This is a genomic window from Ruegeria sp. AD6 (assembly GCF_056542325.1).
On record NZ_JBQFZQ010000004.1, the window covers coordinates 173,015 to 230,685 of the forward strand.

Sequence of the window (57,671 nt, forward strand, 5' to 3'; positions counted from 1 at the left end):
AGGATCTGGGCACCCCGGTTCTGGGTGCGGGCACGCTGTTCACCATCACCAACCCGAACCCGGCGGCCGAGGCATTCATGGAATTCCTCAAAACCCCCTTCGCGCATGAGATCATGATGTCGCAGGACGGGTTCCTGACCCCGCATCTGGGGGCAAACCCCGAGAATTACGCCAATGACACGCAGCGCGGACAGGGTGAGATTCTGACAAACGCCACCACCTTTCGCTTTGACGGCTCGGACCTGATGCCCGGTGCGGTCGGCGCGGGGACCTTCTGGACCGGCATGGTCGACTATTCGTCGGGTGCGAAAGATGCCGCCACGGTTACAGGCGAAATCCAGTCCTCGTGGGATGCCGCGAAGTAACTGATGTTATGGGGCGGCCCACCGGCTGCCCCGTTTCCAAACACATGAGGGCGTCATGACACCGGCACTTCAGGGCCTGCTGACCATCATCATCGGTGTGTCGGGTTGCGTGGGCTACTTCTACCTCTCGAACCAGTTTCTGGACAAAGTCCTGTTCCCGCCGCGCGGGCCGAATGCGGGACGCAACATCAACCGCGCAAACATGATCCGGCCCTGGCTGTTTCTGTTTCCCGCGCTGGCCGCACTTGGCCTGTATCTGGCCTATCCGGTGGTTGAAACCTTGCGTCTGTCCCTCACGGAACGCGTGCCCGGCGGCGGGTACAGATGGGTCGGGCTGGAAAACTACGGCCAGATGGCCGCCGAGCCAAAATTCTGGGAGGCCATGCGCAACAACATGCTGTGGCTGATCGTGGTGCCTGCGATGTCCACGGCCTTTGGTCTGCTGGTTGCGCAACTGACCGACCGCATCCGCTGGGGCAATCTTGCCAAGTCGCTGATCTTCATGCCGATGGCGATTTCCTTCGTCGGTGCATCGGTCATCTGGAAGCTGGTCTATGACGCCCGGCCAGCCGAGCAAGACCAGATCGGCATCCTGAACGCGCTTTATATCTTCTTTGGCGGGACCGAGCCGCAGACATGGCTGACGGTGCCGTTCTGGAACAGTTTCTTCCTGATGATCGTCCTGATCTGGATCCAAACCGGCTTTGCGATGGTGATCCTGTCAGCGGCCCTGCGCGGTATTCCCGAAGAAACGATCGAGGCCGCTATTCTGGACGGGGCCAACCCGTTTCAGATTTTCTTCAAGATCAAGGTGCCGCAGATCAAGACAACCATTCTCGTCGTCTGGACGACGATCACGATCACGGTGCTGAAGGTCTTTGACATCGTCTTTGCCATGACCAACGGGCAATGGGAGACGCAGGTCCTGGCCAATTACATGTATGACAAGCTGTTCCGGGGCGATGACTGGGGGGTCGGTTCGGCCTCGGCCATGGTCATCATGCTGCTGGTAACCCCGATCCTTGTCTGGAACGTGCGCAATGCGCGCAAGGAAATGGAGTAGCGGGTATGAGCGATATTGCAGGAACCAAACCCGCCCTCAGATGGGTGGTTCATGGCTCGGTCATCTTTCTGGTCGTGCTGTGGCTGGTGCCGACACTGGGGCTGTTGATTTCTTCGTTCCGCACGGCGGATCAGATTTCCAGCAGCGGCTGGTGGCGCGCCATGTTCCCGTCGGAACAGAACCTGACGATCCGCGCCGCCGCGCCCGAAACTCAGGTGCAACAGGGTGATCTGTATGTGATCGAGGGCAACCTGTTCGACGAAGCGCAGCAGGCGACGATTTCAAAATGGGGGATCAGCGCGCGTGAGATCGATGCCTTCGCACCCGGCGATGTGGCCGAACTGCGCAGGGGCGGTACAATCACCGTGGACGCAGAGGGCAACTACCGAATGGAGAACTCCGAGGCGTTCACCGGCAATCGTGGCGCGCGTGTCTTTGTCACCGCCAAAGTACCGTCGGAATTCACGATGGAGAATTACGGCACCGTATTGCTGAGCAACAGCGGTGACGACAATATGGCCAAAGCGTTCTTCAATACGCTGACGGTGACGATCCCGGCGACGATCATCCCGATCCTTGTGGCGGCTTTTGCAGCCTATGCGCTGGCATGGATGGATTTTCCGGGCCGTGCGCTGCTGATCGCGGCGGTGGTCGGCCTTCTGGTGGTGCCGCTGCAGCTGGCCTTGATCCCGTTGCTGAAATTCCACCTGAATATCGGCATCGGCAAAGGCTATCTGGGTGTCTGGCTGGCCCATACGGGCTTTGGGATGCCGTTGGCGATTTACCTGCTGCGCAACTACATGGCCGGATTGCCACGTGATCTGATCGAAAACGCGCGCGTCGATGGCGCGACCGAGTTCCAGATCTTCACCAAGCTGATCCTGCCGCTCAGCTTCCCGGCGCTGGCTTCATTCGCGATCTTCCAGTTCCTGTGGACATGGAACGACCTGCTGGTCGCCAAGGTTTTCCTGATCGATGCAACCGGTCAGACCACCGTAATGACCAACCGGATTGTCGAGCTTTTGGGAACCCGAGGCGGCAATTGGGAAATCCTTGCGACAGCGGCCTTTGTGTCGATCTTCGTGCCGCTGGTCGTGTTCTTCGCAATGCAAAAATATCTGGTCCGGGGCCTGTTGGCCGGATCTGTCAAATAGAGGCGTCTGATGAACGTGCAAAACATCGTGGACATTTCCAAATCGACCAAAGCAACGTCCGAGTGGTGGCGCGGCGGTGTGATCTATCAGATCTATCCGCGCAGCTTTCAGGACAGCAATGGTGACGGGATCGGGGATCTGAAAGGCATCACCCAACGGTTGGATTACATCGCGTCGCTTGGCGTGGATGCGATCTGGATTTCGCCCTTCTTCAAATCCCCGATGAAGGATTTCGGTTACGATGTAAGCGACTATCGGGACGTGGACCCAATGTTCGGCACGCTGGCGGATTTTCAGGACCTGCTGGCCAAGGCCCATGCCAAGGGCTTGAAGGTGATGATCGATCTGGTGCTGTCGCATACCTCGGACCAGCATCCGTGGTTCAGCGAAAGCCGGGCCAGCCGAGACAACCCGAAATCCGATTGGTTTGTCTGGGCCGACCCCAAGCCGGACGGCACACCACCTAACAACTGGCTGTCGATTTTTGGCGGCTCGGCCTGGCAATGGGATTCCCGCCGTCTGCAATATTACCTGCACAACTTTCTGACCTCGCAGCCCGACCTGAATTTCCACTGCGTTGAAGTACAGCACGCGCTGCTGGACGTTGCCCGGTTCTGGCTGGATATGGGCGTTGACGGGTTCCGCCTGGATACCATCAACTTCTACTTCCATGATAAAGCGTTACGGGACAACCCGGCGCTTCCCGAGGATCAGCGCAACGCCTCGATCGCGCCTGCGGTGAATCCGTATAACCATCAGGATCACCTGTTCTCAAAAAGCCAGCCGGAAAACATCGCGTTTCTGGAACGTCTCCGCGCCCTGACCGACGAATATGAAGGCCGCGCCTGTTTGGGCGAGATCGGGGATGCCCAACGCGGACTTGAGATTATGGGCGAATACACCACCGGCGATAAGCGAATGCATATGTGCTACGCGTTCGAGTTTTTGGAAAAGCGCGCGCTGACGGCCGACTACGCCAAGCAAGTCTTTGATCAGTTGGAAACGAAAGCAGGCGACGCCTGGCCTTGCTGGGCGTTTTCGAACCACGACGTCGCCCGCCATGCCTCGCGCTGGAATCTGACCGAGGCTGCCGCCCGGCAACATGCTGTGTTGATGATGTGCCTGCGCGGTTCGGCCTGTCTGTATCAGGGCGAAGAGCTTGGTCTGCACGAAGCGGATGTGCCCTTTGAAAAACTGCAAGACCCTTACGGCATCGAGTTCTGGCCCGAATACAAGGGACGCGACGGTTGCCGGACGCCGATGGTCTGGGCCGCACAGGATGAGCATTCCGGTTTCAGCGCGGCTGAGCCATGGCTGCCGGTCAGCATGGCGCAGGCTGAACAGGCGGTGGATCGGTTGGAAAATGATCCGATGTCGATGCTGAACCACTATCGCCGTGCCATTGCCTTGCGTCAGTCGCATTCCGCGTTGGCCTCGGGCACGCAGACGCGGATGGAGCAGACCGGACCGATCCTGACTTTCCTACGTGAAGATGAAACCGAACAGGTGTTCTGCGCCTTCAATCTGGGCTCGGACAGCGCCGATCTGCGTCTGCCAGAAGGTGACTGGCGGCCAATTGGTCAGGACCTTGGCGCGGTGGATGGCACCGGGCAAGTCACACTGAACGAAGCACAATTCTGCCTGATGATCAGGGAAAAGGGGTAAAGCCATGTCTGAACTCAAGCTGACGGACGTTGCCAAGTCCTATGGTCCTGTTGATGTCCTGAAACATATCGATCTGGACATCGAACAGGGTGAGTTGATTGTCTTCGTCGGCCCCTCGGGCTGCGGTAAATCCACCTTGCTGCGGATGATCGCAGGGTTGGAGAAGATCTCTGGTGGCACGCTAGAGATCGAAGGGCAGGTCATGAACGAAGTCCCGCCTGCGCAGCGCGGCATCGCCATGGTGTTCCAATCCTACGCGCTCTATCCGCATATGACCGTGCGTGAGAACATGGCCTTTGCCCTGAAGATCGCCAAGATGCCAGCCTCCGAGATCGACGCCTCGGTCGAGCGTGCCGCCAAAATCCTTCAGCTCGAACCGTTTCTGGATCGTTTGCCCAAAGCGCTGTCAGGCGGTCAGCGGCAACGGGTGGCTATCGGGCGCGCGATTGTACGTGATCCGAAGGTGTATCTGTTCGATGAACCGCTTTCGAACCTCGATGCCGCCCTGCGCGTGGCCACAAGGATCGAGATTGCGCGTCTGAAAGAGGCGATGCCTGACAGCACGATGATCTATGTGACCCACGATCAGGTCGAGGCCATGACGCTGGCCAGCCGGATCGTGGTTCTGGCCAACAAAGGGATTGCGCAGGTCGGAACTCCTTTGGAGCTTTATGAAACGCCGGACAATGAGTTTGTGGCGCAGTTCATCGGCTCACCCTCGATGAACCTGTTGCCGGGCACGATCACGGGCACCGGGCAGATGACCACTGTTTCGCTGGCCTCTGGTGGCACGGCGGTTTCGACAATCCCGACCGAGGCTGGGGACGAAGGCAAACAGGTCAATATTGGCGTTCGGCCCGAAGATTTTGTCCTGACCGACAGCGATCCGATCCTGTCCGGCACCGTCGATTTCACCGAAGCCTTGGGCGAGGTCACACTGCTTTATTTCGAGAAATCCGAAGGGGCAGAATCGGTCATCGCCAAACTGCCCGGCGTGCAACGAAACCTGCGGGGCCAGACCGCGTCGGTGACCGCCGCCCCGGACAAGGTGCATTTGTTCCACAACGGAATGTCGATGCGAAAATAACCGAAAACAAGGGCCGTGCGGGGTGCTTGACAAGCGCGCCCCTCGTATTCCACCATATTTGAAACGTTTCAATGGTGGGATATGCGTATTTCCGCGCAACTTTACACAGTCCGGCATTGCGGGGGTCTGGCCGATCAGCTGGACATGGCGGCGACCTGCGGTTTTGCGGATGTCGAAACGACGGGCTTACACGAACTGACGCCGTCCCAGATGGCAGAGATCGTTCAACGCTCGGGCCTGCGGGTGCGGTCTGCCCATTTTGACTGGGAAGAGTTCGAAGACCGGTTTGATGAGGTCTCAGCGGTTCTGAACCTGTTGGATTGCCCGGCGGCGATCATGCCCTGGCTGTCACCAGAGATGCGCCCCAAGTCTCGTGAAGGCTGGTCCAAGGTGGCGCATCAGCTATCCGAGTGGGCCACCCGTTTGGCCGCGCAGGGCGTCAGGCTGGGGTATCACAACCACGATTTCGATCTGCAGGGCGAGGCAGGTGACACCCCGCTGGATTTGATCCTGTCGCAAGGCAACATCTACTGGCAGCCCGATATTGGCTGGGTTGTGGCGGTGGGTCTGGATCCTGTGGACATGGTTCAGCGCCACGCGGGTTCGATCCTGTCCATCCATGCCAAGGATATCGATCCGACCGAGCAAGGCGATGATCGCTGGCGCGATCTGGGGCAGGGCGTTGTTGACTGGGGGCCTTTATTGGCGGCCCTTGCACGCACAGGCTGCGCGGATTTGTTTGTCGAACATGACGAAAGCCCCGACCTCAAGACCACACTGGAAACCGGGCGCAGGTTTCTGGAACAACAGCTGAGGACAGCCGCGTAATGGCGCGGGCGACGATCAAATCGATTGCGCGGCAGACGGGCTATTCGGTCGGAACCGTCTCGAACGCTTTGCGCGATGACGCATCTGTCAGGCGCGAAACGCGCGAGGCGATCCAGAAGGTTGCGCAAGAGCAAGGATACCGGGTCAATCTGGACGGCCTGAAATTGCGTACCAACAAATCCTATCGCATTGCGGTTCTGGTTGGCGTCTCGGCTGATGAGTCTGAGGAGTGGGAAGGCGTTGAATTCACACGCATTCTGTCCGGCATATCGGGCGCCTTGCAGGGCTCACGCTATCAGCTGAGCGTATTCAGCGTCTCGAACTTGAACGGCGCCATGACCACTTTGCGCAATATCGTGCAAGAGGGTCTGGCCGATGGGGTGATCTTTTCGGGTACGCTCAGGAACGATCCGCGCATTGCGTATTTGCAAGCACAGAATTTTCCCTTCGTGACATATGGGATGAGCGATGCCACCCAACCCCACCCCTATGTTGATTTCGACAGTCAGGCGGCAGCATTTGATGCGACCCGGCGACTGATCCGTTTGGGGCACCGCAGGATCGCGCTGGTCAATCCACCGTCCGAGTTGATCTATGCGTCGCAGCGGGAAGAGGGGTATGTGCAGGCCCTCACCGCTGCGCAGATCGGATTTGCCGAAGACCTTGTATTCAACGGGCCGACCACCGCGTTGTCAGGTGAAATGGCTTTCCAGACATTTGCGCGGCTTTCAAACCCACCCACAGCAATCATCTGCGCCAATGAGGCGATGACGCTGGGCGTTTTGTCCTCGGCTGCCAAATCCGGCGTGCAGGTCGGGCGGGATGTGGTGGTAATATCGACCGACGATCTGCAACTCAGCCAGTATTTCGTGCCGCCGCCCAGCACCTACTACCTGCCGATCGGCGAAACCAGCCGTCTGCTGGGCGAGTTCATGCTGAAATCCCTGGACGGGGCCGACCCGTCAGAAATTCAAAAAAAGATCAGGCCCACCTTAATCGAGCGGCAACCTGACACCCCCGCGCCGGAACTGGCGCAATCCAACTGATCCAACAAAGGAGAAACCGAACATGTTCAAACATCTATTTGCCGCAGCGGCCCTTGCCGCGATGACCGCGCCCGCAACTTTTGCCGCTGATCTTGAAGGCCGCGTGCTGAAGATCGGGACGGATGCCACTTATCCGCCGATGGAAACCGTGGATGAAACAACGGGTGAGATCGTGGGCTTCGACGTAGACGTGATGAATGCGATCTGCGCCAAGGTCAATTGCGTGCCCAACTTCGTCAACACCGCCTGGGACGGCATCTTTGCCGCGCTTCAGCAGGGTGAGTTCGATCTGGTGATCTCGGGTGTGTCGATCACCGATGAACGCGAAGAGACCATGGATTTTTCCGAACCCTACATCATCGTCAGCCAGGCCATCCTGCTGCAGGTGGACAATGGCGACATGACGCTGGATGACTTCAAGGCCGGGGGTCAGAAACTGGCCGCGCAGACCGGCACCACCAACGCACAACTGGCCGAAGAACTGGTCGGGCGCGAGAATGTCAGCCTGTATGACAACTTCTCGGCCGCCATTCTGGCGCTGCAAAACGCCGATGTGCAGGGAGTGATCATCGACGGCACCTCGGCTTCGGCTTACGAGCAGGAGTTCGCCGGAGAGCTGACCGTGGGCATCACCGGCCTGCAATCCGACCCGCTGGGCATCGTGTTTCAGGAAGGCGACCCGACCGTGGATGCGATCAACACCGGGCTGGCCGCCATTCAGGAAGACGGCACTTTGGACGAACTGAAAGCGAAATACTGGGGCACCAACTAATCCCATAAGACACGAACAGCCCCGGCGGACCCAATCGCCGGGGCTTTGACTTAGCGGAGAACCCCATGTCGCGCCTCAGCTCGATCCGCCCGAGCAACCTTGTGTTGCTCGCCGCCGCGCCGTTTATCATTTACCTGTTCGCCACGTCGTCGAAATACCTGCGGTCCCTGGTGGCCATTCTGGGGATCGGCAACAATGCAGGGCCGATCTTTGTGGGCTTTCTGCTGGTCCTGACGGCCGCAATCCTTGGATACCTCTGCGCCCGGCACACCCGGTTCCAATCGCAAGCCCCCCTTTGGTTGCGCCTCGCCGCGCTGGCAGCGTTTCCGGTGGCGGTTGGCTTGTCGATACTGGCCCTTGTCGCACCGCAAATGCTGATGCCTTTCGCCGAATCCGTGTTCTTTCATGCCCTCAGCGAAAACACGTCGACCCTGATTGACCGGTCCAACCAAACCTGGGTGCTGTTCCCCGAGGTGGTCGCGCAGGTGCAGACGGGTTTACAGGTTTTGCTGGCAGCTTACGCAGTGATCATTGCGCTGTGTTCGGTCTCGGGCCGTTTGCCCGATCCGATGCGCGGGTATGTGCAGTTGGGGTTTGAAATCCTGACCGGGGCCGCATTGTTCTATCTGATGTTCATGGCCCATTGGCAGTTTGCCACCGGCGTCGCCATCACATTCCGCGCGGCGATCTTTGCCTACATATTTGCGGCCATCCTTGGGCTGATCTGGGTGGGGCTGCAATCGTTCAAGGCCAGGGCGCGTACGACGATGATCTACGGGGCGATCAGCCTGTCGTTGCTGGCCATTTCGACGTTTTTCTTCATGCAGCCAAAGGTGAGCTATACCCTCGTCGGCAGCACCGAGGCGCGGATCGCCATCGTGCGCGGCACGCCGCAAGCGCAGGCCGATATCATCCGGTTTGGCGAATTCGACGGCGGAGGAGATCAACAATACCGCATCCGCAGCGCAACCGATGCGGCCAGCGCGTTGGAGCAGATCGAAACCGTCGACAGCGTCTCGGGTGCGTTTGTGCCGGTCGAGGCGCATACACAAGGCTATCCGGTGTTGTGGCAGACCAGCTTTCTACCGGACAAGTTCCGCAATCCGGCGCTGGCCTTTGCGGTGTTCGGTTTCCTGCTACTGACCCTGACTATTGGTGGCGCGCAACACAAACTGCATCCGCTTGCGGTTGGGGCTGAGTTCTTTGTGGACACGATCCGGGGCATTCCGATGCTGGTGATCATCCTCTATATCGGTCTGCCTCTGGCCGGGGCCGTGAAAGATGCGACCGGCGGCGGTATCGACATGACCAACATGACGCGGGGGATTATCGCCATTTCGGTCGGATATTCCGCTTACATGGCCGAGATTTTCCGGTCCGGGATCGAAGCCATCCCCAAGGGACAGTTGGAGGCAGGCAGCTCTCTGGGCCTGTCCCGTTGGCAAACAGCGCGGCTGATCGTGCTACCGCAGGCGCTGCGGATCGTGACGCCGCCTTTGGGCAACGAATTCATCGCGATGATCAAGGACACCTCGCTGCTGTCGATCCTGTCGGTGCGTGACATGACCCAGCGGATGCGAGAGTTTCAGGCCGCCAGCTTCCTGCCCTTTGCGCCCTTCAATACGGCGGCGATCCTGTATGTCGTGATCACTTTGGGCTGCGCCAGCTTCCTGAAATGGATCGAACGCCGCACCGCGAAGGACACCAGATGAGCCGGTTGGAACTTGGGGTTTGCTACTACCCCGAACAATGGGACCCGTCCCAATGGCGTGACGATGCGGCACGGATGGTCGAAATGGGGCTGGATTGGGTGCGCATTGCCGAATTCACCTGGGGGCTGATCGAGCCAAAACGCGATCAGTTCGAATGGGGCTGGCTGGATGAGGTGATCGGCATTCTGGGCGATGCGGGCCTGCGTGTGATGATGTCGACACCGACAGCCTCGCCGCCAAAATGGCTGATAGATGAGCACCCCGAGATCCTGCCCGTCGGCCCTGACGGCCGCGTGCGTGGGTTCGGGTCGCGCAGGCATTATTGTTTCTCCAGCGATGATTATTTGGAAGAAGCCCGGCGTATCGCGACCGAATACGCGCGGCGGTACGGCCAGAACCCGCATGTTCATGCCTGGCAAATCGACAATGAATACAATGACCACGACACGGTGCTGAGCTATTCGGACGCCGCCCGCGACGGGTTCCGCCGCTGGTTGCGGGACCGTTACGGCTCGATTGAGGCATTGAACGAAAGATGGGGTACGGTGTTCTGGGGGATGCTCTATTCCAGCTTTGACCAGATCGAATTGCCCAACGGGCTGGTTGCGACGCCGAACCCGACCCATGCGCTGGATTTCGCGCGCTATTCTTCGGATCGGGTCCGGATTTTCAACAAGGCGCAGGCGGATATTCTGCGGAAATATGCGCCGGGCCGGGACATCACCCACAACTTCATGGCAGGTAGTTTCGAGTTCGATCACCACGCCGTTGCCAAGGATCTGGATATAGTCGGGTTTGACAGTTACCCGCTAGGCAACCTGTTGGGATCGACCCTGTCAGACAAGGAAAAGCACCGCTACCTTCGTAGCGGCGCGCCGGATTATCAGGGATTTCACTGCGACCTCTATCGCTCGCAAGGGCGGGGGCGGGTGTGGGTGCTGGAACAGCAGCCCGGCCCGGTGGACTGGGCCGAGAAGAACCCCTCGCCTGCGGATGGCATGATCCGGCTTTGGACCTGGGCCGCCTATGCCCATGGCGCGCAGGCCGTGATGTTCTTTCGCTGGCGGCAGGCCCGCTTCGCGCAAGAGCAATATCACACCGCGCTGCTTCGTTCCGATGGCAGCGCGGATCAGGCGGCAATTGAACTGGCGCAGGTGGCGGTCGAGCGCGATACGTTGCCTCCGGTACAGCGGGAAAGGGCGCAGGCGGCGATCCTGCTGGATTATACCTCGGTCTGGGCCGCCGATATTCTGCCCCATGATGACGCCTTTCCAAACGCCCATATCCTGCGGGAATGGTATGCCGGATTGCGCGCGCAGGGGGTTGATCTGGATTTTATAGGGCCAGATGACGACCTGTCCGGGTATCGCCTGATCGTGATTCCTCAGGCCATGATCGTCTCGCCTGCACTGGCGGAAAAGCTTCAGGCCAGCAAGGCCAAACTGCTGATCGGCGCGCGCGCTGGCAGCAAGACCCATGACATGCACACGCCATCAAATCTGGCGCCTGGCGTATTGTCCGATCTGGCGGGTGTCCGGGTTCTGCGGGTGGAATCGCTTCCCGATCTGGTACAGGAATCCGTCCGGATGCCCGATGGATCGGCGTATCCCTTCACGGGCTGGCGCGAGGTCATCGAGACCGGCGATCAGGTACTTGGCTGTTTTTCAAGCGCTTACCGGGATGGAAGCCCGGCGATTGTGCGGTCGGACCGGGCGACTTATCTGGCCATGATCCCGCGCGGCGACCTGTTAATGGCTGTTTTGGTAGACGTTCTGGACTGGGCCGGACTACGGAAAACGGACTGCGGGCCTGATCTGCGGATCACCCGCCGGGGTGATCTGGGCTTTGCCTTTAACTTCGGCCCCGATGAACAGGTTCTTAAATTCGACGATTCACGCCAGTACGTTGTTGGTAGTTCGAGAATCCCGCCCTATGGTATCGCTGTCTGGCACGAGTCGTGACACCCTCACGGAAAACACCGGACGTGGCTGCAAACTGGACTCATGGAAACTGGCAACTGTCACTTTTGGACAAAAAGCTCTGCCGCAACATTCTGGCCTGCAATCACATAACAAAAACAAACGTCCAACTATGGGAGACATCAAAATGGTAGAACGGAAATCCCTTTCCAGACGCACGGTGCTAAAAGGCGCAGGCGCGGCTGCATTGGCCGCACCGCTTTACAGCAAAAGCGCGCTGGCGTCGTCGGGTGAGATCAATATCCTGATGTGGTCGGACTACCTGCCGCCCAGCTTCATTGAGGAATTCGAGACGCTGACCGGCATCAAGGTGAACTACACCGGTATCGGGTCGAACGAAGAAATCATCAACAAGATGAAGGCCACCAAGGGCCAGGGTTTTGACATCGTCTCGCCCACCAACAACCGCTCGCTTCAGTGGGAACCGCTGGAACTGCTGCAACCGTTCGACATGAACAAGGTTCCGGTTGATCTGGTGAACCCGGCAATGGCCAAAATCGGCACCGACGCGTGGAACTTTGGTGACAGCGGCGCACACTGGCTGCCGCATATCTGGGGCACCGAAGGCATCGCCTATCGCACCGACCTGTGGCTGCCGGAAGGCGACGCGCCGTCCTATGGCGACGTCTGGTCGGAAGAGAACGCGGGCAAGACCATGGGCCGTGCACATTCGATGATGCTGGGCGCGGGTCTCTACATGGAACGCTCGGGCGAGATGGAGCCGGGTTCGGTCTGGGCCGCTTATGGTGACGAAGACACCATGCGCAAGGTCTGGGGTCAGATCACCGACTGGTGCGTGGCGCGCAAGGATCGGATCAAGCTGATCTGGAACGACGCGGATACGCAGAAAAACGGCCTACTGAACGAAGGCGTTGTGGTCGGCCAGACCTGGGACGGCCCGCCGCTGGCCCTGAAATCGGCCGGTGAGCCTGTGCACTATCAGGCACCGGTCGAAGGTGCGATGGCTTGGGTCGACGGTATCTCGATGCCAACGGGTGCTGCCAATATCGATCAGGTCTATGCCTTCATCGATTTTGCCTATCAGGCGAAGCCGGCCGGTGTTGCGATTGATAGCCACGGGTACAACTCGCCCGTTCTTGGTGCCGACCAGTATTCGGGCGACACCTACAAGAAGAACTTTGCCGAGGCCTATCCGGGCGACTCGCTGGCCAACCTCAACCCGTGGCCTGCCGAAGCGCCCTGGTATGCGGAAACCCGCACCGAGTTCGTCAACAAGTTCAAAAGCGCCTAAGCGTTTCGAACCCCGGCCCCTTGCATATGCGGGGGGCTGATCCCTGCGCGCCCTTGTGGCGCGACAGGCCTATCAGGGTGCGAAAGTCATGTGCCCCAGACGGAGATATCTAAAATGAGTGCAGGGGTCGGAGTAGATCTGGAAAACCTGTGGATCCGTTTCGGCGATTTCGTCGCTGTGCGCGATGCCAATGTGAACATCAACGGGGGCGATTTCTTTTCGTTTCTTGGCCCCTCGGGCTGTGGCAAGACAACGATCCTGCGCGCGGTTTCGGGGTTTCTTGATCCCAGCGAAGGCAAGGTGCTGATCGGTGGCAATGACATGCGCGGGATCGGACCCAACAAACGCCCGACCGCATTGATCTTCCAGAACCTCGCGTTGTTCCCGCTGATGAAAGTGTGGGAGAACATCACCTTCTCGATGGAGATCAAGGGGGCCAGCGCCGCGCAACGCCGCAAACGCGCGGACGAGTTGCTGGACATGATCGCGCTGCCGGGGCAGGGCGACAAACTGCCCAGCGAGCTTTCGGGCGGTCAGCGTCAGCGCGTCGCCATTGCCCGCGCGCTGTGCGCCGAACCCGACGTGTTGCTGCTGGACGAACCGCTTTCGGCGCTGGACCTGAAACTGCGCCAGCACATGCGCACCGAGCTGCGTGAAATTCAACAGCGTGTCGGCATCACCTTCATCTACATCACCCACGATCAGGGTGAAGCGCTGACCATGTCGGACAATATCGCTGTCATGCGCGCCGGGGTGATCGACCAGATTGCCGATGGCAAAACGATTTACAACGATCCCAACACGGCCTTTGCGGCCTCATTCGTGGGCGAAAACAACGTGTTCCGTGGCAAGATCAAACAGGTGATGGGCAACGAGGCGCTGATCGCGACCAACCGCTCGGGCGATTTGGTGGCGCGGATTTCGTCCGCCAATCAGGGCAAGATGAAAGAGGGCGATGACGCGATGATGTTCATCCGCCCCGAAGCCTTTGCCATTGCCCCGGATGGCGCGACCGGAGATCACTTTGTCACCGCCCGCGTCAATCACGAAGAATTCGAGGGCAACGTCTTCAACATCTTCACCGAAGGCGACGGCGGGAAAGAGATCAAGGTATCTCTGCCAAACCTGGGGCAATCCTTCGAAGATCACACCGGCCAGACCATCACGCTGGAATACGAGGCCCGCAATGCGGTTCTGGTTCCCGCGGGTGAACTGGCGGCAGAGTAAGGGGTTCAACAGATGCCCCGATTTCTGAAAGACTTCTTCAACCGCAATGGCACCGGCATGGGGTTGATGATCCTTGGTCTGGTCCTGTTCTGGACCATCGGCCTGATCATCCTGCCGCAATTGTCGATGCTGGACTTCTCGTTCCGTCCCAACCTGCCGCCGCCTGAAATTGGTGGCCCGAAGGACGTTTACACGCTGGAGAACTACAAATACCTGATCTACGGCCCCGAAGGCGGCAGTCAGGCTTACAACGCAGTCGATCTGCGCGTGTTCTTCCGCACGTTGCTGGCGGCGGTCTGTGTGACGATCTTCAACCTGATCCTGTGCTACCCGATTGCCTATTACCTGGGTCAGTCCAAGGGCAATCATATCCGCATTTTCGCGATCATGCTGATCATCCCCTATTGGATCAACGAGATCCTGCGCGCCTTTGCCCTGCGGATCATCTTCGGTGAGACCGGGGTTCTGAACACCCTGTTCATGGGTCTGGGCATCTGGGATACGCCGTTTGATTTCATCCGCAACGACATCGCGCTCTATGCCGGTCTGGGCTACGCCTACATCCTGCTGATGATCTTCCCGATGTATAACGTGATCGAAAGTCTCGACGGCAATCAGATTGAGGCCGCGCGCGATCTGGGTGCCCCATGGTGGCGCATTCACTGGCGGGTCGTGATCCCTTATGCCAAGCCGGGCATCAGTTCGGGCTGTACCATGGTGTTCATGCTGTCCGCCGGTGCGCTGGCCGCGCCGCAGATTCTGGGCGGGCCGTCCAGCCTGTGGTTCACGCAGCTGATCTATCAGCAGTTCAACGACAACAATGACTGGCCACAAGGGGCCGCCTACGCCATCGTGCTGCTGGTGACCTGTATCCTGTTCGTGCTGGCCGTGATGCGCCTGTTCAAGGTGAATATGGGGGATATCGGGAAATGAACACTTCCTTCCTCCGCATAAGCATCTGGGTCTACCTGACGATCTTCTTCCTGTATCTGCTGGGGCCGCTGGTGATCATGTCGATTACCGCCTTCAACTCGCCCAGCTTCCCAAGGATGAGCCCGTGGGAATGCCTGACCTTCCAGTGGTTCGGAGAGCTGTTTCAGGATCAGCGCATCCTGAACGGCATCAAGAACTCGCTGATCATCGGGGCCGGGACGGTTGTTCTGTCGGTGGCAATGGGTCTGGCCGGGGCGCTGCTGCTCACGCAGATCTGGCCCAAGCTGCGCGCGACCTATTACACGATCATCATCGCGCCGATCCTGATCCCGGGCGTTGTTCTGGGTATCTCGACGCTGGTGTTCTGGGACCGGATCAACCGGATGCTGGGGCTGGGTGCGGACAGCGTGCTGTCGAACGGGATTTTCCTGACGGTGATCGGCCAATCCACCTTTATCGCCAGCTATTGCATGCTGGTTCTGGTGGCGCGTCTGCAACGCTATGACGTGGCCCTGACCGAGGCGGCGCTGGACCTGGGTGCAACCCACGCGCAGGCGTTCCGCAAGATCCTGCTGCCCTTCATGCGCCCGGCGATTGCGTCGGCGGCGGTGCTGGCGTTCCTCGCCTCGTTCGAGAACTACAACACCACCACCTTCACCTTTGGCGAATACCCGACGCTGACTATCGAACTGGCGCAGAAGGTCCGCTATGGCATCACGCCTTCGATCTCGGCGCTGGCCTTTATCATCGTGGTTCTGACGGTGTTCTTTGCCCTGCTGAACGAGGCCAAGCTGAAGCGTCAGGAACTGGTGGCCGCAGCGCGCAAGAACGCCACTGTTGAAGAACTGGCAGGCAAGATCAAGCTGCCCAGCTTCTTCGCGGGCAACATGGCTGCGGTTCTGCTGGTGGTCTTTGCGGTTGCGACGATCACGGTCGTGGGCACGGCTACGGCCTACAACCCCGGTCAGTGCATTGCCGACGTGCGTGAGCAAAAGCAGCTGGAAGCCGAACAGCGCATCCAGGAACTGCGCAAGCAACGCGAGGAGCGCCGCAAACAGCGCGAGGCGGAAGAGGCCGAACAAGGCACAACGCAAACCGCGCCGAAACCGTCGAACAACAGCGGATTCGGAAACGTGTTTGCCCCCAATGCGCTGGGTGGCGGAGAGGCCGAAGACGATGAGTCAGAGACCGAAGAGCAGCCATCAAACAATGGCGGCTTTGGCGGGGCCTTTGACCCCAACAGTCTGCAAAGCGACTAATCGCAGGCTCTGAACAACAGCCTCGGCCCGGACGGAAGCTAGATCCGTTCGGGCCGAGCGCGTTTCAGGATCAGGACATCGCAACCCGCAATGCAATGACCGTCCCATTCAACAGCTTCGGCGTTGTAGTTGATCAGGAAAACCTGCTGGGCCGTTTCACGCTTTCGCAACCCGTCGGGCAGGGGATGCAGGATCAGCCCTGTCTTTTCCGCAGCCATCGCAATCACGCGGTCCCACAGCGCCTCATCCGGGAACCCGGCCAGATACCACAATCCGCCGTCCCCTTTCAGGGCAGGGGTTCCATCCTCAAAGCTCAGCAGGTCGGGGGCGGCACCGGATACCCGGTCGATCCAGTGCTGTGCCGATCCGCCACCTGCCACAGGGCGCTGGATATTCGGTGGCAGCGTCTCGACCAGATCAACCTCGCAGTCCAAACCGTTCAAACCGGGGCGGCCCGTCGTGGGGATTTGGAAATCGCCGGTGATGGCCCCGGCTCGCGGGCCGAGAATGGCCAGATCGCAGGCGTCTGACAGACGCTGTTCCAGGCCCTCATCCACCGTCGCCAACCCCGGTGCAAGGATCATCGCATAGCCGTCGGGAACGGCGTTCGCCGGGACAAAATCCACTGACACCCCGGCCCGCCGCAGCGCGCGATAGGCCGAGAATACCAGCCGAAAATAGTCAAACCCGGCACCCTGAGGCTGCGTTTTCCACGCCCAATCCGAGGCATAGTCGAACAGGATCGCCACGCGGGCCTGTTCCTGCTGAACCGCGCCAAAGGTGGCCAGATCATCGGCTGTCTGGCGCGCCTCAGCCAAAGCTTGGGCAGGGCGATTGCCCGGCGTCAGTAATCCTGCATGCATCTGTTCCTGCGCAAAGGGCGCTTGCCGCCAGCGGAAGTAACTGACCACTTCGGCCCCATGCGCCACGGCCTCAAGCGACCACAGGCGGACCATGCCGGGCAGGGGGGCTGGGTTGTACGGGGCCCAGTTCACCGGGCCGGGTTGCTGTTCCATCACCCACCAGCGACCCCGCCCGACAGCGCGATACAGGTCATGATGGAAGGCCTGCATATCCGGATCGCCCTGTTGCAGGTATTTGGTTTTGTGCTCCGCACTGTCCTCCAGCCGATCCGACAGGAACCCAAGCGGATAGCTGTCCCAGGTGGCGATATCCAGATCCGCCCCCACATCGAAATGGTCGAACTCAAGCACGCGACCCATATAGTTGTGCAGCAGGGGCGCATCGGTCAGATCCCGCAGCACCTCCACCTGCGCCTTGTTGAACGCCACCACCTGATCCGAGCTAAATCGGCGGAAGGCCAGAACATGGGCCGGATTGGGTTCCGTTACGGTCAGGTTGGGCAGGTCGATCTGGTCGAAACTGCTGTATTCCATCGACCAGAACACATTCCCCCACGCTTCGTTCAGCGCTTGGACCGAACCATAGCGATCCGCCAACCAGCGCCGAAACGCGTTCAGGGCAGGGGGGCTGTAGCTGAGTGTCGTGTCGTGACAGCCATATTCATTGTCGATCTGCCAGGCAGCGATATGTGGATTGCGGCCATAGCGTTCGCCCATGATCCGGGTGATCCGCGCGCAGTCCTCAATGTATCCACGATGGCTGAAACAGTAATGCCGCCGCGAGCCGAACTTGCGAACCTGACCCTGAGCATCGACGGCCAACATATCCGGGTGCTTGTCCAGCATCCAGCGCGGGGGCGTGGCTGTTGGCGTACCAAGAACAACCTTCAGGCCCGCCGCGCCCAGCGTATCGATAGCGCGATCCAGCCAGTCGAATTGCAGGTCGCCCGGCGATGGCTCCATCCGGCTCCAGGCGAATTCACCGATCCGCACCCAGCGCAAGCCCGCCTCAATCATACGCGCAGCGTCTTCGGCCCAAACAGCCTCGGGCCAGTGTTCGGGGTAATAACAAACGCCAAGTTCTGGCTTCATAAGAGGACTCTGTGTTCTGCCTGACCCTGACCGGCATTCGGCGCGGTAAAGGTCATTCCGTTGGAAGGTTGGGTTTGGATCGCCTCGGCGCTCAGGCCTTCGCGGGCTGTGGTGCAAAAAAGCGTTGTCAGTTCATCGCCGCCAAAGGCCGGGCATGAGGTATGGGCCGCATCGAAACGCACCGAATGCAGGTATTTTCCCGAGCGGTCATAGGCGGCAACCCGGTGGTCGCCCCATTGCGCGATCCAGATATTGCCCGTCGCGTCGACCACAGCGCCATCCGGGTTCAGCCTGTCGGTCCACAGGTCCAGAAACACCGACGCCTCGCCTTCAGGCCATCCGGTTTCGGCGTTCAAAGGCCAGCGCATGACCTGCCGCGTCTTTGTGTCGGCATAGTAGGCGCATGAACGATCCGGCGCGAAACAGATCGCGTTCGAGATGGTCACATCGGGAACAAGGCGGCGCAACTCGCCCTGCCAAAAGCGGTAAATCGAACCGGCACCCGGCTCGGCCCGCTTGCCCATGGTGCCGATCCAGAACCCACCCCACGGGTCCGCGCGCCCGTCATTCGACCGGGTGATCGGGTTGTCGGCCTCCAGCGCCACCACCAGATCCTTGCGCCCCGTGGTCAGGGAAAACCGCCACAGCCCGGTTTCGGACGCGATCAGCAACGTATCGTGATCCACCCAACCCGCGGCTGAGACATGTTCGGAAAAGTCCCAGCTTTTCTGTTCGCCTGCTTCCTGGGTCATCAGTCGCTTGTTCAGGATATCAAACCAGAAAAGCTGTTGCCGTTCGGGGTGCCACAGCGGGCCTTCGCCCAATTCGCAGGGGCGGTTGTCGAATATGGCGCTCATCCCACGGCCTCGTCATAGGCGGCAACAATCCGGATGGCCCGTTCCGAGATTTCGGCGATGTCCATACCCGGCTTGAACAGGGCCGACCCAATGCCGAACCCGTCTGCGCCTGCGGCGAGCCACTGATCGAAATTCTCGGGCCCTGCACCGCCAACGGCAAAAACCAGTGTCCCTTGCGGTAGAACCGGGCGCAGCGCGGCCAGACCGGATGGTCCGGCGGTGACACCCGGAAACAGCTTCAACCCCGTAGCCCCGGCCTTTAAGGCGGCAAAAGCTTCGGTCGGCGTGTATACACCCGGCCAGCTTTGCAGGTTCAGCGCAATCGTGCGCGCAATCACCTCGGCGTCGAAATTCGGTGACACAATCAGTTTCCCACCGGCCTGTGCGACATCCTCTACCTGTTGAACGGTCAACACCGTCCCCGCACCTATTAACGCCTGCTCTCCGAAGGCAGAGGCCAATCGGGCGATGCTGTCCAGCGGGTCGGGTGAGTTCAGCGGCACCTCGATCCGGTCTATGCCCGCCTCGATGATGACACGGCCAACGGTTTCAGCCTCCGAAGGCTTCAATCCGCGCAGAATGGCGATGATCGGACGGCTCATGCGGTTTCCTTCGTCAGCGTGCGGGCCAGTGCCAGACCGGCCAGAGTGGAGAGCGTGGCATCCGCCGTCTCGACGAATGCGCCCTGTTGCTGCAGGGCTTGCGCATAGATCTTCGAGACCTCGTCCGCGCCGATTATGGCCAGTTGCTGGCCCAGCCAATAAGGCCGGGTCGCCGCCAGTTCGGCCCCGATCAACAGGCCGGACAGACGCGCCCGGGCAATGGCCCTGTCCTGCCCCTGCAACAGGTCCGCCGCGCGCAGACCAAACAAACGGCCCGCCAGATTTTCCGGTTTTGACAAGGTGTCTGCCACAGCCTCGGCAAAGGCCGCTTCATCCCAACCTTCGCCGACCGAATGTTTCAGAACCGATTGCCCGCACAGCAGGTCAAACATCTCACCCGTCATGAAGGTGCGGAAGCTGATCACTTCGCCCGCGCTGATCTGAACCCATTTGGTATGGGTGCCGGGCAGACACAACACGCCGTCCCAGTTCTGGTGCCCGGCCAGAAATCCGGCGATCTGGGTTTCTTCGCCCCGCATCACATCTGGCGGCGCCGCTTGTTTCAGACCCGGCACGATAAAGGCCCGAATACGCGGATCGGTGCCGGGAACACGAACCGGCGCATTTGGTACGGGGGCCGAGGGGACAGCGGCATAAGGCGCTTCGGCCCAGCCTTGCCGCGCGCCAACCATGCCACAGGCGACGACATCGACGGGCGCATCGCCCAGCCAATCTTGCACCAGCGCCAGCAGCGCAGATTGAAACGCGCCCGGCGCTACTCGGGCCATACCGAGATCGCTCTGCGCCTGATCCAGCACCGTATCGCCCTGCATGGCCCAGGCCCGTATGTGAGAGGTTCCCCAATCGACAGCAATCCATTCGGTCTTCATCGCGTCACCCCGATACCACTACGCCGCCGTCAACGGCCATGCACTGCCCGGTCATGGCGCGGCTGGCCTGAGACGCCAGAAACAGCGTCGGCGCGATCATGTCCTCGGGCGTCAGGTGTTCTTTCAGGCATTGGCGATCCATATGGGCGGCCAGATCTTCGGGCGTGGCCCACATATCCAGTTGTTTCTGCGTCAGCACCCAGCCCGGGGCCAAGGCGTTCACGCGGATGTTCTGCGGCCCCAATTCGCGCGCCAGCGAGCGGGTCATGCCTGTGATTCCAGCATTCGAGGTCGTGTAGATCGGATAGCCCGCATTGCCCATCATGTAACTGATCGAGCTGAAATTGACGATGGCACCGCCCTTATCCTGCATTTGTCGCGCGGCTTCCTGACAGGCGAAGTAATAGGCCTTGAGGTTGACCTCGATCATCCAGTCCCAGAACTCGGTGGTGGTTTCTTCCAGCGCGTGGCGTTTGTCATTGGCCGCGTTGTTGATCAGCACATTCAGGGGTCCATGCGCCTCGGCGGCTTTTTGCATGGTGGTGTGCAGCAATTCGGTGTCGGTCATGTCGCCCTGCATGAACAGCGGGGCGCGACCGTGTTTGTCGCGCATCTCTTCGACAAAAGCGCTGGCGTCCGAGCGGCCGATAAAGGCAACGTTTGCCCCTTGCGCCAGGAACCCATCCGTTAGGGCTGCACCGACGCCCGAGCCGCCGCCGGTGATATAGACAGACGCCCCGTTCAGGTCATGGAATGTGGCGGATTGGGTCATCAATGGCTCTCTCTGGTCACAAGGCGGGTATCTTTGCCGACAAGGAAATCAAGATCTGCGCCCTGATCGGCTTGCAGCACGTGGTCGATATAGAGTTTCGCATAGCCGCGCGTGTAGTGCGGGTCGTCCGGTTGCCATGCCGCGCGGCGGGCGTCCAGTTCCTTTTCATCGACCAGAAGTTCCAACTCACCCTTACTGGCCGAAACGCGGATGCGGTCGCCGGTTTTGACCAACGCCAGAGTACCGCCCGCCTGCGCCTCGGGGCTGACATGCAGGATGACGGTGCCATAGGCGGTCCCCGACATGCGCGCGTCGGAAATGCGGATCATGTCGCGCACGCCTTCTTTCACCAGCTTGGCCGGGATCGGCATATTGCCGACTTCGGGCATGCCCGGATAACCCTTGGGGCCGCAGCCTTTGAGCACCAGAATGGTCTCAGGAGTCACCGGCAGGTCATCGCGGTCGATATTGGCTTTGAGGTCTTCGATATTCTCAAAAACGTAAGCCTCAGCTTCGGTTTCCAGCAAAGCGTCTGTGGCCGCCGAAGGTTTCACGATGGCCCCATTCGGTGCCAGATTGCCCCGCAGCACGCGTAGGCCAGCAGCGGGTTTCACCGGGTCGTTGAAAGGGCGGATCACGTCTGAGTTGAAGCATTCAGCACCTTCGTAATGGGCCGAGATGTCCTTGTTCAAAACCGTTTTTGCCGGGCGCAGGAAGGGCTTGAGTTCGTTCAGAACCACCGGGACGCCGCCTGCATAGCAGAAGTCTTCCATCAGATATTTGCCCGAAGGCATGCAGTTCACCAGCAGGGGGATTTCTGACCCGATTTCAAAGTCTTTCAACGTCAGATCGACGCCGACACGACCCGCCAACGCGAGCAGGTGAACCACCGCGTTGGTCGAACCTCCCACGGCGGCGTTGGCGAGGATGGCGTTTTCAAACGCCTCTTTGCTCAGAATGTCGGATGGTTTGAGGTCCTCGTCCACCATCTCGACAATCCGCTTGCCGGTCAGATGCGCCAGCGCCATGCGGCGGGCGTCAACTGCGGGCAGGGCGGCGTTGGTGGGCAGGGACATGCCCATCGCCTCGACCAGCGACGCCATAGTCGAAGCCGTGCCCATGGTCATGCAAACCCCGGCGCTGCGCGACATGCCGGATTCGGCGTTCATGAAGTCCTGCAGCGTCATCTCTCCGGCGCGCACGGCCTCGGAGAATTTCCACACATCGGTGCCCGAGCCGATATCCTGACCGCGATATTTGCCGTTCAGCATCGGGCCGGAACTGACCACGATCGAGGGCAGATCGACCGAGGCCGCGCCCATCAACTGACCCGGCGTGGTCTTGTCGCAGCCGCCCAGCAGGACAACGCCGTCGATGCCATAGGCGCGGATCGATTCCTCAACATCCATCGCCAGCAGGTTGCGGAACAGCATGGCGGTGGGTTTCATTTGCGTCTCGCCCAGCGACATGACGGGGAATTCCACCGGGAAGCCTCCGGCCTCCCACACGCCGCGCTTCACGCCTTCGGCCAAATCGCGCAGGCCGGAATTGCAGGGGGTCAGTTCGGACCAGGTGTTGCAGATGCCGATGATCGGTCGCCCGTCGAAGGCGTGATCGGGGAAGCCCTGGTTCTTCATCCAGGACCTGTGGATGAACCCGTCCTTGTCGAGCTTTCCGTACCAATGCGCTGAGCGGCGTTTCTTTGTCATTCTTGTCAGCCTTCTACTCTTGGGGTCAGGCGGCCTTGGCGGGTTTGCACCAGTCCGGCAACCAGTCGGTATGCGCAATCAGCAGATCGTCGACTAAGTTTCGGATCTGGCGCAGGTCCAACTCGGCAGCGGTGTGGGGGTCCATCATGGCAGCATGATAGATATATTCCGGGTTCTGATCGATCAGAGCGCGCACCGTTAGTTCCTGCACGTTGATCTGCGTCCGCATCAGCGCGATCAGTTGGGGTGGGATATCGGTCACGACCGAAGGCTGCACACCGTTGCTGTCCACCAGACAGGGGGTCTCGACCGCAGCGCCAAGGGGCAGTTGCGGGATTTGACCGGTGTTGGGCAGGTTGCCATAGGCCACATAGGGCGTATCGGTGACGATAGCGTTCATCAGATCGGCGGCGAATTCATGGCTGCGGGTGACAGTGATATCACGGCCATCGGTCAGCGTCTTGGCCTGCTCTTTCCAGTTGGCGACCTGTTCAATGCAGCGGGTGGGGTATTCGTCCAGCGGGATCGAGAATTGCTCGATCAGGTCCGCGCGCCCGTCCTTGATGAACCACGGAACGTATTCGGCCAGATGTTCCGAGCTTTCGGTGCAGAAAAAACCAAGATGGTCCATAACTTCATAACGCACCTTGTTGGGACAACGCGGCATCAGCAATGGCGGTTTGGGCAGGCGACCGCTGGCATAGCCTTGCCGCAGCGCGGGGTATAGGTCGCGGCCTTGATGTTCCAGTTTCAGGAAGAAAGCGACGTGGTTGACGCCCGCAACCTTGTAGCGGAATTCGTCCTTGGGAAGGTCCAGGTCATGGGCCAGTTCCTCGACCGTGTTCTGGACCGAGTGGCAGAGGCCCACCTGTTTCAGCACCGGGAATTGTTCCGCCAGCGCCCATGTGTTGATCGCCATCGGGTTGACGTATTGCAGCAGCGTCGCGTTGGGGCAAAGCTGCATCATATCGCGCGCCACGTCCCACAGAACCGGAACCGTGCGGAGCCCGCGCATGATGCCACCGACTCCCAGCGTGTCGGCAATGGTCTGGCGCAGGCCGTATTGTTTGGGAATCTCGAAATCGGTGACCGTGCAGGGCTCATACCCGCCGATCTGGAAGGCGGTGATGACAAAGTCGGCCCCATCCAGCGCGGCGCGGCGATCAATATGCGTTGAAATAGTCGCACCCGTACCGACCAAGCGGATCATCGCGCGGGCCACCGCTTCGCTTTCTGCCAGACGTTCGGGATTGATATCCATCAGCGCAAAGTGGCTGTCGGCCAGCGCAGGGGTCAGCAGCGCGTCGCCCACGATGTTCTGCATGAAGATCGTTGAGCCCGCTCCGACAAAGGCGATTTTGGTCATTTTGCAAACCTTTGGTTTGACGTTATTTTACGGCACCGAGGGTCAGGCCCGCGATGAAGTGTTTCTGCATCAGGAAGAACATGGCCACCGGCGGCAGAGCCGCGACGATGGAACCGGCACTCATCAATTGATAGGCGGCGCGGAATTGCGCGTTGAAACTGGTGATACCTGCGGTGACAGGCTGGCTTTCGGCACCCTGGGTCAGGACCACGGCCCAAAAATAGTCGTTCCAGATAAAGGTGAAAATTAGCACGCTGAGCGCCGCGATCGCGGGCTTCATCAGTGGCAGAACCACGTACCAGAAGATGCGCCATTCGCTGATACCCTCGACCCGCGCAGCCTCGATCAGTTCAAAAGGCAGGGCGCGGATGAAATTGCGCATGAACAGGGTACAGAATCCGGTCTGGAAGGCGATGTGGAACAAGACCAGCCCGGTTTTGGTGTTGTAGAGACCTAATTCCAGCGTCAGGTCGCGTACTGGAACCATCAGAATCTGGAACGGCACGAAATTGCCCGCGACAAACATGAAGAAGATCCAGAGGTTCGATTTGAACTTGTATATCCCCAGCGCGAACCCGGTCATGCAGCTAAGCGCGACACATCCGATCACCGTTGGGATGGTGATCAGGAAAGAGTTCATCAGATAGCGCGGCATGTCCGAGTTGAAGAAGACCTGGCCGTAGTTGAACGCGCCTTCAAAGCTCGACGGCATGCCCCAATAGTTCGCATTGGTAAAATCCGCAGCGGGTTTGACCGAGAACAAGGCGACCGCCAGCAGAGGGCCAAGCCACAACAGAAGGGCGACGGGCAACATGGCCTGATAGGTGATCTGCGCCGCGCGGGGTTGTTTTTCGATGGGTTTGGGAAACATCTCAGTGCCCCTTTTCTTCGCGATACATCGACCACAGGAAGTAGGCGATGAAGCAGAGCATGATCAGGAACAGGATCACCGCGATGGCAGCGCCGTATCCCATGCGGAAGCCGTATTCGGACAGGGCGACCTCGAACATATAATAGGCCAACACGCGGGACGACCCGAACGGCCCCCCTTGGGTCATGATCGAAATCAGGTCGAACGACCGCAGCGCTCCGATGATGGTGACAACGAAGGCGATAAAGGTGGCCGGGCGCAGTTGCGGCAGGATGATGTGCCACAGCATACGCCCGCCTTTTGCACCGTCCAGACGTCCGGCCTCGATCTGTTCGGGGTCCACGGCGTTCAGCCCGGTCAGGTACAGGATCATGCAATATGCGGTTTGCGGCCAAAGGCCAGCGAAGATGATGCCGTAGGTGACAAACCTCTCATCGCCCAGCACGTTGAGCGGGCCCATGCCAAAGAAGCCAAGGAACTCGTTCAGCAGGCCAAAGGTCGGGTCGTAGAACCATGTGAAAACGAGGCCGACAACGACCTGAGAAATCACGAAGGGAAAGAAGAACAGCGACTTATACAGGCGGATGCCCCAGACCGTCTGGTTCAGGAACAGCGCAATGAACAGGCCCGCCGGGATGGCCAGCAAGTAAAGGAGCAGCCAGATCAGGTTGTTTTTCAGCGAGATATAGAACGCATCCCGATCAACCCATTCCCAGTAAAGGTCCTCGTAGTTGCGGAAGCCCACATATTCCGCAGCCCCCAGCCCGTCCCATTCATAAAGCGACAGGTTGAAGGACTGGAAAACCGGGATGATCACATAGACCATAAAGAACAGCAGACCCGGGGCCAGAAACAGCCAGGGCGCGATGCGCTGTTGGTTGCGGTGGAACCAGCTTTCCTGTTCTGGGGCGTCTGCGGCAATGGTCATGGCGGCATTCCGGCTGAGGGGTGGCGGGCTGAAGCCCGCCTTACATTTGCAGTTTGGTGTAGGCCGGGCTTCAGCCCGGCCCTGTCCGTTTAGTTGTCGTAGATGCGCTGACGTGCGCGCTCCAGCTTGGCCAGGATACGATCAGCATTGTCCGGCTTGACCATGAATTCCTGGAAGCCTTCCATCGACACCTTTGCCATTTCGGCAGGCGCGTCACGATCCCAGAACTGGGCAACGCCGCCCGGACTGTTCGACGACAGCATGGTAAAGCCCTGCTGCAGGAACTTGTCGTCATCCACCGAGGATTGGGCGTTCACGGGAAGCTGACCAAGGTTCGCACCGTTGTTGATCTCGGTCTGTTCATCCGCCGAAACCACAAAGCGCAGGAATTCACGCGCGGCTTCCTTGTTCGACGCATTGGCCGGGATGTGGAACGTGTCGGTTGGCGCATCTTCGGCCAGTTCGACATCGGGGTTGATGGCAACAAACTGGTAGAAGTCCAGTTGATCGTCGGTCAGACCTGCCTCGCGCAGCGGAGCCACGGCGAAGTTACCCATCAGATAAGCGGCGGCTTCGCCATTGACCATGAAGGGCAGGGCCTCTTGCCAGCTATAGGTCTGGTGGTTGTCGATGAACGCGCCCATATCGATCAGCTGCTTCCAGTTGGCAAAGGTCTGCTTGACCCGGTCGTCCTCCCAGCTGATTTCGCCGTTGGCGAGCTGGTTGTGGAAGTCGAAGCCGTTGGTGCGCATGTTCAGGTAGTCGAACCAGCCACCGGCGGTCCACAAAAACTTGGTGCCGATGGTATAGCAGGCACGACCAGAATCGACGATCTTCTGGCAGTTGGCCAGTTCTTCTTCCCAGGTGGTCGGCTCGCTCAGGCCCAGTTCATCAAAGATGTCTTTGCGATAGTAAACGCCCCACTGGTAGTAGGTATAGGGCACGCCCCACTGCTTGCCGTCGATGGTCATCGCGCCCTTGGTCGAGGCCAGATTGTCAGCAATCTCAGGCTCGGCCCACAGGTCGGAAACATCTTCGAACAGACCTGCCTCGACGTAAGGCTTCATCCGGTTGGCCGCGTACCAGGTGGCCACATCAGGCGTATCCGCCGTCAGGAAGTTGCGGATCTGGGTCTTGTAAGCCTCGCGGTCGATCACGGTGGTCTCGATCTCCAGCCCCGGGTGCTGCTCTCCGAACCGCTCGATCATCGCTTCCATCGTCGCGCGCGGCGCCGGGTTCGATGTATCGAGGAAGATTCGCAGTTCACCGGTCAACTCGGCCGCAACAGGCGCGGCAAGTGCCACACTGGCCGCCAAAGCAGCCGCAGTGCGCTTGAACATGGAATGCATGGTTTCCTCCCTTAAGCTTCCATTTTGTAGTTCCAAATATTGAAACCTAGTTTTATATATTGAAAACTACACATCGACTCGGCTAGTCTTGTCAAGACCCTGATGAGGATGGCGGCGGTCAAACGGAGGAGAACAGGCACCCGTGGCTGGTGACGGAACAATAGGCAAAGCATGTGATGTGCTGGATCAGGTGGCATCGTTCGGGCGCCCCGTGCGGTTTGCGGAATTGCTGGACCGCAGCACCTTTCCCAAGGCGACATTGTATCGGTTTCTGCAAACCCTGACCAATCAGGGCATGCTGTCTTATGAGCCCGAACGTCAGACGTATACACCCGGTTTGCGACTGGTGCGGTTGGCACATGCGGCCTGGACCCAAAGCTCTCTGGCCCCGATTGCGCGGCCGTTTCTGGATGCGCTCAGCCAGGAAACGGGCGAGACGGTGCATCTGGCGCAGCTTGATTCCAGTCAGGTCCTGTATGTCGACAAGCGCAACGCGGCGCAGCCGGTCGAGATGTATTCGCAAGCCGGCAAGGTCGGCCCGGCCTATTGCACGGGCGTCGGCAAGGCGATGATGGCCTTTCTGGATGAAGACGCTTTGAACAAGGCGGTGTCGCAGCAAAGCTACCACCGTTTCACGGACAAAACGCTTGCGTCCGAGCAGGCGCTGCGGGCCGATCTAGACCTGATCCGCCAGCGCGGTTTCGCCGTGGATGACGAAGAACACGAGCCCGGCATTATCTGTATCGCTTGCCCGATTCTGACCTCGGGCGGGCGAATGCTGGGTGCGATTTCCGTGACCGGTTCAACAGATCGAATGAATTTTGAGCAATTGGAAGCCTGGGTTCCCCGGGTTCGGCGCGTGGCCGAACAGATCGGGGCCGAGGCGCAGGCGTGGCGGTTCCCCGAAACCCGCCGGGATGCCTATAGCGATAGGATGCAAGGGACATGACAGGTGTAACTCTGAACCAGGCGATCAAACGGTATGGCCAGACTCAGGTCATTCACGGCATTGATCTGCAGATCGAAGATGGCGAATTCTGCGTGTTCGTCGGCCCCTCGGGCTGTGGCAAGTCCACGCTGCTGCGGATGATCGCGGGGCTTGAAGAGACGTCCGAAGGTCAAATCCATATCGGCGCGCGCGAAGTGACCCATATGGACCCAGCCAAGCGCGGCGTGGCAATGGTGTTTCAGACCTACGCGCTTTATCCGCATATGACCGTGGCCGAGAATATGGGCTTTGGGCTGCGCATGAACGGCGTGGCCAAGGGTGAGATCGACAAGAAGGTTCAGGAAGCCTCGAACATCCTGAAGCTGGATCAATACCTGAAACGCAAACCCAAGGCCCTGTCCGGCGGTCAGCGTCAGCGCGTTGCCATCGGTCGTGCGATCGTGCGCGGCCCCGAGGTGTTTCTGTTTGACGAACCGCTGTCGAACCTCGACGCCGAACTGCGGGTCGAAATGCGGGTCGAAATCGCCCGTCTACATCAGGAAATCGGCGCGACGATGATCTACGTAACCCACGATCAGGTCGAGGCGATGACAATGGCGGACAAGATCGTCGTGCTGCGCGATGGCCGGATTGAGCAGGTGGGTGCCCCCATGGACCTGTACCGCGATCCTGATAACCGCTTTGTTGCCGGTTTCATTGGCTCGCCCGCAATGAACTTCCTGGACTGCGACTATGCCGACGGCCATGTCACGCACCCCGCACTTAGCCAGCCCTTGCCGGTTTCAGCCTCGGTTCCTGCTGGTCTGTCGAAGGTAACCTTGGGCATGCGCCCCGAACACATCCAGATCGACCGCTCTGCCGAAACCTGCACGGTTGATCTGACCGAAGCGCTGGGTGGGGTGTCATATTCCTATCTGCTGACACCCAATGGCGACAAACTGATCGTCGAGGAACGCGACGACCAACGCAGCACAACGGGCGAGCGCATCGGCATCTCGGTCCAGCCCGAGCGTGCGATGGTGTTTGATCCCGAGACAGGTCAGCGGTTTCGCTAAGCGGCGGGCCCGTCGCTTGCATCCGACATCCTTCGCGACCTGATCCTGCCACCCGTGGCAAAACGCGCGCCCTTGGGTGATTGATTCCAATCCAAACCTCATTTATGGGAGGCCCTGTCAAAACAGAGTCACCCAGGGGCGATAGCATTGGTCTGCCCCTACCGCGCCACGCTGATGTGGCCCCAACTCTTGGATCGCACGCCCCGAAAGGCTTAAAAAAGGTAAAAGAATATGGCAGATAAATCGAACTTCGACATATTGTATACCATTGTAGACGAAGCGCCCGAACTGGCCAGCGCGTCGTTTCTGCCCATCATTCGCAAGTTCGCCTCGGCGGCGGGTGTCAGTGTTGGCACTAAGGATATTTCGCTGGCAGGCCGTATTCTGGCAACCTTCCCGGAAGACCTGACAGACGCGCAGCGCATCACCGATGATTTGGCCGCTCTGGGTGAGTTGGTGAAGACACCGGATGCGAACGTGATCAAGCTGCCGAACATCTCGGCATCGGTACCCCAGCTTGTGGCGGCCATCGAGGAACTGCAATCGCAGGGCTATGACATTCCGAACTACCCCGAAGAACCCTCGACCGACGAGGAAAAGGCGATCCGCGCGCGCTATGACGCGATCAAAGGCTCGGCCGTAAACCCGGTTCTGCGCGAAGGCAACAGCGACCGCCGCGCGGCGCGGGCGGTGAAGAACTATGCCCAGAAGAACCCGCATTCGATGGGTGAGTGGTCCTCGGACAGCAAAACCAAAGTGTCGTCCATGCCGGGTAACGATTTCTACGCAAACGAGAAATCGGCGACCATTACTGCGGCACAAGCCGGTGATGCGAAGATCGAATTTGTCGGCAAGGATGGCAGCGTGACCGTTCTGAAAGACGGCTGGCCGCTTGCGACGGGCACCGTTGCCGACGCGACGTTCATGTCGGTCAAGGCGCTGTCTGCGTTCCTGGCAGACGCGATCGAGGACACCAAGACAGACGGCACCATGTTCTCGCTACATATGAAGGCCACGATGATGAAGGTCAGCGACCCGATCATCTTTGGTTATGCGGTCAAGGCGTGGCTGGCCCCGGTGTTCGAAAAATTCGGTGCCGAGCTGGACGCACTGGGCGTGAACCCCAACTCGGGTCTGGGCGACCTGTTGGAGCGTGTTCAAGGCAATGCCGACATCATGGCCGCCATTGACGCGATCAAGGGCGACCGCCCGTCCATGTATATGGTCGACAGCGACAAAGGCATCACAAACCTGCACGTTCCGTCGGACGTGATCATCGACGCCTCGATGCCCGCCGTGATCCGCGCAGGCGGCAAGGGCTGGGACGAGACCGGTGCCAAGGGCGACACCAATTGCGTGATCCCCGACCGCTGCTATGCGTCGGTTTACGATGAATCCATCAAGTTCTTCAAAACCAACGGCGCGCTGAACCCGGCCACTGCCGGTGCGGTCGCAAACGTCGGCCTGATGGCACAGAAGGCCGAGGAATATGGCTCGCACCCGACCACATTCCAGGCCCCTGCTGATGGCACCATCCGCATCGTTCTGGCCAATGGCGAGACGCTGCATTCGCATGAGGTCGAACAAGGCGACATCTGGCGGTCCTGCACCGTCAAGAAGGCCCCCATCGAGAACTGGATTCAACTGGCGATGGATCGTCAGCGCCTGACGGGGTCCGAGGCGATCTTTTGGCTGGACGCAAACCGTGCCCATGACGCCGAGCTGATCAAATACGTGACGCCCGTTCTGGAAGCTGCAGGCGTAGCGGACAAGTTCCAGATCATGGCCCCGCGCGAGGCGACCCGCCAGTCGTTGGAAACCATCACGGCAGGCAATGACTCGATTGCCATCACCGGCAACGTGCTGCGCGACTACCTGACCGACCTGTTCCCGATCCTGGAACTGGGCACCTCGGCCAAGATGCTGTCCATCGTCAAGCTGATGAATGGCGGCGGTCTGTTCGAAACCGGCGCGGGGGGTTCGGCCCCGAAACACGTGCAGCAGTTGGTTGAGGAAAACCACCTGCGCTGGGACTCGATGGGTGAATTCTGCGCGCTGGGTGAATCCCTGAACTTCCTGGCCGACAACAAGGGCAACGCCAAGGCGGGTGTTCTGGGTGCCGCAGCCGAGGCCGCGACGCAGGGCATTCTGGACAACAACCGCTCGCCCAGCCGCAAGGTCGGCCAGCCGGATAACCGCGACAGCCACTATTGGTTCGCGCGCTACTGGGCCGAAGCACTGGCCGCGCAGTCAGATGATGCGGAACTGGCGGCAGAGTTCGCACCCGTCGCGGCAGACCTGGCAGCGAAGGAAGAGCAAATCCTTAGCGAATTGGCCAGCGCGCAAGGTGCAGCGGCTGACCTGGGCGGTTACTACCTTACCGATCCGACAAAAACCGCTGCGGTGATGCGCCCCAGCGCAACACTCAACGCGATCATAGGCTAAACCAAAGCCGACCGGATAACCGTGCTTCGGCCCGGTCACTGATCGAGCAAAACCAAAAAGGGCGGGCCTTTATCGGCCTGCCCTTTGTTTTTCGTTTCCAAATTAATTAAGGTTTAAGGAAAAAGCACAACTCAAGGTTCAGTTTGGCAACACTCACGCAGCCGTTGAAAAAGCTTGAACGACTTGTCTTGCATTTCAGGAATGCGTGCAGATTATCAGAGACTTAACGCCCATGCGCCTCGGTCGCTGGGCCAAGGGCAGAGTTTCTACATGAACGGGAGCAATCATTTGGACAGCGTTGGGCGTGGCGAACGGTTAGGCCGGATTCTGTGCTTGATCCCGGCTTTGTACTTTTTTGCCACGGCGGCTTACGCTCTGGTCAACTTCGTCGAATACGCCGCCGGCACCGCGCGGTTGCTGCGCTATGTTCTGATTCCGGCTGCATTGGGCCTGTTTTTGGTGCTTGCTGCAGTGTTCACACGACGCGACACACGGCTGATGGTCGGGATTTGCATGTCCACCTTGTTGGCGACGCTATTTCTGTTCGAAGGCTATATCAGCGTCAAATCTCTACAAGGCGAATTGGGGTCGGTCGGCATTGTGAAGGACGATGTTGATCTGGCACCGTATCTGCAAAACCTGCCGCCCGCTGCGACGTTGAAAAGCGTCAATAACGCAGTCGAACTGAAACAGTTGAGCAAGGCGGTTTTGGCACCGCAGCCCAAGAACCAGATGTTTCTGTGTTCGCTGGATGGCCAGCCGGTCACGTATGAGCCCGACAGGTTAGGGTTCCGGAATCCCGACTCTGTCTATGATGGCGACATTGAGGTTTTGGTGCTGGGGGACTCGTTTGTTGAGGGGTTCTGCCTGCAAGACGGTGAACACCTTGCGGACCAGTTGCGCGCCTATTCCCCCAACTTGTTGAATCTGGGGCACCGCAGCGCCGGGCCCTTGTTCGAACTGGCGGTCTTGGGGCGCTATGGCCCGGCCTTTGAGCCGGATTTGACGATAATGGTGTTCTTTGCAGGCAATGACTGGCGAAACCTGAACCGCGAACTGACAATGCCGTGGCTTGCACAAGCTCTGGAAGACGGGGTGGATTTCGGGCCTGTCGCCAAATCGGATCAACAGATTGCAACGCTGACAGATCAGATTGATCAACAGTGGGGCAGCATGGACTTGTCCCTGAGCCACTATTTCCAATCCAGACGTGTTGTTCGAAACTTCCTCGCCTTGCAAAAAACGGCCAAGCTGTTGGGGCTTCACTACCCGCAGGCGGTCGCGCCACAACCCGAGTACAAGGATATTCTCAGCCTCGCTGAGGACATAGTGGCGCAATGGGGGGGCGAGCTTGTTATCGTCTTCGTGCCCCCGGTCGACCGTTTTAGTGGTTTGATATCGCAAGACTTCCTGCACGACCCGCTCAGAGACTTGGTTCAAAGCGCCGCCGACGAGGTTGGGCTGGCGGTGATCGACCTGACGGATCAGTTTGAAGCGCATCCCAGGCCCAAGGATTTGTACGCATCAGACGCGCATTTCAGCCCGGCCGGGGCGTCGCTGGCGGCCGGGGCCATCGCAGAAGGATTGCAGCAAAGGGGGTTTATGAACTGAGTCATTGGTGACGGTGCTGCTTATGGAAGCGCGCATACGATGTAAGGATTTGTAATTATTTTTAAATTTCTAGTCGATGTAAGTTCAAATAGATGAAGCTGACGATCAAAGTAGATTCGAAATGATTGAAGCTATTCCTTCAACAATAATCTGGAAACCGCACTTTCCGTCACAAACCAGTGGCAATCCAAGACTTCCCAGGCTCATTCTTTAGAATTGTGAACTACATCATTGTTCCGTTGTTTGATTTGTAGCAGGTATTTTTAATGAAAGTTGTTCATGTGATTACGGGCACCAATGTTGGGGGTGCCCAAATTATGTTGCAAAGATATTTAGCGGCGTTGGGATCTGACGCCCGCGATCATTCGGTGGTCTCGTTGATGGGTGACGGCGTTATTGCAGAGCCGATCCGCTCTTTGGGGGTCAATGTCACTTCGCTGAATTTGCGGGAAGGGCAGGTGACGCCGGGCTCGCTGGTGAACCTGCGGCGCGCAGTCAAGGAACACGCTCCGGACGTCGTGCATGGATGGATGTATCACGGATGCATGGCAGCCTGGGCGGCAATTGCCGGGCGCATCACTTCGAAACCCGGCCTTGTCTGGGCGGTGCACCATTCCTTGCAGGACATTCAGAACGAGAAACGCTCAAACCGCATTCTGATACGCGCGCTGGCCAAACTGTCAGGCTTTGCCGGGCAGATTACCTATTGTTCGGACGTATCGCGCAAACAGCACGAGGCTATTGGGTTCTCGGGCGCGAATTCGGCGCTTATCCCCAATGCGATCGACACCAATGTGTTTCGCCCGGACGATGCGGCGCGCAAGCGGCTTGAGGATCTGTGCGGCGTAAACGACGACCGGTTTTTTGTCGGCAATTTTGCCCGCAGCCATCCGATGAAGGATCATGTTTCGATGGTCAGGGCAACGGCAAAGCTGCTTGAATCGGGCTACGATGTGCATGCGGTAATCTTTGGGCAGGGCACCACGACAAGCCCTGCGGTGGCCGAGGCCAGTGCTTTGGGCATTAGCGACAGGGTCAGCGCATTCGAAGGCCGACCCGATGTGGAAAAACTGGTGCCGGGCCTCGATATTTTTCTGCTGTCTTCAGCCTGGGGCGAAGCCTTCCCACTGGCGGTGGCCGAGGCAATGGCATGCCAGGTTCCCTGCGTCGTAACGGATGTGGGTGACAGCGGCTTTCTTGTCGGCAACTCCGGGCTTGTCGTTCCACCGGCTGATCCGGACGCTCAGTCCGGGGCCGTGGCGCAACTTCTGGATGCGGGGCCGGGCAAGCGCGCGGAATTGGGCCAACTGGCCCGTGAAAGAATTAAGTCGGAATTTTCTGCCGAGAGGTATATACAGTTGCACGAGGATGCCTATCTTAAGGCGATGTATGTTAAGGCGTCGAGCAATAGTGGTTTGTCGAAGTCTGCCTAGGTTTGTGTGAACTCAGGCTGGCGGGCTCGGTTATTCGGCAAATGCACGTTCGAGCCCCGGAAGTTTTAAGAGTGAGTGTACCGCTATTGCGGTAAAAGGGTTTGAATATGACGGTTCAAGAGAGAATTGAACATACAGTTGTGTCGCAAAGTGAAGGTCGCGTCGGATTAGATGGCGTTTCGCACATTGTGCGAAGACATATGCCAATGATGCTGGCCATTGTTGCGGTGGTCGTCGGGATTACATTCCTGGCGGTTCGCCTGCTCGAGCCACGCTACCGCACAGTTTCAACCGTTGTCATGACGATGCTCGAGACCCGGGTCAGCGCGACCGAGGTTGAACTGGAAACCTTTGAACTGACCCGCGCGGTTATCGAAACCGAGATGGATATTCTGCGATCCCGCGAGTTTGCGGCAGATGTGGCAGAAGCAATGTCATTGTTCAATGATCCGACCTTTGTGCCATATGCAGACCCTGGAACGCCCGGCTCAACAGCAGATCGCAGAGAAAAGGTCATCGACAAAACGCTGGGGTCGTACAAGGTGGTTCGCCGGGGCGAAAGCCTGGCCATCGAGATTATCGCAACATCCAACGACCCGCTTCTGGCCGCCAAATTCTCGAACACCGTTGCCGAGACCTATATCCTGCGCTCAAAGCTGAAGCGGACCGAGTTGATTTCGGACTCCATCACCTTCCTGCGGACGCGGGTCAGTGAATTGGGCGAAGAACTCTCGCAATCCGAACTGCAACTGGCGGCGTTCATTCGGCAAAACAAACTGGATGATTTGACCCTGCCTGACAGGTTGCGTGCCGAGAACGACCGTCTGTCTTCGATCTATGATGCCGTCAAGGACGACGAGGCGCTGAAAGACGAATCCGACCGTGTGGCGAAGGAACTGGCCGAGATTCAGGTCGCCCTGCATGAACGCACACGCTCGGAACTGGCCTTGATGCGGATGGAACGGTCGATTGAACTGCTGCGCCTCAGGTATCAGAACTCAATCGAAAAGCTGAATGAGCTTGAGACACAGTTGGAGTTTGCCGGTCAAGGCGCGCGTCAGGTCTCATTCGCGCGCATTCCTGTTGAGCCGTATTGGCCAAACCCGCGTGTTGCGGTTGCGGTCAGCGGTGTTGCCGGTCTGGCCTTGGCCTTTATCGCAGCGCTGTTGCTGGAAGGTCTGAACTACCGTCTTTGGAGTGAACGCCAGACCGCCCGAATTTCCGGCCTTGCGAATTTTGGGTTCCTGCCAAGCATCAAGGAACGCACATTTTTCAGTCGCGAGAATACGTCGTCCTGGTTCCTCGAGGGCGATGCGACCCCGTCCTTCTTTCAGGCGCTGCGCGGGTTCCTGACGCTTTGGTTCAATCTGGTCACGGATGGCAAGATCGTCATGATTACATCCGGCCTTCCCGGCGAAGGTAAATCCACGGTCGCCGTTTCCATCGCTGCGGCCGCTGCAAAAGAGCAGATGAAAGTTCTGGTCCTTGATCTGGACAACCACAAAAGAGGCGCGACCAAGCTTGTTGGATCGGATGCCAAACCCGCAAGCGCCGCGGATGTTTTGGCAGACAAAGTTGTGCCTCAGCCGGTTGTCGTCAACGGCGAGACTGCGTTCCACCTTCTGTCGCTGCACATGCTGGACGATCAGTCTCCGGCCAATGCAAAAAGCACGCTCAAGCGCCTGAACACCAAGCTGCGCAAGCATTTCGATCTGGTGATCGTGGACACTCCGCCAACTCTGATCGTGCATGATGCGTGCCGGCTGGGCGACCTTGTCGACAAAACCCTGATCGTTGTGCGTTGGGGCAATACGAGCGAGGCCGTCCTGCGCGACACCGTGGACAAGCTGGAGCGTAACGGAATTGACGTCACGGGAACAATTATCAACGACGTGAACACCCGCAAGCACAGGAGATATGGTTATGGCGGTGGCGCCGACTATTATTCCTACAATAAGTCAGGCTACTACTAAGCTGATTGCGCGCGCGTCGACCGTCATTGCCCTGAGCGTTGCTTTGTTTTTGGCGCAAGATGTCGCGGCAGAGTCTGCCTTTCCGGGTGCCGTAGGCTATGGCGCTGGTGCTGTCGGGTGGAAGGGCGGCAGTGTTCTGACTGTGACCAACCTAAACGACAGTGGTCCGGGGTCGCTTCGGGAATGTGCCGAAGGCAACGGCCCCCCGCGCGTATGTGTCTTTGCGCTTAGCGGGACAATCGACCTGAAGAACGCGATTTGGGTTGGACCAAACACCTATATCGCCGGACAGACTGCGCCCGGGGATGGCATACAGCTGCGGATTGTCGAAGGGAAAGTCGGCACGCTGATATTGAAGAACGTGAACGATGTCGTGGTGCGCTTTCTGAAGGCGCGTCCCGGGGTGACGGATGAACAGTCATCGGTTGTGGATGCGGTAACGGTCGAAAACGGTCAGCGCGTCTATCTTGGCAACCTGTCCCTGGCGTTCGCCTCGGACGAGACCGTCAACATTCACGTATCGAACGCGACCGCGCAGGACATAACACTGGCGGACAGTATTGTTGCGCTTAGCCTGGATCGTTCGAACCATCCCAAAGGGCGTCACTCCAAAGGGGCGCTGATCTGCTCGGACGAAGGCCCCACGAATGCGTGCGGCCGGATCTCGTTGATCCGAAATCTGTTTGCGCATCACCGTGACCGGCAGCCGGACATCAAGGCAACTGATATTGGCCCGGTCGAGGTCATCAACAACGTTTTCTACAATCCAATCAGCCAGTTTGGCGAGTTCTACGACCTGATGGGCGACGCTTCTATCGCCTATATCGGGAACGTCGCCCTGACCGGCCCCGATACCATCCGCAAAACGCCCGAAGCCGTTCAGGTGTTCGAGTGGGAGGATGACTATGCAGTTACCCTCTGGGCCGAAGGCAACATTGCAGACACGCCCGACGGCTGCCGCGCACGCCGGTTCGAGGTTTTGGACGCGGTCGCCATACAGCGACAGGTTTCGCCCGGAGGCTGGCAATTGGCGACAGACCCCATCCCCGCCGCCGAGGCGCTTGAACGGGTGCTAAGCCATTCCGGTGATCAGATCGAAGGGCGCCGCGAACCAGACTCGCTGGATGCGGCTGTCATCGGGGATGTTCGAAACTGCACCGGTCAGATCATCGACAAGGTCGAGCAAGTTGGCGGCTGGCCTGATATTACATCGACCAATCTGGTCGCCGACAGCGATCTGGACGGTTTGCCCGATGCTTGGGAAGAAACCCGCGATGGGCTGGATCCCAACCGCATTGATGATCCGTGGGCTTTGGATCCGCAAACGGGGTTGAGCCATGTTGAAACATGGCTTGCCATCATGGCCGGAGACCTGTCTTGACTGCGCGCCTGTCATCCGGGCTTCGCGATGAGCCGTTGAAAAAGCGCCTTCTGCGCAATCTCAAGTGGATTTTCTCGGCACAGGTTGCGGTTGCTCTGCTTGGAATGGTCTATCTTGCCTTTGGCGCGCGCGCATTGGGTGCGGCAGGGCTGGGGCTGATTGCTGTTCTGGAGGCCTACAGCCGAATTATGGCCCGGTTGCTGCATCTGGAGCCGTGGCAGGCCGTCATTCGACATGCCAGTACGGCGTTGGAAAACGATGAGGTGGATCGCTTCGGACGGCTGATCGGCCTGTCCGTGCTCGTGGACTTGGCTGGCGGAGTGCTGGCGGCCACCGTGGCATTTCTTCTCGCGCCCATTTTGGCACCATTGCTTGGACTGGAAGACACCTATTTCTGGCTGTTACCGGTCGGGGCGGCAGCCTGTGTCCTGTCGCTGCGGGCGACAGGTATTTCACTGCTTCGCATCTATGACCGCTTTGACATTCTGGCCAAACTGGACAGTGCAACAGCGGCGTTTCGGGCGTTTCTGGCAATCATGGCCTGGGTATTGGACTTAGGTCTTGTGGGGTTTGCCGCGATTTTCGTTCTCATAAGTCTGCTGGACGGCACATTGGCCTATCTGGTGGGCCTGACCCAGATGCGAAAACGCGGACATCGGTTGCAGTTTGGCGGTATCCGGGAAACGCTGGCCGAGAATCCGGGGTTCCTGCGGTTTATGTGGAACAGCAACCTCTCGGTCATTTTACGCCAAACCTCGCAACGGTTGGACGTCATTATTCTTGCCGCAATGGTTCCGGCAACTGCGGTTGGCTACTACCATATCGCGCGGCGCTGCGGAGATGCGGCACTGCGACTGGGTCGCCCGCTCAGCCAAACGATCTACCCGGAATTCACGCGGCTTTCGGCACGCGGACAAGTCGCGAAGCTGGGGAAAATCCTGCGCAACATAAGCGCCGGATTTGCGGTGGTGCTGGTGCTGGTGCTGACACCGGTCATCTGGCAGCTGGATAAGATCATTCTTGCGTTCTTCGGGCCGGAATTCGGCCCTGCAGTTCCTGTTGTTGCAATTCAGGCTGTGGCCGTTGGGTTCTATCTGTTTGGCTGCATCGTCAACCCCGCGCTGCTGAGCCTGGAACAGGACCGCGCGATGGTCAGGATCGGTGCCCTAATTACCGGGCTGTTTTTTGTCCTGATATACCCGATGGTCACAACTTTCGGGGTAGCCGGGGCTGCTGCGTCGCACTTGATTTGTAACGCCATTTGGTTGGTTTTGTGTAGTATCGTGTTGAAACGGGCTGTCAGTGCAGCCGTCAACAAGGGGGTGCCTCGTGAAAGCTGACGCTTTGCACCAACCCGTCAAACCGGCTCAACACAGCGGTTTTCAGGTGCCGGATGTCTTCGGTTTCAGACGCGCCGGTTTGACAGGGCTGGAAGGGTTCTTTCTGTTCCTTGTGGTTGCTTTGGCACCCATCAATTACCTGCGCTTGCAAGCGGTCTATTTCACAGCCTCTGACGCCTGCGCGGTGATCGCCGTTATTGTTCTGGTGTCTCAGCAACGTCTGCCTCTCAACTACTTTGGCCGCGCCAGTGGCATGTGGTATCTGTCCTTTTTCCTTTTCGCCGGGGGGCTGACTATAAGCTCGCTGGTAAACGGCAATCCGGTCGAACTGGTCACCGTGGTATCGCAGTATTTCTTTTCGCTGATGCTGCTACCCTTGTTGCTGGGGGCACGAAGCTACCCGCAGGTGATCGCATTGCTGCGGGTGCTGATCGTGTCCATCACCTTTGTGATGGTATTCGGCGCCTATATCGTTCACTTCGTCGAAGACGCGGGGCCGCGCCTGCTGTCTTACAACGGCAGGATGCGATCTCTGATCGAGCGTGAAAACGAATGTGCCACACTGGCCGCGATCGCGATCATCCTTACGTTGGGCTTGTACTATCTGAAAGAAATCAAGGCCATCTGGTTGGTCATATGTCTGCCGGCGCTCTATTACGGGGTCATTCTGACCGGATCGAACAGTGGCCTGCTGATCAGCACGCTTGGCACCATCATCATCGTTTTCCTATGCGGAACGAGGCGCAGCATTGTGATCACCCTGGTCGGGTTCCTGATCGCCCTGTTCTCGATGCTTGAATTTGGCCAGTATTTCCTGCCCGAAGTGTTTCAGGACCGGGTCCTTGGCGCGTTGGTTGATGGCGACATCAGCGAAGCCGGCACATTCGATGGCCGGTATTTCTTGATCCAAGAGGCATTGCATGTCGCGCAGGATACTCTGTTCCTAGGGCTGGGTGCCGAACAATACCGTACCGTCAGCGACCATGGCGCACCGGTTCACAGCATGTATCTTCTTGCGTTGACCGAGGGTGGGTTGATCTCGCTCCTCGGGCTTGTCGGCTTTATCCTGACAGGTATCTATCTTGCATGGCTGGCATTTGCATCCAACGGGTCCCGCAACGTACCCGCGATCACACTGACCATCCTGATGGTCTACAGCGTCATGCTGAACATGTTTCCGGCCTTTTATCCCCGGTTCTGGAATGTTCCTCTGATCCTTGCACTATCGCTAAGCGCATCGTGCATGGCCGAGTTCAGAACCGGTCTGGCCAATCACCAAAACAATACTGCAACACCGCGTACCGGGAGGATCACGCATTGAAATTCATAAGACTTATTTTGTGCTGCGCCCTGATGTCGATGGGCTACGTCCCGGCAGTTGCGCATGCTGAAAGCTATGAGCTTCTTGAACATGACCGCCTGTTGCTGCGCGCGATGCGCTGGGATCCTGTCGTGTCGTCATTTGTTCAATGGGACGGGGTCTCGGGCGAATACAAAATCGGCCCGGACGGAACCCTGATGGTGCCGCTGGCGGGACAGATTCAAGCCAGTGGGAACACGCTGGAGTCCTTGTCCAAACTGATCGAAACGCGTTTGCGGCGGCAGGTGGGACTTGCTGAACCGCCACATGTCGCGATTGAGGTGATCGACCATCTGCCCGTCTATGTTCTGGGCGATGTCACGGCCCCCGGTGCCTATCCGTTCCGGCCCGGTTTGACGGCACAGCAGGCTTTGGCCCTGGCTGGCGGCCCCTTGCGACCGCCATTGCAGCTGGGGTCCGGGAATGACTTCCAAACTCTCAGCCTGGGCGGCGAGATCCGTTTGCTGACCACGCAAATCGCAGCTTTGGAGAACGAGCGCGAGCGTCTTACGACCGATCTCGATGCCCTTTCTTCCGAGGATCAGGATGCAACCGCCGAGATTGGCGGGCTGGAAGGTCAAATCCTTGCAGCCACCCAGACGGCCCGCAGCGGGCAGGGGGTCAGCCTTCGCGAATTGCAGGAGGTTCAGGAGCAGCAGATCAAAAGCCTGGAAGAACAGCTGAAGCTGCGCGAAGAACAGATCGAGTTTACGCGGAAAGATCTGGAAAGTGTGAATGAACTGAAGGAACGGGGGCTGGCGGTCAACGCGCGAGTTACGGCGCTGAATATCTCGCTCAGCAACCTGATATCCGAGCGGCTCAATCTGGAGATTGCGTTGCTGAATGCCAAGCAACAGCTCAACCGCGCGCAACGGGACGAATTGGCTCTGGTAGATACGGCCAGATCACAGGCCCTGACCCGTCTTAATCAGGTTGAACAAGAATTGCTCACGTTGCGCACGCGGCTTGCGACGGCACAGACCCTACATAATGAGGTGGTCGCGGCGGGTCTTGCAACTGATGCCGAGCCGGTGGGCGAAACCGTTATTGAATACAGTGTAACCAGAGAATCCAAGCTGTTGTCCGACGCATTTGATGCTGTTGGCGCATTGCTTCCCGGCGACACATTGGTCGTTAGCCGGACCGTTATTTTATCACCAAACACTGAATAGTCAGGAATGTTGTTATGCCAAATCCCATCCGGGTGTTCTTTCCCTATGTCGGCGGGGATCAGATCGGGGGCAGTCATATCTCATCGCTGAGCCTTGTGGCGGCCCTTGATCGCGCGCGGTTTGAACCCATCATTGCCTTGCATCGCGAAGCCGGTGATCTAGGGGAATATATCTCGTCCCTTGGGCTGGATTATCAGTTGATCACCGAGCCCGGCATTATTGCACCGTCTTACAGCCGCTCGGACAGTGACGCCTCACTTCCGAAATATCTGACCCGCTCGGTGCCCCGCTTTGTTCGAATTCTGAAACAGCTTAACATCGACATCGTCACCACAAATGACGGGCGCATGCATGCCAACTGGGCGCTTCCGGCGCGTTTGGCGGGGACCCGGTTTGTCTGGTATCATCGTCAGGGGCCTGATGCCTCGGGCATCAACAAGATTGCGCCGATCTTTGCCAACAAGATCCTCTCGGTTTCCGAATTTGCCCGCCCCATAAAACCGATCCGGCCAATAGATGACCGGTTCGAAGTTGTGCGCAGCCCGTTCGATTTTTCCAGCGATCCGCCCGAACATTCGACCTGTCACGCAGCGTTGTGCACGGAATTGGGCCTGCCCGAGAATGCGGTCTTGCTGGGGTATTTTGGCCTGCTCAACACAAGAAAACGGCCAGATCACTTCGTCCGCGCAGTGGCAGAGATTTCTGCCGCCATTCCGGACCGCCCCGTGCACGGGGTGGTGTTTGGTCAGGAAGAGACAGCCGATATAGGTTTGGCAGACACATGCCGGGATTTGGCGCGCACGTTGGGCATTACCGAACAAATCCACCTGATGGGTCACAGGTCGCCCATTGCTGAGGCCATGGCAGGTGTCGACGCGCTGTTGGTCACGGCACTGGACGAACCCTTTGGCCGCACATTGATCGAAGCCATGCATCTGGGAACACCAGTTGTGGCGACCAACCATGGCGGCAATCCCGAGGCGATCGAAAACGGTCGCAGCGGGTTTTTGGTGGATCCCTATGACCCGTCCGCATTTGTTGACCCCGTACGACAGCTTCTGGAGTCGCCGGACCTGAAAAAGTCAGTGACGGCGGCGGCACGAGATAACGTGCACCAAAGCATGAGCCGCGATGTGCATGTCGCTCGGGTCAGTTCAATTTATGAAAGCATTGTGAAGCGAAGGGGCCTGATTAATGCCGCTTGAAAGACAAATGGATTTTCTGATCATCGGTGCCGCAAAATGCGCGACGACCTGGTTGCAGATGTCGCTGATGGAGACGCAGGAAATTTTCATGCCGGATCCGGAACTGCACTATTTTTCTCGTGAATATGAACGCGGGCCTGACTGGTACAGCAGCTATTTTGAGGCCGCTGGCGGAGCTCAGCTGGTTGGTGAGAAATCGAACTCTTATATGACGGCACCCAAGGCGGCCGAGCGGATCAAACGCGATTGTCCGGGTGTGCGGCTGATCGTTCAGATGCGCGATCCTGTGCAACGTGCCTATTCGGACTATTGCATGCTGTTTCGCCGGGGTGAGGTGAATGACGACATCTACGCTCATCTGGACCCGGACCGCGCCGCCGATCAACGGTTTTTGAATGACGGGCTATATGCCTTCCACCTGCGGCGCTTTTACGATCTGTTTCCGGCAGATCACGTTTTGCTGCTGGCTTACGAAGACGTCCGGACCGCTGCGCAAGAGCAGTTGGCCAAGGTCAGCGGCCATATCGGATTTGCGGGCACGCTGAACCCTCCGCTGCAGACGCGCGTGAAGGACAAGGAAATCCCGTTGGTTCCGCGCGGGTTGCGCCGGGTGCTTGGCCCAATAAGGCCGTTGCTGGATCCTGTCCGAAATACCTGGCCGGTGCAGGCCGTGCGCAATGCTGTGGCGCGGAAAGTGGAATACCCCCCATTGCCGGCCGATCTGTCCCGGAAAATGGCAGAGTTTTTTGCCAAAGACGCGGATGAGCTGAATGGATATATGCCGGGAATATCGCGGCAATGGACCAGCCTGCAGGAGTTTGTGAAAAGCGACGAGCCAGCGGTTCGCTCCGGTTCCCCTGACCCTTCGGTTGCTTAACAGGCTCTACGCCTCGTTTGCTGCCATTTGGATCGACAGTCCTGATGGCGGCAAACTTTCGTGTTCGCTCATCAGCCCCATTTTTTGCAACAGGATCGTGTTGACCCGCGCGACATCGAACTCATTTTCCGCCCGATGACGCGCCTCACGACCCATAGTCGCAATCAGGCCTTGGTCTTCGACAAAACGCTGCATCGCGTCAGCAAGTTTCTGAGAGTTCCGCATCGGAACAATGAAGCCGGTTTGCCCGTCAGACACCGCATCTTCGCAACCCGGCGCATCGGTAGTTATGACCGCGCGCCCGGTTGACATCGCCTCGAGGATCGAACGCGGAATACCTTCGCGATACGCCGTCGGCAGCACAAAGATCGAGCAATCCCGCAGATAGGGGCGAACGTCATCCGTTTCCCCCAGATATTCGATATCGCCGTCCTTTTGCCATTGGGACAATTGCTCGGCACTGACCGAATTGGGGTTGTCGTCCAGCGGGCCCAAAAGCTGACACCGCGCATCCGGGTATTTCTGCCGCAGCATCCGGGCGGCCTCGACATATTCGAAAACGCCTTTGTACCGCAGCAGGCGCGCAACCATTAGAAAGACGGGCGGGCCGCTGGGTGGTTCAGAATGCTGGTAATGTTCCAGATTGACGCCCGAGCCGGGAATCTGAAGCATGGGAACGTCAGACGAGATCAGGCGTCGGGATCGGAACTCTGCCGCATCGACAGAGTTGTAGACAAAAACCTCATCCACGTCTTTCAGCGAAATGCGGTACAGGGCGACGGACAGTTTGCGCAACAGATTTCGGAAGAACGATTGATCGTCTTCCGAGAACACATATCCAAGCCCGGTACACATCGCATAGTTTTGCGGCACACCGGTCAGCCGCGCGGCAAGCCCGCTGAAGATCATCGGTTTCATGGTGTACGAGACCACCATGTCCGGCCGTTCGTCCCGGCAGATCCGGATCAGGGACCGAAGCGACGACAGATCCTGAAACGGGTTCAACCCGGCCCGTGACAAGGGAAATTGTCGGAACTCAATTCCCAGATCGGCCAAAGTAGCTTCGGTTTTGGGGTGCCGTTCCGGGCCGCAGGCAATAACATCTGCGCGCTGGGACAGTTCCTTGAGAATGTCATAGCGGAAGTTGGTCAGTGACGTCGTCAGGCTGCCGACGAACACGATTTTGGGTTTTCTTGTATGTGAATGCGGGCCCGCTGACGGATCACAACCCGAACCGGGCGAGAGGTTAGAAAAATCACTCATCAACAAATGTTCACACTAAGATCTGACGTTAATTTTATGCTGGTTTAGGCTGTCTTTCATGTCAAGCGAACCAAGTATAGGGCCGAGTTCACAGTTAGGCGAACATCGCGAAAAAAGGCAGAGCACGAACAGATCGCAGCCCGCGTCAAGCTTTTGGATCGCGTCGATTTCTTGTTCAAAAACAGAGCGATGGGAATATGACCAGAGCAGGCGAAAATCAGCTGAACTTGGATCAGTATCGATTTGACGGTTCACGCGATTGTTAAGTCTTCGGAGACAGCGCCGCGCCTTCTTCGGATTGTTGAAACGGTGCCGCCCGATTTGCGAACATTGTCCTGCTATTCCCACTTGGATGATTTAAGACTTGGCGTTTATGCTGCACGCAGGCAATTCTATTAGCCGTTGTGTAACGTATGGCGTTTGAAGTTGGGAAAGCCTTCGGTCGTCCCGGGTCTTTCAGTTTCATAGGAAGAGTAATGAGTCAGATTTGGCCAGTTTTTGATGAAGAACAGATCTCCGCGGTTGAACGGGTTCTGCGGTCCGGGCGCGTCAATGCGTGGACGGGACCGGATGTAAACGCCTTCGAGCAAGAGTATCGCGCCTACACCGGTTCAGCCCATGCGATTGCCATGGCGAATGGCACCGTGACGTTGGACGCAGCCTTGCAGGTGCTTGACTTGCAGCCGGGCGACGAAGTCATTGTGACACCCCGCAGCTTTATCGCCTCGGTCAGCACCGTGCTGATGGCCGGCGCCACACCGGTTTTTGCGGATGTGGATCGCGACACTCAGAACCTCTCGCCCGAGACGACTGCAGCGGTACTGACGGAAAAGACACGCGGCATCATATTGGTCCACCTTGCGGGTTGGCCTGCGGATATGCCCGCAATCATGGAGCTTGCGAAAGCCCACAACCTGTGGGTGATCGAGGATTGCGCGCAGGCGCATGGCGCGATGATCCGGGACCGTCACGTCGGAACATACGGCACGTTTGGGTCTTTTTCCTTCTGTCAGGACAAGATCATTTCGACCGGGGGTGAAGGCGGTCTGCTGGTCACGGATAACGATGATCTGTGGTCCCGCGCCTGGAGCTATAAGGACCACGGCAAAAGCTATGATCAAGTCCATCGCAAGGACCATCCTCCCGGCTTCCGTTGGCTGCACAGCGCCGAACCGGGGACAAATTTGCGGATGACCGGAATGTCGGCGGCCATAGGCCGGGTGCAGTTGAAAAGGTTGGACGGCTGGCGCCAGCACAGGACGGAAAACGCAACGATTCTGGCAAACGCTTTGACGGCCTGTCCGGCGTTTCGTGTGCCGATGCCCCCGGAGGATCTGACGCATGCCTACTATCGGTTTTACGCGTTTGTCGAACCTCAGGCCCTGAGCGCCAGCTGGAGCCGCGACAGAATAATCGCAGAAGTGTCAGAGGCCGGGTTCCCCATATTCAGCGGAAGCTGTTCAGAGATTTACCGGGAAGGCGTTTTCGAAAGATACAACTTGACGCCTGAAAAGCCGCTACCTGTGGCACAGGAACTGGGACAGACCAGTCTGGCGTTTCTGGTGGATCCGACCTGGTCGCCGGATCGAACCCACCAATTGGCGGAAACCGTGGTGAAGATCGGCAATGCGGCGTTACGGCAAAGCGTGAACGCTTAGGTCACGGACCGAACCAGAACAAACCCCTCGGCGGCGTGGCGATGTACGGTCGCGCCGCGCAAGGTCGCCAATGCTCTCAAACTGGCCACGGAACGCTCATGCGGCGGCTGTTTGACCTGACTGGCAAAGCACTGGAATGCATCAAGCTTGCGCTCCAGCGTGTCCGATATGTCTACAAAAACGTTGGGAACAAAGGGTGGTGTCAGGTAGGGCGCGTTCCAGTTGGTTTCGGACAGCGTCTCATATGCTGCAATGGTCGCCGGATACGCGGATTGATACGGGCGGCTTGCAACCAGGGTCGACAGGAATGTCAGTTGGTGGTCCAAGTGAATGTCACCCGGATGCGGAGCCAGAACAAGTGAGGGGTCGAGATTGCGAATGAGCTCTCCCAGCCCCGCATTCAATGCACCATGCGGATGCTCGGCCAGTTCTGCTGCGGGGAAGTCCATCCAGTGGGTCTGGGTCACGCCCAGCACATTATGGGCGGCGCGCGCCTCGGCACGCACGCCTGCGATTTGTTCTTCGCTAAAGCGGGGGGGTTGGCCCTTGGTGACGATGGCAACATGAACGGCGCGGCCCTCATCGGCCAGCCGGGCAATGGTACCGCCCGCGCCCAGCACCTCGTCATCGGGGTGGGGGGCGACGACCAGAACGGGCCCTTGGTCTGCGGTTGAAAATCCAGGGAAACTCATACTTTAAATCCAAGTTTTGAATGAAGGGCAGGGGGTGTCTCGGCACCCGACCAGCCGGTTATGTCCAGACACTGACCATCGCCGCAATAGACGGTGAACACATGCCCATCGACAGCCTGAACCTGCCCGGGCAGGCCGATATAATACCCTTTACGGGGTGAAAAGCGGGCTTCGGTAATGACCAGTTCAGTATCGTCCGAGCCATGCGTGAACGCCCCCGGATAGGGGGGACCAACGGCCCGAATCAAACGATGGATTTCTGCGGCGGGTTGGGTCCAGTCGATCCGGCCATCTTCAGGGCGGCGACGGGCGCAGATACTGATCCCTGTTTCGGGTTGAGGGGCTGCCGGAACATCCCCTTCCTCTATTTGAGCCAACAACTTTGGCAGCAATTCTGTCAGGGCTTGCAGGGCGCGGTCATAAAGCTCGCGCGCGGTGACCGTGTCCGGGTCCACGGCATACCGGGCCTGGGCTGCAATCGGGCCATCATCGGCCCCTTCGCCCAACCAGAACAGCGAGGCACCAACATCGCGTTCCCCCAGCAAGACGGTCCACGGAATGACACCCCGTCCCCGCAAACGCGGCAGGGCGGAGGGGTGAAAGCCCACGCACCCAATCTTGGCCAAAGCGCGAAATTCCGGCCCACAGAGCTGCGACCAGCCGATAACCAGAATCAAATCGGGGTTCACCGCGCGGATTGCGTTCAGGGTTCCGGCAGAATCGCTTTTGGCGGTGTAGTGAACCGGAATGTCATAGCGCTCGGCCACCGGGGTCAGGTCCGCGAAATCGGAATGCCGATGCGCCAGTTCGCGCGGCAGTGTCACCACCATTTCCGGCACAAAGCCGGTTGCGCAAATTGCTGACAAGGCGACGTGGGATCCTTCGACCGCACCAACAAAAACAGTTTTCATGCGGTCGTCTCCTTCAATTCAAAGGACGTACTGGCGTTGACCCAGGATTCGGCAGCCTGAATTCGGTCAGGGCGGCGATGTTCGCCCCGGATCGCCACACGGATTGTTTCGGCCATGATCTGAAGGTCCAACGCAAAAGATCGGTGGGCGACATACCACAAATCAAGCTGCAGTTTTTCCTGATTGGACAGTGTTGTATTGCCGCTTACCTGCGCCCATCCGGTCAGCCCCGGTCTTTGGGTGCACCGCATCTGCCCGGCTTCGCCAAAGGCTTGGATCGTTTCCGGCAGCAACGGGCGCGGGCCCACAAGGGCCATATCGCCGCGCAGGATCATCAACAGCTGCGGCGCCTCATCCAGCCGCAAGCGCCGCAACATGGCCGTCGCACGGGTTTGCCGCTCGCTGTCGGGCAGCAGATTACCTGCCGAGTCGCGGTCGTCTGTCATTGTCCTGAGTTTGTAGATGCTAAAAACCCCGCCCGACTTACCGGCGCGTGTTTGCTTGAAAAACAAGGGAAAGCCCAGATTCATCATAACGATCAGGCAGGCAATGACGAAGAACGGTGCAGCCAGCAAAGCAGCCAGAATGCAAACGAAGACTTCGAAAACTCTATTCACGACCAAGCTCACTGTTTCACTACGGCGGAACGCCTAAATAACTAGCACACGGATCAATTTAATTTAAACGTCGACCTTCACAGCGGTTTCGTCCAAAAAAGTGACTCGAACTGCGTGTTACCTTGTCCGCAAAGTAGAAGGCCTTGCAAGGTTCTCGTGAATTCAAGGCGTGGAAATTTTCAGTCTGGCCAGCGCAGAGTGAAAGACACCGAGTTTGCCCGAGGACATTACATCTTTCGCAAGAGACAATTAAGTTGTTGACAATATTTAATAAAATCACAGTTGCCGCGGGGAGAGATTCCCGTAAACCTTTGGCCGCCGAGTCGCCCAGTGGCCTAAAAAAGTGACACATGGCACCCCTGTTTCCGAAAAGGAAACGGACCCGTCCAAGCATCAAAACTGTTCTCGGCTTTTTTGAGTAAATCATATTCAAAAAACGCTCTTTGAATGACCAAAAATCAGACATAAAAGTTTTCTTTACCAGTGTTTTACAACAAATTTTCGGGGTCAGACCCCCTCACGGGTCCTTGTGTGAAAAAATTACTTTTTGTTCCGCCTTGCCCTGTGGTAACGTCAGAGCATAGTTAGAACCAGAGATGGTTGTTTGTAAGCCGATTGTCGGCAGCTGCGAGTGAGATGGTTAATCAAGCCTGGGCGAGGTTTTTAAGGCGCACAGGTGGAGGGGGTAAGACAGTACGATTCATAAAATCGACCAGCTGGCGTTTAGTCGGTTGTTTTTTTTGAGTTCTATGTCTGCGGTGCGAAAATTGCGCCGATACCAATATCCGTCAAACCAGCAGTGAGAGGTATGTAGCAGCGCGGGAGCGTTCGTATGAGTGACTTCGATTATGTTTCTTCCGGGGCTGGGTCTCAGGGAAATAAATTTAAGGAAAGTGGGGGATTGCTGTCGGGGTTCCAGTCTTGGCAGTCTCAAATCTTCAACGAACTAAGAGCAAATCACCGGCTTGTCATAGGTGACCTTGTCGCGTCTGCATTTGCGGTGATTGTCGCGCTGAACCTGGCCGGTGGCGGGTCCATCGCTGAAAATCTGGTTCCGGCAACCGGACCGTTGGCCATTCTGTCATGTATTATTGGCTTGGTGGTTTTCCCCTTGGCCGGTGTCTACCGTCGTCATGCGCGCTCGACCTCGCTTCGGGATATTGTGCTGATCATGCGTGGCGCGGGGCTGGCGGCGTGTTGTCTTGCGGCGATTGGGTCGATCCTGACCGTCACAGCAAGCGTTCCGTTTGCGGTTTACGTCATTCAGTTTGGTGTCATGATCCTGTGCTTCAGCGCATTGCGGGTTGTCGCGCGCAGCCGCGAGCTGACACGGCAAAACGCCAGCCTGATGGCCCATTGCCAGGCGCAAACGAAAGTGCCGGTTCTTCTGGTCGGAACGGGCGCTGCGTGCGACTTGTTTGTTCGGTCCCTGCGCAACACCGACTCCAAATTCCAGCCGGTTGGCATTATCGATGACGCCCGCAACACACAGGGCCTGTATTTCCACGATGTGCAGATCATTGGCACCTTGCTGGACTCTGAGAAAGTCATCGAGAAACTCGAATCCTGGAACAATCTGCCCCGTCGCCTGTTTCTGACCGAGCCCGTGACGCATTTCGAAAGCGACGGCATTCGCCGGATCACACGTTGGTGCGAAGCCAACGGGATTTCCGTTTCGCGCGTTCCCGGGTTGGAAGATCACGACACCGGAAAGGGTCAGGATGTTGACCCCGAAGAAATCCTGGATCGTCCGCAAAAAGAAGTCGAACGGTCGATGCTGCGCGAGATGTTCAAGGGCCGTCGCGTTCTGGTGACGGGCGCGGGGGGATCGATTGGCAGCGAACTCAGCCGCCAGATCGCTTCGTTTGATCCGGCCGAGCTGGTCATGATCGATAACTGCGAATTCAACGCCTACTCGATCGACATGGATCTGTCGCAGAACTTCGCCGACGTTCCGCGCCGGATGTATGTCGCCAGCATTCGCGACAAAACCCGTGTGAACGCAATCTTCGAACGGCACCGCCCGGAACTGGTGTTCAACGCCGCCGCGCTGAAACATGTGCCGATGGTCGAGTTGAACCCCTGCGAAGGTGTTCTGACGAACGTGATCGGCACGCGCAATGTGGCCGACGCAGCCCGCAATGTTGGCGCGATTGCCATGGTTCAGGTCTCGACTGACAAGGCGGTCAACACGACCAATGTCATGGGTGCGACGAAACGGGTGGCTGAATTCTATGTTCAGGCGCAGGACAGAATTACCAATGAGACGGAAGAACAATCCCGGTTCTTCTCGGTCCGGTTTGGCAACGTTCTGGGGTCGTCCGGCTCGCTCATCCCGCTGTTCCAGCGGCAAATCTCGAACGGTGGGCCGCTGACGGTCACGGACAAGCGCATGGAGAGATACTTCATGACCATCCGCGAAGCCGTGCAGTTGACTCTGGTCGCGGCTGCCAGTGGCCTGAAACAAGACACAAGCCATGGCGAGATCTTTGTTCTGGATATGGGTCGCCCGGTAAAAATCGTTGATCTGGCCGAGCGGATGATCCGTTTGGCAGGCCTGAAGCCGTATGAGGACATCGACATCAAGTTCATCGGTGCCCGTCCGGGTGAAAAACTGTTCGAAGAACTGTTTGACGCGTCCGAACAGCGCCATGACAGCGGTATTACGGGTGTCGGTTCGGCGCGCCCGGAAGGTGTTCCGGCTGCGAGACTGCGGGCCATGATCCGCAAGCTGGAAGCGGCGGCAATCGAATGTGACGAGCTGACCGCCAAACGGCTTCTGAAAGAGCTTGTGCCGGGTTATGGCGTGAACGGGCTGCGCCCGATTGACGTCTCGGACCTGAAAAACAAGCCGGCCCGTGTATCTGTTGCACCTGCTGTCGCTGGTCTGAAAGGGAAGGCGCCTCTGCCTCAAACTGGGGAATTTGCTACTACGGGCAGCTGATTGGCTGCCCGGTTTTTTGTTCTCGTCATAGTTTTGACGAATATTGGTTAAATGGTTTGAATACGTTGTTTAGTGATCGTAGCAAAACTGCAGGATCCTATCTGAGTCCAGTGGAGTCACCGCCGGAAATGCGATCCAGGCTCATACGGTTCTTGGGAAGCGGTGTGGTAAACACAGCGTTCGGGTACCTTGTGTTCGCCGCGCTGGTTGTTCTGAACGTCCCGGCCCAGCTTGCGCTATTGCTGCAGTTCACCCTGTGTGTCTTGTGGAATTTCCGCATTCACAAACGCTATGTCTTTGGTGTGCAGGGATATGGACGTCTGCCCTATTATGCCTCTTCTTATGTTCTGATATACTTTGTGAACGCAGTGTTGCTGCACTGGCTGATGCAAGCTGGACTTGACGCCTATCTGGCTCAGGCAATCGCGTTGGGTCCGATTGTGGTGATGTCCTACCTCTTGATCTCATGGGCGCTGCAGGTCCGAGCTTTCGGAGAAGACCCGTCATGAGCGATCTTCAATACGAGACCTCTGGTGCAAGGGTTGCCCCTTCACGGCTGAACTTTTGGCGCCTGCTGCTGAACCTGGTTACGATCTCTGGCTTGGTGTTTCTGCTGGTCTCAGTGTTTGGTCGTTTGATGAGCTACGGGCTGCGTAGGGACGAGCTGATGTTTGTCCCCCCAAGCAGCCTGATGCAGGATCAAAGCCTGTATTCCGATTTTTTCTACAACCATGTGCCGTACTCAGCCTGGTATTTTCTTGGGTTCAACACCCTGTTCGAAGGGTTTGGCCTTTTGGGTTCGGCTCGGTTCGGGGTGTTTGCCGCGTGGCTGTTGCTGTTGGTCGCCACGGGATGGCTGACCTACCGTTTGACCAGATCAGGATTTCTGGCGACGTTTTCGCTGGTTGCTCTGCTCACAAGTGAATCGTTCCTGACCGAGGCCGGGATGGCCGCAACCAACAACCTTCTGCCATTGCCCTTTGCGGTCTTGGGTATTGGGCTTTTTGTTTGCGAAACGCTGGAAACCGAACTCAGACCGTGGCGCTTGGTGTTGGCTGGCGTCCTGTTGTCGATTGCCGCCGGCATGAAGGTCAGCGCGGTGATGTTCATTCCGCCGATCGCAATCGCCGCGTTCTTTCTGCCCGCAGGTTTCACGTTCAGCGAACGTCTGAAGCGCGTTGTTCTGCCGTTGTTGGTTGGCGGATTGCTGGGGGCTGTGCCGTTGTTTTGGTACCTGCTGTCCGATCCTCAACTGTTCATCGCGCATGTCCTGAAGTTTCACACAGGCCCCCATATCGCGTATTGGGAGGCCAACGCCGCGTCCGAGCCGGAACTGGCGCTTGGGTTGTCAAGCAAGCTTCAACTTGCCTATTCCGCATGGCTGTCGGGGTCATCCCTTGTCCTGACTTTGGTGCTGCTCACTTTGGTATTGATGGTGGCAAGCCTGAGGGTGTCCTCGGGGGCGCTGGCAAATTCCGGGATTGGACAGGCCATTGTTGTTCTGGCCATCATGTGCCTTACGGCGGTGTTTGCATTTGTACCGACGCCGGGCTTTCCGCAATATTATGTCCAGCCGATCGTGTGCATTCCGATCCTGTTGGCGCTGATTTACCGCCTTTTGCCCGCCGCCAGCCGTCAGCAAGTCGTTCCAATGATCAGGGCGGGCATCCTTGTGATGCTGGTGCTGGGATTGCCGCGTCTTGGGTTGGGGATGCTCGCGGCCACAAACCCAAGCAAATTTACACCCCAGAAATTCGTTGAAGGCGGAGCCGCCCTGCAACAAGCCATCGCGCAAAGCGGTCAACCCGAAGGGCCTGTGGCAACATTGGTGCCGCTATACCCGCTGGAAGCGGATCTGCCTGTCTATCCTGAATTCGCGACCGGTCCATTTGCGTATCGCATCGCGCAATTTACGCCAACCGAGTTGGCGCAGCACTACCAGATTGTTGGTGACGACCAGATTGAAGATTTGTTCAACGAAACCCCGCCTGCCGCTTTCGTTTTAGGATACGATTCAACGCTGGAAGCATCATTGTTGCAGTACGCGTTGACGAATGGGTACCAAAAGGCCGAAATCGCGGGTCTTGATAATCGCTACGGCCAAGGTGTGGTATACTTGAAGCCGAAGGAGGCGGGTCAATGAGCGCGAAAGGCTCGATTCGTTTCCCACGAAGTGACGATGTAACCGACGCGTCGGGCATCCTTCTGGGTGGTTCTCGATTTTTTGAGTTGATTTTAACAAGGAAGGAAAAACGATGAAAACGGTGCTTCTGGCTGGTGGACTGGGCTCACGTCTGGCCGAAGAGACGGTTTCGATCCCGAAACCCATGGTCGAGGTAGGCGGTCGTCCTATCATCGCGCGGGTCATGGATATTTACAGTCATTTCGGCCACAAGGATTTTGTGGTTGCAGCGGGCTACAAAGCGTTGCTGCTGAAACAGTTTTTCGCAAATTACCATCTTATCGCAAACAACATCTCGGTCGCTCTGGATACCGGAGAGCTCAAGCTTGTGCCCTCGGCCCCCGGCGGCTGGAACGTGTCGGTTGTCGACACGGGTGCGCACACAATGACAAGCGGTCGAATTCGCCGACTGAAAGAGTGGCTGGACCCGAATGAGCCGTTCATGTGCACCTATTCCGACGGGCTGGGCAATATCGACATCAATGCGCTGATCGATTTCCACAAAAGCCACGGGAAACTGGCGACTGTGACGGCCGTTCAACCTCCGGCGCGTTTTGGCAACATCGAAATCAAAGGCGACCGGGTCGAGGCGTTCACCGAAAAGGTGCGCAAGCGCGATACCTGGATCAATGGCGGCTACTTTGTCTTCGAACCCGGCGTTCTGGACTACATGGTCGACGACAATGAACCGCTGGAAATGACGCCGCTGACCCAGATGGCCCGCGACGGAGAGTTGATGGCCTTCCGCCATGACGGGTTCTGGCATCCGATGGACACCATTCGCGACCGGAACACGCTGAACGCCTTGTGCGACGATGAACTGCCGCCCTGGATGAATTTCAGCGACGAGGGCGACGAAAGCTATCCTGCACTGGCGATTTGAGATCGGAACATGACGGACCAAGTCGATCCTCAGTTTGACGCCGCTTTTGCCGGGCGGCGGGTTCTTGTAACCGGGCATTCCGGTTTCAAGGGCGGGTGGATTTGCGCCTGGCTCAGAAAGCTGGGGGCAGACGTCGTCGGACTGTCCCTGCCGCCTGAGCCGGGGCCGGGGTTCTTTGACCTGTGCAAGGTCGACGGTTTCACCGACAGTCGGTTTGCCGATATCCGCGATGCGGCAGCGGTTGACAAAGCGCTTGCGGATGTAGATGCCGATCTGGTTATTCACATGGCCGCGCAACCTTTGGTTCGCCGGTCTTACCGAAGCCCGGCGGAAACATTTGCCACCAACGTCTCGGGCACGGCGCATGTTCTGGATGCCGCGCTGCGGATGAAATCCTTGCAGGCGGTTGTCGTTGTCACCAGTGACAAATGCTATGACAACAAGGAATGGGTTTGGGGGTATCGCGAAAACGATCCCATGGGCGGCAAAGACCCCTATAGCGCCTCCAAGGGCTGTACCGAGCTGTTGGCGCAGTCTTACGCGCATTCCTTCTTTGCCGACCCAGACGGCCCGCGTCTGGCCACCGTGCGGGCAGGCAATGTGTTTGGCGGCGGGGACTGGAGCGAGGATCGTTTGATCCCCGACATCATCCGCGCCACGGCAGAGAACACGCCGGTTCATATTCGCAACCCCAACAGCATCAGACCCTGGCAACATGTGCTTGAGCCGTTGTCAGGCTATCTGGCCCTGGCGGCACGGCTGCTGGGGTCCGGTCAGGATTTTGCGGGCGCGTGGAACTTCGGGCCGGATGTATCCGGCACAGTGAATGTCCGTAGCCTGTCGCAGATAATGACTGAGACCTGGGGGGACGGCGCGCCCAAGTTTACCTTTGGCACCCCGCCGGATGATTTGCACGAAGCCGGGCTGCTTCGGCTGGACAGCACCAAGGCCCAGTCACAGTTGGGCTGGCGGCCACAACTGAACCTGTCCGAAGCCATTCGAATGACGGTTGAATGGTACAAGGCTCAGCTTTCGGGCGAGGATATGGTGCATCTGACAGATGCGCAGATCGATCACTACAGCAATTTGATGTCGTCGCAGCGGTACGCGCAACCGCCGCTTGCGGCCCAGTAGCAGTTTTCTAAGGAGACGACTTTAATGAGAGTGAATTACGGGCAAACAGTGCATGGCCAGGAAGAGATCGATGCCGTGGTCGAGGTGCTGAAAACATCCACGCAAATGGGCCCCAAAGTGCGCGAGATGCAGCAGCAGGTCTCGGCCCTGTTTGCCAAGCGCCATGGTGTGATGGTCAATTCCGGATCATCGGCCAACTACCTCGCCGTGGAAATCCTTGACCTGCCGAAAGGCAGTGAGGTCATTACGCCTGCGCTGACATTTGCGACAACCGTGGCCCCATTGGTCCGACAGGGCCTGATCCCCGCATTTGTCGATGCGGCCCCAGGGACTTACAATATCGATGTGGATGCCATCGAACGGATGATCACGCCGAAAACCTCGGCCATGATGATCCCATCGTTGATCGGCAACCTGCCCGATTGGCGCCGTATCCGCGAACTGGCCGATGCCCATGGTCTGAAAGTGATCGAAGACAGCGCCGATACGCTGGGCGCGACAATTGATGGAACCAGCACGGGTGTCTATTCCGACGTCTCAACCACCAGCTTCTATGGCAGTCATGTCATCAACGGTGCGGGCAATGGCGGCATGCTGTGCGTCAATGATGACGATCTGGGCCGCAAAGCGCTGTTGCTGCGCTCATGGGGGCGTTCGTCGTCCTTGTTTGTGGAATCCGAGGCCATCGAGAACCGCTTCAACGTGATGCTGGACGGTATCGAGTATGATGCGAAATTCCTGTTTGAAGACCTCGGCTACAATCTGGAACCGTCCGAGATCAGCGCCGCCTTTGGCTTGGTTCAACTGGGCAAACTGGACAACAATATTCAGGTTCGCGAAAAGGCATTTGCCGCGCATCGGGCGTTCTTTGCCCAGTATGAAGACTGGTTCATCCTGCCCGAACAACTGCCGGGTTCGCGGACCGGTTGGTTGGCCTTCCCATTG

47 protein-coding genes (2 of these 47 running past the window's edge) are annotated in these 57,671 nt (G+C 58.2%); 33 read left to right on the forward strand and 14 right to left on the reverse strand.

The features are described 5' to 3' along the window. The 14 genes from ACR0KJ_RS11075 to ACR0KJ_RS11140 form a co-directional block, all read left to right on the forward strand. Positions 1-365, forward strand: partial view of an ABC transporter substrate-binding protein gene (locus tag ACR0KJ_RS11075; RefSeq protein WP_480626687.1) — the end only. The gene continues 994 nt to the left of window position 1, outside the view; 365 of the gene's 1,359 nt are visible here — the last part of the coding sequence; the start codon falls outside the window, past its left edge; its stop codon occupies positions 363-365. A 55-nt stretch (positions 366-420) separates the two neighbouring features. Beyond that, on the forward strand, positions 421-1,428 hold the full coding sequence (locus tag ACR0KJ_RS11080) for a carbohydrate ABC transporter permease (protein ID WP_170453810.1): 1,008 nt from the start codon (positions 421-423) through the stop codon (positions 1,426-1,428). 5 nt (positions 1,429-1,433) lie between these two features. Then, entirely contained in the window at positions 1,434-2,582 is a 1,149-nt protein-coding gene (locus ACR0KJ_RS11085) for a carbohydrate ABC transporter permease (RefSeq protein ID WP_170522762.1), read from the forward strand. Between the two features lie 9 nt (positions 2,583-2,591). Further along, positions 2,592-4,247, forward strand: a complete 1,656-nt coding sequence (locus ACR0KJ_RS11090; RefSeq protein WP_480626688.1) for an alpha-glucosidase — start codon at positions 2,592-2,594, stop codon at positions 4,245-4,247. 4 nt (positions 4,248-4,251) lie between these two features. Next, positions 4,252-5,334 (forward strand): sn-glycerol-3-phosphate ABC transporter ATP-binding protein UgpC, encoded by a 1,083-nt coding sequence (locus tag ACR0KJ_RS11095; protein WP_170453807.1) that lies wholly within the window; start codon positions 4,252-4,254, stop codon positions 5,332-5,334. A gap of 81 nt (positions 5,335-5,415) precedes the next feature. Beyond that, positions 5,416-6,162: a sugar phosphate isomerase/epimerase family protein gene (locus ACR0KJ_RS11100; protein WP_480626689.1), complete on the forward strand. Its 747-nt coding sequence runs from the start codon at positions 5,416-5,418 to the stop codon at positions 6,160-6,162. After that, a complete protein-coding gene (locus ACR0KJ_RS11105) occupies positions 6,162-7,208 on the forward strand; it encodes a LacI family DNA-binding transcriptional regulator (RefSeq protein WP_480626690.1) in 1,047 nt (348 codons plus the stop codon). The genes ACR0KJ_RS11100 and ACR0KJ_RS11105 overlap by 1 nt, the downstream gene beginning before the upstream one ends. A gap of 22 nt (positions 7,209-7,230) precedes the next feature. Then, the gene (locus ACR0KJ_RS11110; RefSeq protein ID WP_170453804.1) at positions 7,231-7,980 is read left to right on the forward strand and encodes a basic amino acid ABC transporter substrate-binding protein; all 750 of its coding nucleotides are present in this window, start codon (positions 7,231-7,233) and stop codon (positions 7,978-7,980) included. Between the two features lie 65 nt (positions 7,981-8,045). Beyond that, positions 8,046-9,692 (forward strand): amino acid ABC transporter permease, encoded by a 1,647-nt coding sequence (locus tag ACR0KJ_RS11115; protein WP_480626691.1) that lies wholly within the window; start codon positions 8,046-8,048, stop codon positions 9,690-9,692. Further along, positions 9,689-11,653, forward strand: a complete 1,965-nt coding sequence (locus tag ACR0KJ_RS11120; protein ID WP_480626692.1) for a beta-galactosidase — start codon at positions 9,689-9,691, stop codon at positions 11,651-11,653. Before ACR0KJ_RS11115 ends, ACR0KJ_RS11120 begins: the two co-directional genes overlap by 4 nt. A gap of 145 nt (positions 11,654-11,798) precedes the next feature. Next, on the forward strand, positions 11,799-12,923 hold the full coding sequence (locus ACR0KJ_RS11125) for an extracellular solute-binding protein (protein ID WP_170523054.1): 1,125 nt from the start codon (positions 11,799-11,801) through the stop codon (positions 12,921-12,923). A 114-nt stretch (positions 12,924-13,037) separates the two neighbouring features. Then, a complete protein-coding gene (locus tag ACR0KJ_RS11130) occupies positions 13,038-14,150 on the forward strand; it encodes an ABC transporter ATP-binding protein (RefSeq protein WP_170453800.1) in 1,113 nt (370 codons plus the stop codon). Positions 14,151-14,162: 12 nt separating this feature from the next. Continuing rightward, positions 14,163-15,083, forward strand: coding sequence for an ABC transporter permease (locus ACR0KJ_RS11135; protein WP_170453799.1), 921 nt, complete (start codon positions 14,163-14,165; stop codon positions 15,081-15,083). Beyond that, entirely contained in the window at positions 15,080-16,342 is a 1,263-nt protein-coding gene (locus tag ACR0KJ_RS11140; protein ID WP_170453798.1) for an ABC transporter permease subunit, read from the forward strand. The genes ACR0KJ_RS11135 and ACR0KJ_RS11140 overlap by 4 nt, the downstream gene beginning before the upstream one ends. 38 nt (positions 16,343-16,380) lie before the next feature. On the opposite strand, the gene ACR0KJ_RS11145 is transcribed toward ACR0KJ_RS11140, so the two are convergent. The 10 genes from ACR0KJ_RS11145 to ACR0KJ_RS11190 form a co-directional block, all read right to left on the reverse strand. Next, positions 16,381-18,297, reverse strand: a complete 1,917-nt coding sequence (locus ACR0KJ_RS11145; protein WP_480626693.1) for a beta-galactosidase — start codon at positions 18,295-18,297, stop codon at positions 16,381-16,383. Then, complete coding sequence (locus tag ACR0KJ_RS11150; protein WP_170522798.1) at positions 18,294-19,154, reverse strand: SMP-30/gluconolactonase/LRE family protein; 861 nt, start codon at positions 19,152-19,154, stop codon at positions 18,294-18,296. The genes ACR0KJ_RS11145 and ACR0KJ_RS11150 overlap by 4 nt, the downstream gene beginning before the upstream one ends. Beyond that, positions 19,151-19,756: a 2-dehydro-3-deoxy-6-phosphogalactonate aldolase gene (locus ACR0KJ_RS11155; RefSeq protein WP_170522801.1), complete on the reverse strand. Its 606-nt coding sequence runs from the start codon at positions 19,754-19,756 to the stop codon at positions 19,151-19,153. Before ACR0KJ_RS11155 ends, ACR0KJ_RS11150 begins: the two co-directional genes overlap by 4 nt. Next, positions 19,753-20,646, reverse strand: coding sequence for a 2-dehydro-3-deoxygalactonokinase (locus ACR0KJ_RS11160; RefSeq protein WP_480626694.1), 894 nt, complete (start codon positions 20,644-20,646; stop codon positions 19,753-19,755). Before ACR0KJ_RS11160 ends, ACR0KJ_RS11155 begins: the two co-directional genes overlap by 4 nt. Positions 20,647-20,650: 4 nt before the next feature. Then, positions 20,651-21,418 (reverse strand): SDR family oxidoreductase, encoded by a 768-nt coding sequence (locus tag ACR0KJ_RS11165; RefSeq protein ID WP_170622167.1) that lies wholly within the window; start codon positions 21,416-21,418, stop codon positions 20,651-20,653. Further along, positions 21,418-23,127, reverse strand: a complete 1,710-nt coding sequence (locus tag ACR0KJ_RS11170) for an IlvD/Edd family dehydratase (RefSeq protein WP_480626695.1) — start codon at positions 23,125-23,127, stop codon at positions 21,418-21,420. Before ACR0KJ_RS11170 ends, ACR0KJ_RS11165 begins: the two co-directional genes overlap by 1 nt. Positions 23,128-23,152: 25 nt before the next feature. Continuing rightward, positions 23,153-24,493, reverse strand: coding sequence for an alpha-galactosidase (gene melA, locus ACR0KJ_RS11175; RefSeq protein WP_480626696.1), 1,341 nt, complete (start codon positions 24,491-24,493; stop codon positions 23,153-23,155). A gap of 22 nt (positions 24,494-24,515) precedes the next feature. Next, positions 24,516-25,364 carry a carbohydrate ABC transporter permease gene (locus ACR0KJ_RS11180; protein WP_170453790.1) on the reverse strand — a complete coding sequence of 283 codons (849 nt, stop codon included), beginning with the start codon at positions 25,362-25,364 and terminating at the stop codon, positions 24,516-24,518. A 1-nt stretch (position 25,365) separates the two neighbouring features. Next, positions 25,366-26,292: a carbohydrate ABC transporter permease gene (locus ACR0KJ_RS11185; protein ID WP_170736103.1), complete on the reverse strand. Its 927-nt coding sequence runs from the start codon at positions 26,290-26,292 to the stop codon at positions 25,366-25,368. An 89-nt stretch (positions 26,293-26,381) separates the two neighbouring features. Continuing rightward, entirely contained in the window at positions 26,382-27,641 is a 1,260-nt protein-coding gene (locus ACR0KJ_RS11190; protein ID WP_480626697.1) for an ABC transporter substrate-binding protein, read from the reverse strand. 142 nt (positions 27,642-27,783) lie between these two features. Here ACR0KJ_RS11190 and ACR0KJ_RS11195 point away from each other — a divergent pair, with 142 nt between their 5' ends. The 12 genes from ACR0KJ_RS11195 to ACR0KJ_RS11250 all read left to right on the forward strand — a co-directional run bounded on the left by ACR0KJ_RS11195 (position 27,784) and on the right by ACR0KJ_RS11250 (position 44,442). Then, entirely contained in the window at positions 27,784-28,590 is an 807-nt protein-coding gene (locus ACR0KJ_RS11195; protein WP_170453787.1) for an IclR family transcriptional regulator, read from the forward strand. Further along, positions 28,587-29,645, forward strand: coding sequence for a sn-glycerol-3-phosphate ABC transporter ATP-binding protein UgpC (locus ACR0KJ_RS11200; protein ID WP_170453786.1), 1,059 nt, complete (start codon positions 28,587-28,589; stop codon positions 29,643-29,645). Before ACR0KJ_RS11195 ends, ACR0KJ_RS11200 begins: the two co-directional genes overlap by 4 nt. A gap of 231 nt (positions 29,646-29,876) precedes the next feature. Beyond that, positions 29,877-32,090, forward strand: coding sequence for an NADP-dependent isocitrate dehydrogenase (locus ACR0KJ_RS11205; RefSeq protein ID WP_480626698.1), 2,214 nt, complete (start codon positions 29,877-29,879; stop codon positions 32,088-32,090). Positions 32,091-32,360: 270 nt separating this feature from the next. Next, positions 32,361-33,701: an SGNH/GDSL hydrolase family protein gene (locus tag ACR0KJ_RS11210; RefSeq protein WP_480626699.1), complete on the forward strand. Its 1,341-nt coding sequence runs from the start codon at positions 32,361-32,363 to the stop codon at positions 33,699-33,701. A 266-nt stretch (positions 33,702-33,967) separates the two neighbouring features. Further along, on the forward strand, positions 33,968-35,134 hold the full coding sequence (locus tag ACR0KJ_RS11215) for a glycosyltransferase (protein ID WP_480626700.1): 1,167 nt from the start codon (positions 33,968-33,970) through the stop codon (positions 35,132-35,134). 206 nt (positions 35,135-35,340) lie between these two features. Next, the gene (locus ACR0KJ_RS11220; RefSeq protein WP_170453782.1) at positions 35,341-37,107 is read left to right on the forward strand and encodes a polysaccharide biosynthesis tyrosine autokinase; all 1,767 of its coding nucleotides are present in this window, start codon (positions 35,341-35,343) and stop codon (positions 37,105-37,107) included. Continuing rightward, the gene (locus ACR0KJ_RS11225) at positions 37,058-38,488 is read left to right on the forward strand and encodes a pectate lyase family protein (RefSeq protein ID WP_480626701.1); all 1,431 of its coding nucleotides are present in this window, start codon (positions 37,058-37,060) and stop codon (positions 38,486-38,488) included. Before ACR0KJ_RS11220 ends, ACR0KJ_RS11225 begins: the two co-directional genes overlap by 50 nt. Then, positions 38,485-39,828: a lipopolysaccharide biosynthesis protein gene (locus ACR0KJ_RS11230; RefSeq protein ID WP_170453780.1), complete on the forward strand. Its 1,344-nt coding sequence runs from the start codon at positions 38,485-38,487 to the stop codon at positions 39,826-39,828. The genes ACR0KJ_RS11225 and ACR0KJ_RS11230 overlap by 4 nt, the downstream gene beginning before the upstream one ends. Beyond that, positions 39,818-41,149 (forward strand): O-antigen ligase family protein, encoded by a 1,332-nt coding sequence (locus ACR0KJ_RS11235; RefSeq protein WP_480626702.1) that lies wholly within the window; start codon positions 39,818-39,820, stop codon positions 41,147-41,149. Before ACR0KJ_RS11230 ends, ACR0KJ_RS11235 begins: the two co-directional genes overlap by 11 nt. Then, positions 41,146-42,360, forward strand: a complete 1,215-nt coding sequence (locus tag ACR0KJ_RS11240; protein ID WP_480626703.1) for a polysaccharide biosynthesis/export family protein — start codon at positions 41,146-41,148, stop codon at positions 42,358-42,360. Before ACR0KJ_RS11235 ends, ACR0KJ_RS11240 begins: the two co-directional genes overlap by 4 nt. Before the next feature lie 14 nt (positions 42,361-42,374). After that, positions 42,375-43,565, forward strand: coding sequence for a glycosyltransferase family 4 protein (locus ACR0KJ_RS11245; protein WP_170453777.1), 1,191 nt, complete (start codon positions 42,375-42,377; stop codon positions 43,563-43,565). Between the two features lie 7 nt (positions 43,566-43,572). Beyond that, positions 43,573-44,442 carry a sulfotransferase family protein gene (locus ACR0KJ_RS11250; protein ID WP_480626704.1) on the forward strand — a complete coding sequence of 290 codons (870 nt, stop codon included), beginning with the start codon at positions 43,573-43,575 and terminating at the stop codon, positions 44,440-44,442. Between the two features lie 6 nt (positions 44,443-44,448). Here ACR0KJ_RS11250 and ACR0KJ_RS11255 read toward each other — a convergent pair whose 3' ends face one another. Beyond that, positions 44,449-45,705, reverse strand: coding sequence for a glycosyltransferase family 4 protein (locus tag ACR0KJ_RS11255; RefSeq protein WP_480626705.1), 1,257 nt, complete (start codon positions 45,703-45,705; stop codon positions 44,449-44,451). A 476-nt stretch (positions 45,706-46,181) separates the two neighbouring features. Between ACR0KJ_RS11255 and ACR0KJ_RS11260 the strand changes: the two genes are divergently transcribed. Beyond that, a complete protein-coding gene (locus ACR0KJ_RS11260; RefSeq protein WP_480626706.1) occupies positions 46,182-47,363 on the forward strand; it encodes a DegT/DnrJ/EryC1/StrS family aminotransferase in 1,182 nt (393 codons plus the stop codon). Here the strand turns inward: ACR0KJ_RS11260 and ACR0KJ_RS11265 are convergent. From ACR0KJ_RS11265 to ACR0KJ_RS11275, 3 genes are read right to left on the reverse strand one after another with little or no spacing between them, the layout of a single operon-like run. Beyond that, the gene (locus ACR0KJ_RS11265) at positions 47,360-48,055 is read right to left on the reverse strand and encodes a PIG-L deacetylase family protein (RefSeq protein WP_480626707.1); all 696 of its coding nucleotides are present in this window, start codon (positions 48,053-48,055) and stop codon (positions 47,360-47,362) included. The two genes, ACR0KJ_RS11260 and ACR0KJ_RS11265, sit on opposite strands and share 4 nt — an antisense overlap. Next, positions 48,052-48,966 carry a methionyl-tRNA formyltransferase gene (locus ACR0KJ_RS11270; protein WP_480626708.1) on the reverse strand — a complete coding sequence of 305 codons (915 nt, stop codon included), beginning with the start codon at positions 48,964-48,966 and terminating at the stop codon, positions 48,052-48,054. Before ACR0KJ_RS11270 ends, ACR0KJ_RS11265 begins: the two co-directional genes overlap by 4 nt. Beyond that, positions 48,963-49,583, reverse strand: coding sequence for a sugar transferase (locus ACR0KJ_RS11275; protein ID WP_480626709.1), 621 nt, complete (start codon positions 49,581-49,583; stop codon positions 48,963-48,965). The genes ACR0KJ_RS11270 and ACR0KJ_RS11275 overlap by 4 nt, the downstream gene beginning before the upstream one ends. Positions 49,584-50,583: 1,000 nt before the next feature. Here ACR0KJ_RS11275 and ACR0KJ_RS11280 point away from each other — a divergent pair. The 6 genes from ACR0KJ_RS11280 to ACR0KJ_RS11305 form a co-directional block, all read left to right on the forward strand. Continuing rightward, a complete protein-coding gene (locus ACR0KJ_RS11280; RefSeq protein ID WP_480626710.1) occupies positions 50,584-52,527 on the forward strand; it encodes a polysaccharide biosynthesis protein in 1,944 nt (647 codons plus the stop codon). A gap of 128 nt (positions 52,528-52,655) precedes the next feature. Continuing rightward, complete coding sequence (locus ACR0KJ_RS11285; protein WP_480584606.1) at positions 52,656-53,036, forward strand: GtrA family protein; 381 nt, start codon at positions 52,656-52,658, stop codon at positions 53,034-53,036. Further along, positions 53,033-54,670 (forward strand): hypothetical protein, encoded by a 1,638-nt coding sequence (locus ACR0KJ_RS11290; protein ID WP_480626711.1) that lies wholly within the window; start codon positions 53,033-53,035, stop codon positions 54,668-54,670. The genes ACR0KJ_RS11285 and ACR0KJ_RS11290 overlap by 4 nt, the downstream gene beginning before the upstream one ends. 112 nt (positions 54,671-54,782) lie before the next feature. After that, positions 54,783-55,592 (forward strand): glucose-1-phosphate cytidylyltransferase, encoded by an 810-nt coding sequence (gene rfbF, locus ACR0KJ_RS11295; protein WP_170453768.1) that lies wholly within the window; start codon positions 54,783-54,785, stop codon positions 55,590-55,592. Positions 55,593-55,601: 9 nt separating this feature from the next. Further along, positions 55,602-56,726, forward strand: a complete 1,125-nt coding sequence (gene rfbG, locus ACR0KJ_RS11300) for a CDP-glucose 4,6-dehydratase (RefSeq protein WP_480626712.1) — start codon at positions 55,602-55,604, stop codon at positions 56,724-56,726. A 24-nt stretch (positions 56,727-56,750) separates the two neighbouring features. Next, a protein-coding gene (locus ACR0KJ_RS11305; RefSeq protein WP_170453766.1) for a DegT/DnrJ/EryC1/StrS family aminotransferase crosses the window boundary here: on the forward strand, positions 56,751-57,671 show its 5' portion. It continues 288 nt past the right edge of the window; only the first 921 of its 1,209 coding nucleotides appear in the window; its start codon is at positions 56,751-56,753; its stop codon lies beyond the right edge, outside the window.

Excerpts from the sequence above, each read along its gene's own strand:
- ACR0KJ_RS11170 (WP_480626695.1), bottom strand. The coding sequence starts at position 23,127 with ATGACAAAGAAACGCCGCTCAGCGCATTGGTACGGAAAGCTCGACAAG.
- rfbG (WP_480626712.1), top strand. The coding sequence starts at position 55,602 with ATGACGGACCAAGTCGATCCTCAGTTTGACGCCGCTTTTGCCGGGCGG.
- ACR0KJ_RS11120 (WP_480626692.1), top strand. The coding sequence starts at position 9,689 with ATGAGCCGGTTGGAACTTGGGGTTTGCTACTACCCCGAACAATGGGAC.
- rfbF (WP_170453768.1), top strand. The coding sequence starts at position 54,783 with ATGAAAACGGTGCTTCTGGCTGGTGGACTGGGCTCACGTCTGGCCGAA.
- ACR0KJ_RS11135 (WP_170453799.1), top strand. The coding sequence starts at position 14,163 with ATGCCCCGATTTCTGAAAGACTTCTTCAACCGCAATGGCACCGGCATG.
- ACR0KJ_RS11180 (WP_170453790.1), bottom strand. The coding sequence starts at position 25,364 with ATGTTTCCCAAACCCATCGAAAAACAACCCCGCGCGGCGCAGATCACC.
- ACR0KJ_RS11265 (WP_480626707.1), bottom strand. The coding sequence starts at position 48,055 with ATGAGTTTCCCTGGATTTTCAACCGCAGACCAAGGGCCCGTTCTGGTC.
- ACR0KJ_RS11100 (WP_480626689.1), top strand. The coding sequence starts at position 5,416 with ATGCGTATTTCCGCGCAACTTTACACAGTCCGGCATTGCGGGGGTCTG.
- ACR0KJ_RS11140 (WP_170453798.1), top strand. The coding sequence starts at position 15,080 with ATGAACACTTCCTTCCTCCGCATAAGCATCTGGGTCTACCTGACGATC.
- ACR0KJ_RS11145 (WP_480626693.1), bottom strand. The coding sequence starts at position 18,297 with ATGAAGCCAGAACTTGGCGTTTGTTATTACCCCGAACACTGGCCCGAG.
- ACR0KJ_RS11125 (WP_170523054.1), top strand. The coding sequence starts at position 11,799 with ATGGTAGAACGGAAATCCCTTTCCAGACGCACGGTGCTAAAAGGCGCA.
- ACR0KJ_RS11260 (WP_480626706.1), top strand. The coding sequence starts at position 46,182 with ATGAGTCAGATTTGGCCAGTTTTTGATGAAGAACAGATCTCCGCGGTT.
- melA (WP_480626696.1), bottom strand. The coding sequence starts at position 24,493 with ATGACCAAAATCGCCTTTGTCGGAGCGGGCTCAACGATCTTCATGCAG.
- ACR0KJ_RS11215 (WP_480626700.1), top strand. The coding sequence starts at position 33,968 with ATGAAAGTTGTTCATGTGATTACGGGCACCAATGTTGGGGGTGCCCAA.
- ACR0KJ_RS11250 (WP_480626704.1), top strand. The coding sequence starts at position 43,573 with ATGGATTTTCTGATCATCGGTGCCGCAAAATGCGCGACGACCTGGTTG.
- ACR0KJ_RS11185 (WP_170736103.1), bottom strand. The coding sequence starts at position 26,292 with ATGACCATTGCCGCAGACGCCCCAGAACAGGAAAGCTGGTTCCACCGC.
- ACR0KJ_RS11150 (WP_170522798.1), bottom strand. The coding sequence starts at position 19,154 with ATGAGCGCCATATTCGACAACCGCCCCTGCGAATTGGGCGAAGGCCCG.
- ACR0KJ_RS11130 (WP_170453800.1), top strand. The coding sequence starts at position 13,038 with ATGAGTGCAGGGGTCGGAGTAGATCTGGAAAACCTGTGGATCCGTTTC.
- ACR0KJ_RS11225 (WP_480626701.1), top strand. The coding sequence starts at position 37,058 with ATGGCGGTGGCGCCGACTATTATTCCTACAATAAGTCAGGCTACTACT.
- ACR0KJ_RS11090 (WP_480626688.1), top strand. The coding sequence starts at position 2,592 with ATGAACGTGCAAAACATCGTGGACATTTCCAAATCGACCAAAGCAACG.
- ACR0KJ_RS11190 (WP_480626697.1), bottom strand. The coding sequence starts at position 27,641 with ATGCATTCCATGTTCAAGCGCACTGCGGCTGCTTTGGCGGCCAGTGTG.
- ACR0KJ_RS11105 (WP_480626690.1), top strand. The coding sequence starts at position 6,162 with ATGGCGCGGGCGACGATCAAATCGATTGCGCGGCAGACGGGCTATTCG.
- ACR0KJ_RS11220 (WP_170453782.1), top strand. The coding sequence starts at position 35,341 with ATGATGCTGGCCATTGTTGCGGTGGTCGTCGGGATTACATTCCTGGCG.
- ACR0KJ_RS11285 (WP_480584606.1), top strand. The coding sequence starts at position 52,656 with ATGCGATCCAGGCTCATACGGTTCTTGGGAAGCGGTGTGGTAAACACA.
- ACR0KJ_RS11080 (WP_170453810.1), top strand. The coding sequence starts at position 421 with ATGACACCGGCACTTCAGGGCCTGCTGACCATCATCATCGGTGTGTCG.
- ACR0KJ_RS11200 (WP_170453786.1), top strand. The coding sequence starts at position 28,587 with ATGACAGGTGTAACTCTGAACCAGGCGATCAAACGGTATGGCCAGACT.
- ACR0KJ_RS11095 (WP_170453807.1), top strand. The coding sequence starts at position 4,252 with ATGTCTGAACTCAAGCTGACGGACGTTGCCAAGTCCTATGGTCCTGTT.
- ACR0KJ_RS11210 (WP_480626699.1), top strand. The coding sequence starts at position 32,361 with ATGAACGGGAGCAATCATTTGGACAGCGTTGGGCGTGGCGAACGGTTA.
- ACR0KJ_RS11165 (WP_170622167.1), bottom strand. The coding sequence starts at position 21,418 with ATGACCCAATCCGCCACATTCCATGACCTGAACGGGGCGTCTGTCTAT.
- ACR0KJ_RS11160 (WP_480626694.1), bottom strand. The coding sequence starts at position 20,646 with ATGAAGACCGAATGGATTGCTGTCGATTGGGGAACCTCTCACATACGG.
- ACR0KJ_RS11110 (WP_170453804.1), top strand. The coding sequence starts at position 7,231 with ATGTTCAAACATCTATTTGCCGCAGCGGCCCTTGCCGCGATGACCGCG.
- ACR0KJ_RS11205 (WP_480626698.1), top strand. The coding sequence starts at position 29,877 with ATGGCAGATAAATCGAACTTCGACATATTGTATACCATTGTAGACGAA.
- ACR0KJ_RS11290 (WP_480626711.1), top strand. The coding sequence starts at position 53,033 with ATGAGCGATCTTCAATACGAGACCTCTGGTGCAAGGGTTGCCCCTTCA.
- ACR0KJ_RS11270 (WP_480626708.1), bottom strand. The coding sequence starts at position 48,966 with ATGAAAACTGTTTTTGTTGGTGCGGTCGAAGGATCCCACGTCGCCTTG.
- ACR0KJ_RS11155 (WP_170522801.1), bottom strand. The coding sequence starts at position 19,756 with ATGAGCCGTCCGATCATCGCCATTCTGCGCGGATTGAAGCCTTCGGAG.
- ACR0KJ_RS11085 (WP_170522762.1), top strand. The coding sequence starts at position 1,434 with ATGAGCGATATTGCAGGAACCAAACCCGCCCTCAGATGGGTGGTTCAT.
- ACR0KJ_RS11255 (WP_480626705.1), bottom strand. The coding sequence starts at position 45,705 with ATGAGTGATTTTTCTAACCTCTCGCCCGGTTCGGGTTGTGATCCGTCA.
- ACR0KJ_RS11115 (WP_480626691.1), top strand. The coding sequence starts at position 8,046 with ATGTCGCGCCTCAGCTCGATCCGCCCGAGCAACCTTGTGTTGCTCGCC.
- ACR0KJ_RS11245 (WP_170453777.1), top strand. The coding sequence starts at position 42,375 with ATGCCAAATCCCATCCGGGTGTTCTTTCCCTATGTCGGCGGGGATCAG.